This window comes from Streptomyces sp. NPDC051172 (genome assembly GCF_040682555.1).
Classification (GTDB): domain Bacteria; phylum Actinomycetota; class Actinomycetes; order Streptomycetales; family Streptomycetaceae; genus Streptomyces.
The window spans coordinates 56,273-112,242 of record NZ_JBFBBE010000002.1 but is presented as its reverse complement, the minus strand read 5'-3'; the positions used below and the strand labels follow the sequence as shown (position 1 = coordinate 112,242).

Below are 55,970 nucleotides of genomic sequence, written 5' to 3'. Positions count from 1 at the left end.
CGGAATACGGGCCGCCCGCACCATCGAAATCCTCCGCACCGAACGCGGCCTCGCCCAGCGCGAGCTCGCCGTCCGCGTTACCGCTTTCGGCCGTCCGATGACCAACACGATGCTGTCCCGCATCGAACGCGCCCAACGCCGCTGCGACATCGACGACCTCGTCGCCCTCGCCCAGGCTCTCCGGGTCTCACCCCTGGCCCTTCTTCACGGGGTTCAAGCCGTATAGGACCGCCTGCCACCGGCCCGGGCTGCTGCCCCAAACCGCTTCCCCGAGTAAAGGACGCATCGCCCTTGCGCCGACCTGCAATACCCCCTGCCCACCCCCGCTCTCAGTGCACCGCGAAGGAGGTGATTGTGAATGGCTGACCGCCTCCTGACCGTGGCCGAGGCCGGCGAACTGCTCGGCACCGGCGAGCGCTTCGTCCGCCGCCTCATCGCCGAGCGCCGCATCCGCTACGTCAAGCTCGGCCGCCCGGTGCGCATCCCCGAGAGCGCGGTCGCCGAGTACGTCGAAGCGCGCACCGTCGAGCCGGTCCGCCGCAGCCGTGCCCGCTACGGGAAGGCGGCCTGATGGCGGGACGCAAGCCGCAGCGGCGGCGCGAGTTCGGCACGGTCCGCAAGCTCCCCTCGGGCCGGTGGCAGGCCCGCTACATCGGACCGGACGGCCAGCGGTATACCGCACCAGAGACGTTCGAGACCAGGTCCGACGCCCAGGACTGGCTCAACCTCGTCCGAGCCGACATCGAGCGCAACACCTGGCACAACCCGGACGCAGGCGCGCTCAACTTCGAGAAGTACGCCCTGCGCTGGATGGAGGAGCGTGGCCTGGCCGCGACCACGGTCGACCGCTACGGCGGTCTGCTGCGCGGGCACATCCTGCCGACCTTCGGCGGCAAGGACCTGGACGAGATCACCCCGCCCTCCGTCCGCACCTGGCGAGCCGAGCGCCTGAAGGCGACCGGCCCGACCACGGTCGCCAAGTCGTACCGCCTGCTGAAGGGCATCCTGCAGACGGCGGTCGACGACGACCTCCTGCGCACCAACCCGTGCCGCATCAAGGGCGCGGGCAAGGAGGAAGCTGACGAGCGCCCCACCGCCACCATCGCGCAGGTCTTCGACCTCGCCGACGCCATGGGCCCACGCTGGCGCCTGATGGTCCTGCTCGGCGCCTTCGCCTCCCTCCGCCCGGAGGAACTGGCCGAACTGCGCCGCCATAGTGTCGATCTCGACGAATGCTCCCTGCGCATCACGCAGGCGTCCCCTGAGCTGACGAACGGAAGACGAGTCACGGGCGATCCCAAGTCTCGCGCGGGCAAACGCACCGTGTACCTGCCCGATTTCCTGCTCCCGGAGCTTCGCCGCCACCTCCAGTGGTTCGCCGAGAAGGGACCGGACGGCCTGATCTTCGTCGGCGAGAAGGGCGCCCCCTTTCGCCGCTCGACCTTCGGCCGTAAGTGGCGCAAGGCGAGGACCAAGGTCGGCATGCCGGACAACTTCCGCTTCTACGACCTCCGCCATACCGGCAACACCCTCGCCGCCGACACCGGCGCCAAGCTGAAGGACCTCATGGTCCGCGCCGGCCAGTCCTCGGAGCGGGCCCAGCTGATCTACCAGCACTCGACGGCGAAGCATCAGCGGAAGCTCGCTCGGGGCATCGACGCCGAGGTGCGGCAGCAACTGCGTCAGGCAGAGGTAGAGGGAGTGCCGGCCGCAGAAGCGTGAAGATGCCATGGGCGTAGCGAATCCGGCCGGGTTTCGCTACGCCCGTAGCCACGTTGGGATTGCCGCTGCAGCACCGTGCGCCCCTCGTGCCCCCTTGAGGGACGGCTTCCGTTGCGATCAGCTTTCTCTGTATGTACTGACAGGGGAGTTGAGGCTGGTCTCGGTCGGCCCTTCTGGAGGGGGAGTAGTGGCGATCAAGTTGCTGTCGGTTGCGCCTGCGCAGAACGAGCTGATCGACAAGGCCATCATGCTGGGCAATCGTTACACCAAGACGTTGGGGCTCTTGAAGCCTCCCGCGTACAACAAGGCGGCGGAAGACGGTGGACTACTCGTAGCTGTTGAGGCGGACGAGGTGATCGGCTACGCATTGTTCGGGCTCCCGAAAAGGAGCGCGCACATACGCCTGGCCCACCTGTGCGTGGCGGAGGAGCAGCGCGGCAGGAGCATCGCACGGCAACTGGTGGAGGAGATCAGGAAGAGGTATCCACAACGGCTCGGCATAAAGGCCAAGTGCCGTCGGGACTACAACCTCAGCGGCATGTGGACGAGCCTGGGGTTCGTCCCTCACGGCGAGGTACGGGGACGCGGCCGGGACGGGGAGATCCTCGACGGATGGTGGCTGGATCTCGGGCACCCCCACCTCTTCACTGAGATGGAGAGCGATGCCCTGCTGGTCGTCGCGGTTGACCACGAGGTGTTCGCAGATCTCCGCGGACTCACCTACACAACCGACGTAGAGGAATCCCGTGCGCTGGAAGCGGGGTGGATGACGGATCTCGTCGAGCTCGCCTACACGCCCCAACTAGTCCATCAGATCCGCGATATCGCTGACACCGCCGAGCGCCAGCACCAGCGGGCGGCGCTGTCTGGACTGCGTCAGCTCACTCCTGCCCCTGCGGCCGTGGCTGAACGAACGGCTGAACTGCTCAGCGCGGCCAAGAAGTCGCTCCCGGACCTTTCCGACGGCGGGGCGCTCCGTCGCTGCGCGCAGTACGTGGCCGAGACCTCGTGCGCCGGCCTCCGCGTGCTGGCCACTCGGAACCGCCTCCTTTCCCGCCTGGCGGACGTGGCTTGGGAAGTTGCCAGGGTCCGTGTCGTATCGCCTGCCACGGTGACGCTGCATGTGGACGAGCTTCGACAGGCCCAGGTCTACCGCCCGGCCGACCTGATGGGTACGGACTTCCGGTCCATGGAGGTGTCCCCAGGCGCCGAGGACGAACTGGTCGCCTTCTTCAATCAGTCCGGCGGTGACGACGGATCGGCCTTCGCTGAACGCTTGCGCTCCCTGGCCGCCGGCTCGGTCGTTTGGCGCCGTGAACTGCTGCGGGACGGGGAGGGCCACCCCGTAGCCCTCTATGCGTGGGCGTTGGACGGGCGGACCTTGATGGTCCCTGTGCTCCGCACCGCAGACCATCCGCTCGAAGAGACCCTGGCCAGGCAACTCCTCTTCCTGCTCAAGCGCCTTGGGCGTGACTGCGGCGCGGAGATCATTCGAATCACCGACCCGCATCCCTCGGCCGTAGCCAAGGCAGCCGGTGGGGATGACGGCTTCTTCGAGCACGATGGCAGGCTCGTGGCTCTCCTGGTGAACGTATGCGGCACGGCAGCCGAGGTGGAGGCAGTGGCCGGCGGGCTCGCTCGCGAGCTGACCGTGGAGGCAGCCGCCCTACATGAGGGCATGCCCGCCGAGGTAGCCGCCGTGGTGGAACGCGCCTGGTGGCCGGCGAAGGTCATCGACTCCGGGTTGCTGTCCTTCGTGGTGCCGATCAAACCGCGATGGTCCACCGAACTGTTCAACGTCCCGGCCATGCTCCTGCCGCGCAGCGACGTCCTGGGCATCAGTAGGGAGCACGTCTACTACCGCTCGTCGGGGCATCGAGGCGAGAGCGTTCCCGCCCGCCTCCTCTGGTACGTCAGTGAGGGGCCTGCCGGTGTGGAAAGCCAGATGATCGTGGGCAGCTCACGGCTGGACGAGGTGCTCATCGACACACCCGATGCCCTTTTCTCGAAATTCGAACACCTGGGCGTATATGGTCGAGCTGAGGTTCAGGAAGTGGCTGGTGCCGCCTCGGGTCAAGCCATGGCGCTGAGGTTCTCGGACACCGAGATCTTCCCCAGGTCGGTGACGCTGAGGCGATTGACCTCGCTGGCCGGGGAGCTGGGACTACCTTGGTCATCGAACTCGCTGATCTCGCTGTCGAAGATCAGCAACGAGCTGTTCCAGGCGGTCTACAAAGAGGGGCACCGAAAGACGTGAACGATCCGGAACGCGCGATGCTGCTGTCCGTCCACCCGCGCTTCGCCACCGCGATCCTGGCCGGCAGCAAGACGGTGGAGGTCCGCCGCCAACGCGTCGCCGCTCCTCCCGGAACGCCCGTCCTGCTCTACGCGACTGCCCCCACCATGGCTCTGGTCGGCATGGCTCGCATCGCCTCGGTCCACGTTGCCTCCCCCAAGGAGGTCTGGTCGGCGCATCGTGCACAGACAGGGATCACCCGGCGCGAGTACGACGCGTATATGAGCGGTGCGACCCAAGCCAGCGGTCTCACCTTGGAGGACCCCGTGTCCTTCGACGAGCCGGTGACGCTCAGCGCGCTGCGCTCTGCGGGGACCTTCCACCCTCCGCAGAGCTATCGCTATCTGAAGAGTGCTGAACTGCGTCAGGTATCAGAGGCTGGGCCCGCCGTGGGCAGTGCGCTGCGGCAAGCATTGCCGGATGCGGTGCACGCGTAGCGGGCCGGGGCGTCGAGCTGATTGATCGCGCGAGCCCCTTCGCCGTTCGTTAGCCACGAACACTGCTTGGTACGCCGCCTGCCCCTGCTGCACCAACACAGTGAGGCCGGCTGTCGTGGTCGTAATCGCGCCCAGAGCCTCCTGCACGCGCAGGTACGCAGCCCTGATCCGCCCGGGCTCCGGCTGGTCGTCGGAGGCGGCCTCTTCCAGCACTTCGACGTCGTGGATCAGTGCTTCCTGCTGGTCCGACGAGGCTCCGAGCGTCGGGGCCAACTGCCGCACCAGAGTCGCGAACTCGGCGAGCGCGGAGGCATCGAAGCCGAAGCTGTTGTTCTGCACCACACTTTGCTGGGACCCGGCGACGATCCCGGAGGAGTTGGTGATGTTGTACGTGTCGCCGGTGTGCTGCTGGCGGCTTAGATAGTCGCTCACTGTTCCTCCGGACAGTACGCAGTCAGTGCCTGAGTCAGTGACTTCGGCCTTGATCGAACTTGCGGTGCTTGGGTCCTCGTTTGCGCGGCGGACAAGCCCCCGCCGAGTCAGGTGCTCCAGCGCGCCGAGGATCTCGTCCACGGACAGAGAGTCGCCCGCGAAGTACGAGCCCGGCGCTTCCACGAACGCCATGACCTCTACGTTTTCTCGACCACGACCGGTCTGGAACAGCCAGTACAGCAAGGCGTCGCATGCGTGGACGAACCGTGCCACCGAGTCGGCTTGCAGCGTCCTCAGCTGTTGAGCCGCCAGCGTCCCCTCGTCGGTGAAGAAGACCTGGGAGTTAGCGCCGGAGAGGTCCCGGGAGATCTCGACGAGCCCGTGCTGCTCCAGTTGCAACGCCATGGTTTTGGCCTCGGCTGAGGGAAGTCCTTCGGAGTCGACATAGACCGAGACGTCGGCGGCCACTCCTGGCTGGAGGGCAGCCAGATCGTCAAGCCACACGAGTAGACGCGAGAGATGCGGGTCCTTCTCGATGCCTGCGTTCACGGGTGAAGCAGACGGGATTTCTGGGGTATCCACCTGGACTGGGACGCGGATGGGATGCTTGCGGGCCGCCCGCTCGAATTCCTTCGCGATCTCTCGCTGCATATTCTCGATGGCCCGCTTGTTGATCTCGAACCCGGCCATGCGCGGCCTCCTGTCGTCGGGGACATCAAGAAGCCTAATGAGCACCACTGACAACGCGGCTCCCGAAGAGATGGCGGGGCCCCGGCGGAGAGCCGACAGCGGCCGCGTCGGCTCCGATCAGGCATCGCGTGCCGGGCTCTGCACGTAGCTGCCGCGAACTACGGCTTTGCGTAAGCGACTTCGCAGGCGCAGTCCTCAGTAGTGACGCAGGTCACTCAAAATGCGTCTCACCATTTGAGACGCCAGGGAGTCGAGTTACCTAAAGTGGCCGCCGAACACCCCTGAGGTGCCGCGTTGAGCTCGACTTAGGGCACGCGGAGGGCACGCCACCCTCAAATTGGTCTAGACAACAAACAAACCCCAGGCTACTGACCTGGGGTTTCATCATGGAGCGGGTGACGAGAATCGAACTCGCGCTCTCAGCTTGGGAAGCTGATGTTCTACCATTAAACTACACCCGCGTAAGACGCCGACCGGAGTCGGTGTCCGAACGCATCGTCACCTTACCTCATCCCCGGCCCCCGGCGCTGAAGCCGTGGGGCCCGCGTGCGTTTCGGGGGGCGATGAGGCTGCGGGGGGCCGGAGTTGGGGCGTACGGTGGAGGGGGCGGTGAGGGTCCGGGGGAGGTCGGAGAGCCCCCTGGAGAGTCGTTCCATTGATCCCGTAATGTGGCATTTGTCGTCAGGTGATCAGTAGCCGGACGCGGCTCTTGGGGAAGGGACTCTTGGACTTGATGGAGCGCACCGTCGTCCGTTGTGCCGATGGGCACGTGTTCAGCACCGCTTCGTTCCCGATGCAGCAGGCCGAGCGGCTCGGACCCGGCCGGCTCGTCCGGTGTCCACGGTGTGCCCGGCTCCGCAGTGTGGTGCCGGTCAGCCTGGAGAGGCAGAAGTATTAGGGGTGGGGCAGAGCAGCAGCGGGCGCGCGGGTGGCTGGATTGTGGCCGGTCCGCGCGCCTTGCGTATCCTCAGGGCGTGCTTCTCTCAGACAAGGACATCCGGGCCGAGATCGACGCCGGGCGGGTGGTGATCGATCCCTACGACAAATCCATGGTGCAGCCCTCGAGTGTCGACGTGCGGCTGGACCGGTTCTTCCGGGTGTTCGAGAACCACCGCTACCCGCACATCGACCCCTCCGTCGAGCAGGCCGATCTGACGCGTCTCGTGGAGCCCGAGGGTGACGAGCCGTTCATCCTGCATCCCGGGGAGTTCGTCCTCGCCAGTACGTACGAGGTCATCACGCTTCCCGACGATCTAGCCTCGCGGCTCGAGGGGAAGAGCTCGCTCGGGCGGCTGGGCCTTGTCACCCACTCCACCGCCGGGTTCATCGACCCCGGTTTCTCCGGGCATGTGACGCTGGAGCTCTCCAACCTCGCCACCCTGCCCATCAAGCTGTGGCCGGGCATGAAGATCGGCCAGCTGTGCATGTTCCGGCTGAGCTCGCCGGCCGAGTTCCCGTACGGGAGCGAGCGGTACGGCTCCCGGTACCAGGGGCAGCGCGGGCCCACCGCCTCCCGGTCCTACCTCAACTTCCACCGGACCCAGGTGTGAGCGGAGAGAGCGCGGTGAGCGGTGTGCGGGAGAACCTGACCTACGAGGCCTTCGGGCACGCCGTGCGCGAGCTCGCGCAGGCCATCGCCGACGACGGGTACGAGCCGGACATCGTGCTCAGCGTCGCGCGCGGGGGCGTGTTCGTCGCAGGTGGGCTCGCCTACGCCCTCGACTGCAAGAACATCCACCTGGTGAACGTCGAGTTCTACACGGGCGTGGGCACCACCCTCGACATGCCCGTCATGCTCGCTCCCGTTCCCAACGCCATCGACTTCTCCGACAAGAAGGTGCTCATCACCGACGACGTCGCCGACACGGGCAAGACGCTGAAGCTCGTACGCGACTTCTGTCTCGACACCGTCGCCGAGGTGCGCTCCGCCGTCGTCTACGAGAAGTCGCAGTCGCTGGTGAAGTGCGAGTACGTGTGGAAGCGGACCGACGACTGGATCAACTTCCCGTGGAGTGTGCTGCCCCCGGTGCACAGGTCGGGAGAGACGGCCAAGGAGAACAAGGAAGCGCTCTGAGCGCGGAGCTGTTGGAACGACTGCGCGCCATGCACTGCTCGGAACCAGTCGTGGTCGGTTGACCGCGTCGGACGACTCGGGCATCGAGGAGACCAAGGGCTCCCGGCAGTGAGCCGGGAGCCCTTGGTGTCGTACGAGGTGTGTGTCAGAACGTTCCCAGCTTCACGATCGAGAGCAGGGCGATCAGCTGGATCGCCGAGGCGCCCAGGGCCTTCGGCCAGGGCAGGTCGTGGGAGCGGCTGACCATCATCGTCAGCAGCGCACCCGCCGCGACCCAGGTCGCCCAGCCGAGGGCCTGCACGAAGGTCGCGTTGCCGCCGAAGAACATGGCGAAGACCAGACGGGGCGCATCGGTCAGGGACATGATCAGCATGGAGAGGCCGACGGTGGGCTGCCAGGCGCCGTCGCCGCCGAGCTGGCGGGCCAGGGTGTGGGTCACCACCCCCAGGATGAAGGACGAGAGGACCAGCGCGACGGCCGTCGTCAGGACGATGGGCACCGCGTTGGCCAGGGTGGCGTTGATCGCGTCCGAGCGTGCGCCGTCGAAGCCGAAGACCGCGAGGAGGCCGTAGAGGAAGGTCACGATGAGGGCCGGGCCCCACATCGTGTAGTCCCGCATCTGGAGGAAGGTCTGGGCGGGGGAGAAGACGATGCCTCTCAGGAGGTCCTTCCAGTGCAGGCGGGGCCCTGCGGGGGCCGCCGGGGCCGAGCCCGCGCGGTAGGTGCCGCCCTGGTTGTACGGGTCCTCGCCGACCGTGAACGCCTGGGTGTGGCCCGGGTTGTTGGCCGCGTACGGGTCCGGGTTGCCCTGCGGTGCGTAGGCGCCGCCGTCGCCGAAGTACTCCGGCTCGCCGTACCCGCCGCCGTTGCCCTGCGGCCACTGGCCGCCGCCGTTCCCGTACTGCTGCTGCCCGGGGTGGGGCCGCGGCGCCGGGGGCCCGCCGTACGACGGGCGGCCCTGCGGCGCCTGCTGTCCGTACGGGGGTTGTTGCGGTCGCGTTTGCGGAGCGCCGTTGTTCCGGGCGCCGCGTCCGATCCTGAATCCAGCCACGTCTTCGAACGTACCTGGTCCCGGAGAGTGACGTGACGGGCCCGGTGCTTCGGGCCCGGCTTTGCTGCCGAGCTGTGACATCCCTTAAGGGGACGGTAAAGAACCCCCTAGGGAGGAGCCGGGCCCGAGGGTGAGGACCCGGCTCCGGTACGGGGGTTGGTCAGTCGGCGAAGTTGGCGCCGAAGTACGGTGTGCCGGTCGTCGCGACGCCCGAGGTGTTCGGGGTGATCGAGCGGGAGCCGGTGGTGGTGATCCTGGTGCCGTCGGACGGCAGGTAGGTCACCGCGCCGTCGCCGCCGTTCTCGGCGGAGCCGACGGTGAGGTCGGCCTTGCCGTCGCCGGTGACGTCGTCGAGCTTGAGGTCGAGGCCGAACATGTCGCCGTCCTCGTCGTCCCCCGGCACGCCCGGGGTGGACTGGGCGAAGGACTGGGCCCCGGAGGCGGTGTTCAGGCCGCTCGAGGTGCCGTAGAGGACGGTGACCGCGCCGGTGTCGGCGTTGCTGCCGAGGTCCTCGCCGGCCACGCCGATCGCGAGGTCGAGGAAGCCGTCGCCGTTGATGTCGCCCAGGTCGAGCTCGTAGCCGAACATGTCCCTGGACTCGGAGCCGCCGGGGACGTTCCCGGTGTCCTGGGTGATGCCGGTGGAGGTGCCGGGGCCGGAGGCGGAGCCGTAGGTGACCCAGACCTTGCCGCCCTTGGCGGAGTCGGGGATGGTTGTGCCGTCGGAGGTGGTGGCGTCCCAGTTGGCGCCGCTGACGATGTCGCCGTAGCCGTCGCCGTTGATGTCGCCGATCGCGGTGATCACGCCGGGCTTGAGGGCCTTGGCGGAGGTGACGTTCAGGCCGCTCGCGCTGCCCGGGATGTAGTAGTTGCGGTTCCAGCCGTAGGCGGTCTGCGTCTCGAAGCCGTCGACGACCAGGTCGGTGCGTTTGTCGCCGTTGATGTCGCCGGCGGTCAGGTTGAGGGGGCCGTTGGCCCCGCCCCCGCTCTGGATGGCGGGCTTGATCGTGTAGCGACCGCCGGGCGTACCCGTGGAGCTGAAGCCGCCCTTGAAGACGTAGATGGTGGAGGCGGAGCTGCCGACGGCCAGGTCGGCCTTGCCGTCGCCGTCGAAGTCGCCGGCCGCGAGGTTCTTGCCCCAGAGGTCGTGGCTGGACGGTGCCGGGTCGGAGACCGTGACGCCCTTGCCGGTGAGGCCCGATGCGGAGCCCCAGAGGATCGCGAGTGTGCCGCCGTCGGTGTCGGTGCCGACCTTCTCGTGCGGGGAGCTGACCGCCAGGTCGTCGTAGCCGTCGCCGTTGAAGTCGGCGTACGCGGTGTCCGAGGCGAAGGCGTCACCGGCCTCGGCGGCGCCGGGGACGCCGGCGCTGTTCTGGCTGAGGGTGGTGCGCTTGGCGGAGGAGAGGCCGGTGGCGGTGCCGTAGAGGACGACCAGCTGGCCGGCGTTCTTCAGGCCGTTCACATAGGCGCCGGAGGCCGAGAAGGCGACGTCGCCCATCCCGTCGCCGTTGAAGTCGGCCTTCGGGACGTGCGTGGAGTCGGCGGCCGTCGCCGTCGCGGACGAGAACGTCAGCAGACCGCCCGTCAGAGCGACGGCGGTGGCCGACGCGAGGGCGAGTCGCAGAGGCTTGTGCATGCGGGTTTTCTCCTGCGGCATGCGGGGGATGCCTGGCGGGCATCCGCAGTCGGTGGGGTGCGAGCCGACCCGGGTTCGCCGGGAGTTGTCCTCGGGTTCATGGGTCGGTCGGCGATCAGGAGACCCGCGATGGGGCGTAAGGGTTGTACGTGATTTCGGTAAAGGTTCGAGGCCGCAGTGGCTGCTGTGTGTGTTGTGCCTGGTGTGGCTGGTGGTCGGTGGGTTGATCGAGGACGGTCAGTCGGCGAGTGAGAGATCCGATCTGGCGGCCGGGGTCGCGCCATACGGGTGAAGTGTGCCGACGCAGGCCCGTGCGGGGTGCGGTCACCGGCCCGGCGTCCTTGACTGGGAGTCGGTATCCGTCGGTCCCACAGGGGAGAAGACATGGCAGGGCGTCTGACGAAGAGGACCACCCGGTGTTGTGCGGTTGTGCTGCTGACGGCCTGCGCCGGGGCCGGCATGACCAGCTGTTCCAACAATTCGGGGACGCCGTCGACCAGCCACAGCAAGGCGGCCTCAGCCGCCTCCTCGGTGGCCTCGGCGGTCGCATCCGCCGTGCCGTCCTTGGCCTCGCAGGGTGCCTCCGCGCTGGCTTCGGCCTCGGCTGAGGCCAAACGGCGCCTGGGCGAGGTGAAGAACGCGGTCAACGCAAAGGACGACGTACATCTGGGTGCCCCGGCCACGGATGCCGAGGGGCGAAGCACCGTGGCCGTGAGCGTGCACAACAGCGCGGGCTCGGCGAAGTCGTTCCTGGTCCAGGTCGACTTCCGTGACCAGGGGGGCAATCTCCTGGACACCACCGTGGTGACGCTCAGCGATGTCGGGGCGGGGAAGGACGGCAAGGCCACGGCTCGCAGCAACCGCAAGCTGTCCGGTCCCGTCCGCGCCGAAGTCGCCAGGGCCCTGCGTTACTAGGCACCGCATGCCGTGCGTCGCCGGACGCGCCGTCACGCGCGAGCGTCTCGTCAGAACACTGACGTTCTGGCTCCGTCCGGCTTTCGCCCTACGGGTCGTCAACCGCTTCCAGAAGATCGTGGGCTTCGACCGCTCCATCGCGCTCGCCTCGAGCGCCCTGACCGCACTCGTTCCCCTCGCCATCCTCGCCGGTGCCGTCCTGAGCGGCGTCGTGCGGTACGACGCGGCAGAGCGCATCATCAACCGTTACCACCTCACCGGCAGCGGCGCAGAAGCCGTGCACATGCTCCTTGACCCGCCGGAGGGCGCCAGTGCGAGCGTGGGCCTGCTCGGCGTGGTCTTCCTGACGATCTCGACGCTGAGTTTCGCCCGAGCCGTTCAGCGTCTGTTCGAACAAGCCTGGGAACTCAAGCCCCTCAGCGTGCGCAACACCCGCAACGACCTGCTGTGGATCGTCAGTGTCGGCGCCTACGCGGCGGTCCTCGGCTGGATCCAGGCGATGCTCGGCGGGGGCAGGCTCGGCCTGACAGCGGCGTTGTGCGAGGCGCCGGTGACCGCAGTCTTCCTCATCTGGAGCGGCTGCATTCTGTCCGACAAACGGATCGGCCCGTCGAAGCTGCTCCCCTTCGGGATCATTGCGGCGGTACTGACGGCGGCCTACTCGGTGGGCGCGAACGTGTACCTGCCCAGGCTGTTCAACTCCTACGCCGCCCGTTACGGAGCAGTCGGCGCCGTCTTCGCGATGATCTCGGCGCTGTTCGCGGCCATGCTGGTGGTCGTGGCCTCAGCAGCGCTGGGACGGGAGATGCACGACGAACTCACCCGGATCCGCGCGGGGAGCCGACCGTTGGATCACGAGGTCCGCCGCCAGTGGGACAGCGTTCTCGAGCAGGCGCGTATGCGCTGGCGTACCGCCCGAGAACAGGTCACACATCACCGTCCCAAGGACTGAGCCACGCCAGGGAGCCGACGGCGACCCCGCAGACCGATCCCGTTCTTAACCCTGCGGCGTTTGTCGTACCGGTGATCTAAGGTCGTGCCGTTCGTCACCGCCGGGGACATGACAGGTTTGTCAGACCGGGTCCGTTGAGTGAATCCATGCAAACCTCTTCAAACATAAGGACGTTGATGAGACGCAACTCCCTCACCGGCTTGACCGCCGTGTTCGCCTCCGCTGTGGGTCTGGCCGCGTCGTTGCTTGTCGCGGGCCCGGCCGGTGCTGTTTCCAGCCAGCCGGTGATCACTCTGGACGCGCCGACTCCGGCGGCCCTGCCGGCTGCTCCTGCCACGGCGGGCGTGTCCTTCGACTTCCACACCAAGACGAAGAACCTCAGGGCCGACGATGCCACGCTGACCGTGGACGCCCGGGGTCTGTCGAAGATCGCCAAGGTGACGTTCTCGAGCAACTGCACCGCCCATGGCCTGGTCGCCACGTGTTGGGAGATGTTCGAGTCCGGCTCCGATCCCAAGAACGGACTCGGGTCCGTGACCCAGCTGACCCTGACCGCACTCCGAGGCAGTCGGCTGGGCGCCACGGGAACGTACAAGATCACCGGCCGGTCCGCGCACGCGCAGATCGTGGGTGGCACGGGATCGGTCACCGTGGGAGGACCGTCCTTCGGCCTGAACCGCCTCGCCGACCACACCAACCTGAAAGTCGGCAGCACCCTCACGGAACCGGTCCGGTTCACCAACGTCGGCGACCGTCCCGCCCGCGGTGTGCAGACCGTACTGGCAGCCTCACCGGGCCTGGACTTCACCGACCACTACTCCAACTGCCAGTACGGTTCCAACGGCACCGTCCACTTCGCCAAGTGCTATCCCAAGGGTGCCATCGACATCGCGGAGACGGCCGCTCTGTCCGCCCCGGTGCGCCTGCATGTGAACTCCACCGCCCTGTTCACCTACCTCGACGTCCTCACCGCGCCGCTCGGCCAGCCCGGCTGGCCGGACGGCCAGGGCATCAAGTGGACGTGGGGCAAAAAGTCTGCGCCCGCGCTCAAACTGAGGGTGATCAAGGCAGGTCGGCACTCTTCGGCCCCGGCGGGATCGGTCTCCCTGCCGCAGACCGACAACGTCACCGACTATGGAATCGCTTCCCTCAAGGTCCGCAACACGGCCGACTTCGCAGTCTCCGGCGCGAGTGCTCAAGCGGGTGCCGGCACGTCCGCGACCCTCGGCTTCCACCTGGCTGCCAACGGTCCGGCGACGCTGTACGACCGCAGCGGCGGTGAGGGAGTACCCACCGCCTGGGTGACGCTCCCGCCCGGCACCACCGCCGTCGGCCACTCGGCCAACTGCGCTCCGTGGCAGGAGGACAATCCGACCGCCAAGGCCAAGGGGCCCTACGTCTGCAGACTGCCGGGCTTCATCGTGTCCAAGGGGCAGGTCACCGACTTCGCCCTGACCCTGCGGGTCGACGACGTGGTCACCCATGCCGCAGGGAGCGTCCAGCTGGTCTGGGGCCCGGATCCGGCCCACTCCCACCGGCCCGACTTCGAACCGGACAGCCGCAACGACTCCGCCGCCCTCACCATGAACTGAGCCGCAGTCCCCTGGCCAGCCAATGCGGGCGTCGGGCCGTCCCGCCTCAGGACCGATCGCTTCGCGGCGCCTGTGCCCATGTCGGGCGTCATTCTGCCGCTCACGCTTCTCTGATCACCTGTGCGGCAGGATGGATCCATGAGCGTAGTGAAGATCAATGTGCTGACCGTGCCCGCTGAGCAGCGGGAGGTGCTGGAGAAGCGGTTCGCCTCCCGGGCTCACGCCGTGGAGAGTTCCGACGGTTTCGAGTGGTTCGAACTTCTCCGGCCGGTCGAGGGGACCGACCAGTACCTGGTGTACACGCGGTGGCGGGACGAGGCGTCCTTCCAGGCGTGGACGGAGGGGCCGATGAAGTCCGCCCACCAGGGTGGTGGCGAGGGCGGCGAGCGTCCGAAGCCCGCGGCCAGTGGCTCGACGCTGTGGTCGTTCGAGGTGGTGCAGCAGGCGGGGCCGAAGGGCGCGTAGTGTCCGCGCGCTGCGCCGGGGCCGACGTCATGGGGTGTCGGCCCCGGCCTGTTCGTCTACGAGGGTTCGCACGCGGGGCAGTTGAGCGGGACGCCCAGGCAGGCGTGCAGGACCTGGCCGAGTCGTCGGTCCACGGCCGCGTTCTCAGCGGCTGACTCCTGCGGGTTCCCTGAGGGGACGAGTGCGTACGGCAGGGCCGCGGTGAGTACGGCGAGTGTGACGGAGTCCTGCTCGGCGCCCCGGGGCAGATGACCGGTGACGTGGTCGCTCAACCAGTGCCAGGCCAGTTGGTGCCAGGCCGTGGTCGGGTGGAGCACGGCGGCGTACGTCAGTGCCGGATCGGTCCTTGCCATGGCCCGCACGACCGGGTGGCCGCGCAACAGGCCCGCGGCCCGGACCACCGTGCGCACGGCGAGACAGTTCTCGGACAGCGGCCCCCCGGGCACCTCGCGGGCCCTGTGCAGTACGCGTCGGAGCTCGTGCAGTGTGGCTTCTTCGAGCAACGCCCGGGGGCTGCGCCAGTTCCGGTAGATGAACGGGCGGTTGGTGTCGGCCAGGCGGGCGATGTGCGTCACGCCGACGCGCCGCGGCCCGTGCTCGGCCAGCGCGTCCAGAACCGCGCGGTGAACGGTGACGGTGCTCATTCCCGCGAGTGTGGTGCCGGGGGCGGGGTGGGTGTCCGGGAAATGTGTGTCGGTTTCCCTGAAAGTGTCACAGTTTTTCTTGGGAAGGGGTCCCGCTCAGGCCGTCGGGTACTGCGCGTCGCGGAGAGCCGGGGGCGGCGGCTGGGCGGATGAGCTGGACGCCGTACGATCTCCACGCACTGACCGCGCACTACGGCGCCCCGCCTCGAAAGAGACGGGGCGCCGTGGCTGTCCTGAGGACTACTTCACCGGCTCCGGCTCCGGTGCGCTCTCCGACGCCTCCTCGCCTGCCGGGTCCACCGGGGTCTTGACCGACTCCAGGAGCAGCTGGGCCACGTCCACCACCTGGATCGACTCCTTGGCCTTGCCCTCGTTCTTCTTGCCGTTCACGGAGTCCGTGAGCATGACGAGGCAGAACGGGCAGGCCGTCGAGACGATGTCCGGGTTCAGCGAAAGAGCTTCGTCGACGCGCTCGTTGTTGATGCGCTTGCCGATCCGCTCCTCCATCCACATGCGCGCACCGCCGGCGCCGCAGCAGAAGCCGCGCTCCTTGTGGCGGTGCATCTCCTCGTTGCGCAGGCCCGGGACGTTCGCGATGATCTCGCGCGGCGGCGTGTAGATCTTGTTGTGGCGGCCCAGGTAGCAGGGGTCGTGGTACGTGATGATGCCCTCGACCGGGGTGACCGGGACCAGCTTGCCCTCGTCGACGAGGTGCTGCAGCAGCTGGGTGTGGTGGATGACCTCGTAGTCGCCGCCGAGCTGCGGGTACTCGTTGCCGATCGTGTTCAGGCAGTGCGGGCAGGTCGCGACGATCTTCTTCGCGGACTTCGGCTTGGCGGACTCCGGGACCACCTTGCCGTCGTCGTCGAGCTCCTCGCCGAACGCCATGTTCAGCGCCATGACGTTCTCCATGCCGAGCTCCTGGAACAGGGGCTCGTTGCCCAGGCGGCGGGCGGAGTCACCGGTGCACTTCTCGTCACCGCCCATGATCGCGAACTTGACGCCCGCGATGTGCAGTAGTTCGGCGAACGCCTTGGTGGTCTTCTTGGCACGGTCCTCCAGTGAGCCCGCGCAGCCGACCCAGTACAGGTACTCCACCTCGGTGAGGTCCTCGATGTCCTGGCCGACGACCGGGACCTCGAACTCGACCTCCTTGAGCCACTCCAGGCGCTGCTTCTTCGCCAGGCCCCAGGGGTTGCCCTTCTTCTCCAGGTTCTTGAGCATCGTGCCCGCCTCGGACGGGAACGCGGACTCGATCATCACCTGGTAGCGGCGCATGTCGACGATGTGGTCGATGTGCTCGATGTCCACCGGGCACTGCTCGACGCAGGCGCCGCAGGTGGTGCAGGACCACAGGACGTCCGGGTCGATGACGCCGTTCTCCTCGGCGGTGCCGATCAGCGGGCGCTCGGCCTCGGCGAGAGCCGCGGCCGGGACGTCCTTGAGCTGCTCCTCGGACGCCTTCTCCTCGCCCTCCATGGACTTGCCGCCACCCGCGAGCAGGTAGGGCGCCTTGGCATGCGCGTGGTCGCGCAGGGACATGATCAGGAGCTTGGGGGAGAGGGGCTTGCCCGTGTTCCAGGCGGGGCACTGCGACTGGCAGCGGCCGCACTCGGTGCAGGTGGAGAAGTCCAGCAGGCCCTTCCAGGAGAACTGCTCGACCTGGGAGACGCCGAAGACGTCGTCGTCACCGGGGTCGGTGAAGTCGATCGGCTTGCCGCCCGAGGTCATCGGCTGCAGGGCGCCCAGAGCCGTCGAGCCGTCCGCGTTGCGCTTGAACCAGATGTTCGGGAAGGCCAGGAAGCGATGCCAGGCCACACCCATGTTGGTGTTCAGCGAGACCACGATCATCCAGATGAACGAGGTGCTGATCTTGATCATCGCGACCAGGTAGATCAGGTTCTGCAGCGCGGAGACCGAGAGCCCCTTGAAGGCCACCACCAGCGGGTACGACGCGAAGTACGAGGCGTCGTAGCCGTCCACGTGATGGATCGCGCCCTCCAGGCCGCGCAGCACGTAGATCGCGAGGCCGATGGTGAGGATGACGTACTCGACGAAGTACGCCTGACCCGACTTGGAGCCCGCGAAGCGGGACTTGCGGCCGGGGCGGGAGGGCAGGTTCAGCAGGCGGATCGTCATCAGTACGACGATGCCGAGGACCGTCATCACGCCGATGAACTCGGTGTACATCTCCAGCGGCAGCCAGTCGCCGACGATGGGCAGTGTCCAGTCGGCCTGGAAGAGCTGGCCGAAGGCCTGCGCCAGGGTCGGCGGCAGCGTCAGGAAGCCGACCGCCACGAACCAGTGGGCGAAGCCCACGATGCCCCAGCGGTTCATCCGCGTGTGGCCGAGGAACTCCCTGACAAGGGTCACGCTGCGCGCGTACGGGTTGTCGGTCCGGGTGCCGGCGGGCACCCGCTGGCCCAGTTTGAAGTACCGGACGAACTGACCGATGGCGCGTGCGAGCAGCGCAACGCCGACCACGGTCAGCACCAGCGACACGATGATCGCGGCGAGTTGCATTTGGGGGCTCCTCGGGACTGCGAGGGTCATTACTAAGCGGTAACTTATGTAGTCCGATCGAGACTACCCCCATCCTCCGTCGCACTGTAACCGGGCGGGCGGTGATCTGTGTCGCTGAGGGTTGCCTTAAGGCTGCGACCAGGCCTGCGACGATGCGATCGTGTTATTCATGCCAAATTGGTACATTTGCGCCTAACTTAGACCCGTGCTATACGGGATCGCCGCCGCCACCACCGCCCTGCTGCTCGCCGCCGTGCTCACCGCACTGCTGCGGGTGCCCGCACTGCGCCTCGGCGTCGTCGAGCGGAGACGGCAGCGGCAGCGGCCCGTGCCGCTGCTCGGCGGTCTGGCCGTGGTGCTCGCCACCTGCGCGGTGGCGGTGGCCATGGACCGGACCGGCGTCGCGCCCCTCGGTGCCGGGGTGGGGCGCCTGCTGGTCGCGGGCGGCGCCGTCGCCGCGCTCGGGCTCGTCGCGGACGTGGGGCGGGTCAAGGCGCGGGTCCTCGTCGCCGGTACGGCCGTGGCCGCGGCCAGTGTGGTGCCGTACGAGGAGACCGGAGTGCCGGCCGGGCTGCTCGCCGTCGGCTGGATCGTCTTCGTCGCCATCGGGTTCAAGGCGCTCGACCACGCGGATGCTCTCGCGGGGACCGTCGGGGTGCTGACCGCCTTCGGGGTCGGGGCCTGTGCGGCGGCCGAGCTGATGGACGGGCTCGCGGTGCTGCTGAGCGTGCTGGCCGCCGCGCTGACCGGGTTCCTCATGCACAACTGGCCGCCCGCGCGCATGGGGCTCGGCGCGTGCGGGTCGCTGTTCACGGGGTTCCTGCTCGCCGCGTCGGCCGTGTTCACCCGGGCGGGCTATGCGCTCGCCCCCAGTGCGGGAGTGCTGTTCTCGCTCACCGCCCTGGCGAGTGCGGACGTACTCCTCGTGGTCCTGTCGCGGCGGCTGGCCGGGCGGCCGTTGCTGCGCGGCGGACCCGACCATGTCGCCCACCGGCTGCGGCGGTTGGGGCTGACTCCACAGGGGGCGACCGTGCTGCCCGGAATCGGCGCCTTCGCCGGGGTGTTCGTCGGGGTGCTCATGCACATCGGGTGGACCGCCCTGTCCGGCGTCTACTGGGTTGGAGCGGTGGCACTCGTCGTCGTACTCATGCTCCTTCGGGTGCCTGTCTACGGTCTCCGACGGTCCGTGCCCACACAATCGACGCAGGTCAGCGGCCCATTGCGTGTAAGGAACGGATAAGAGTTGAGTCGGTCCGACTCAGGTCTGTTGACCCATCGCCGGGTGTCGTGCACACTTGAGTCCGTTCCACTCAAGTCAGCTGGAGGAATTCACCATGGCACGTGCGGTCGGCATCGACCTGGGCACGACTAACTCCGTCGTCAGCGTTCTGGAGGGCGGCGAGCCCACCGTCATCACCAACGCCGAGGGTGCCAGGACCACGCCGTCCGTCGTCGCCTTCGCGAAGAACGGTGAGGTGCTCGTCGGCGAGGTCGCCAAGCGCCAGGCGGTCACGAACGTGGACCGGACCATCCGTTCCGTGAAGCGCCACATGGGCACGGACTGGAAGATCGAGCTCGACGGGAAGCCCTTCAACCCGCAGCAGATCTCCGCGTTCATCCTGCAGAAGCTGAAGCGGGACGCCGAGGCCTACCTGGGCGAGAAGGTGACCGACGCGGTCATCACCGTCCCGGCCTACTTCAACGACTCCGAGCGTCAGGCGACGAAGGAGGCCGGCGAGATCGCCGGCCTGAACGTCCTGCGCATCGTGAACGAGCCGACCGCGGCGGCGCTCGCGTACGGCCTCGACAAGGACGACCAGACGATCCTCGTCTTCGACCTCGGTGGCGGCACCTTCGACGTGTCCCTGCTGGAGATCGGTGACGGCGTCGTCGAGGTGAAGGCCACCAACGGCGACAACCACCTCGGTGGTGACGACTGGGACCAGCGCATCGTCGACTACCTGGTCAAGCAGTTCGCCGGCGGTCACGGCGTGGACCTCGGCAAGGACAAGATGGCCCTGCAGCGTCTGCGTGAGGCTGCCGAGAAGGCCAAGATCGAGCTGTCCTCGTCCACCGAGACCTCGATCAACCTGCCCTACATCACCGCGTCCGCCGAGGGCCCGCTGCACCTGGACGAGAAGCTCACCCGGGCTCAGTTCCAGCAGCTGACGGCCGACCTGCTGGAGCGCTGCAAGACGCCGTTCCACAACGTCATCAAGGACGCGGGCATCTCCATCAACGAGATCGACCACGTCGTCCTCGTCGGCGGTTCCACCCGTATGCCCGCCGTCGCCGAGCTCGTTCGCGAGCTGACCGGCGGCAAGGACGCCAACAAGGGCGTCAACCCGGACGAGGTCGTCGCCATCGGCGCCGCCCTGCAGGCCGGTGTCCTCAAGGGTGAGGTCAAGGACGTCCTGCTCCTCGACGTGACCCCGCTGTCCCTCGGCATCGAGACCAAGGGCGGCATCATGACCAAGCTCATCGAGCGGAACACGACGATCCCGACCAAGCGGTCCGAGATCTTCACCACCGCCGAGGACAACCAGCCGTCCGTGCAGATCCAGGTCTACCAGGGCGAGCGCGAGATCGCGGCGTACAACAAGAAGCTCGGGATGTTCGAGCTGACCGGTCTGCCGCCGGCCCCGCGCGGTGTCCCGCAGATCGAGGTCGCCTTCGACATCGACGCCAACGGCATCATGCACGTGACCGCGAAGGACCTGGGCACGGGCAAGGAGCAGAAGATGACCGTCACCGGCGGCTCCTCGCTGCCGAAGGACGAGGTCGACCGGATGCGCCAGGAGGCCGAGAAGTACGCGGAGGAGGACCACGCCCGCCGCGAGGCCGCCGAGACCCGCAACCAGGGCGAGCAGCTGGTCTACCAGACGGAGAAGTTCCTCAAGGACAACGAGGACAAGGTCCCCGGCGAGATCAAGACCGAGGTCGAGGCGTCCGTCGAGGAGCTGAAGACCGCGCTCAAGGGCGAGGACACCGCCGAGATCCGCACCGCCACCGAGAAGGTCGCGGCCGTCTCGCAGAAGCTGGGCCAGGCCATGTACGCCGACGCCCAGGCCTCGCAGGCCGCCGCCGGCGGCGCCGCGGGTGCCGAGGCCCCGAAGGCCGACGACGACGTGGTGGACGCCGAGATCGTGGACGACGAGCGCAAGGACGGTGCCGCGTGACGGAGGAGACCCCGGGCTTCGACGAGAAGCCCGACGTCCCCTCCGGCGCCACCCCCGACGACGCCGAGCCGCAGGCCGCCTCCCCCTCCTCGGGGGAGGGGGCGGCCCCGGCCGGGGACGCAAGTGCACAGATCGCCGGTCTGACGGCCCAGCTGGACCAGGTGCGCAAGGCGCTCGAGGAGCGCACGGCGGACCTCCAGCGGCTCCAGGCCGAGTTCCAGAACTACCGCCGCCGGGTGGAGCGGGACCGGATCACGGTCAAGGAGATCGCCATCGCGAACCTCCTGACCGAGCTCCTGCCCGTGCTCGACGACATCGGCCGCGCCCGGGACCACGGCGAACTCGTCGGCGGATTCAAGTCCGTCGCGGAGTCGCTGGAGACCGTCGCGGCGAAGATGGGGCTGCAGCAGTTCGGCAAGGAGGGCGAGCCCTTCGACCCGACGATCCACGAGGCCCTGATGCACTCGTACGCGCCGGACGTCACGGAGACGACGTGCGTGGCGATTCTGCAGCCCGGGTATCGCTTCGGCGAGCGCACCATCCGCCCCGCGCGGGTGGCCGTCGCCGAGCCCCAGCCGGGGGCGCAGACCGTCAAGGCGGACTCCCAGGACTCCGCGGAGACGGCCGACGACAAGGAGAGCGGTGGCCCGGACGAGGGCTGAGCTCGGACCGGTCGCAGCACCGACCGCTGTATCGATGAGAGAGGAGGGGCGTCGGGGATGAGCACCAAGGACTTCATCGAGAAGGACTACTACAAGGTCCTCGGCGTCCCCAAGGACGCCACCGAGGCCGAGATCAAGAAGGCCTACCGGAAGCTCGCCCGCGAGAACCACCCGGACGCCAACAAGGGCAACGCCAAGGCCGAGGAGCGCTTCAAGGAGATCTCCGAGGCGAACGACATACTCGGCGACCCCAAGAAGCGCAAGGAGTACGACGAGGCACGCGCCCTCTTCGGCAACGGCGGCTTCCGCCCCGGGCCGGGCGGCGCAGGCGGCTCCTTCAACTTCGACCTGGGCGACCTCTTCGGAGGCGGCGCCCAGGGCGGGGGTTCCGGAGGCTTCGGCGGCGGAATCGGTGACGTCTTCGGGGGCCTGTTCAACCGGGGCGGCTCCGGTACGACCCGGGTGCAGCCCAGGCGCGGCCAGGACATCGACACCGAGGTCAGCCTCAGCTTCACCGAGGCGATCGAGGGGGCGACGGTCCCGCTGCGCATGTCCTCGCAGGCACCGTGCAAGGCCTGTTCGGGCACCGGCGACGCGAACGGCAACCCGCGGGTGTGCCCGACGTGCGTCGGCACCGGACAGGTCGCGCGGGGCTCCGGCGGCGGCTTCTCGCTCACCGACCCCTGCCCGGACTGCAAGGGCCGCGGCCTGATCGCGGAGAACCCCTGCGAGGTCTGCAAGGGCTCCGGACGCGCCAAGTCCTCGCGCACCATGCAGGTCCGCATCCCCGCCGGGGTGTCGGACAGCCAGCGCATCCGCCTGCGCGGCAAGGGCGCACCGGGCGAGCGCGGCGGTCCGGCGGGCGACCTGTACGTCACGGTGCATGTCGACGCGCACCCCGTGTTCGGCCGCAAGGGCGACAACCTCACCGTCACCATCCCGGTGACGTTCGCGGAGGCGGCGCTCGGCGGCGAGGTCAGGGTCCCCACCCTGGGCGGCCCGCCCGTCACCCTGAAGCTGCCTCCGGGCACGCCCAACGGCCGCACCATGCGCGCCCGCGGCAAGGGCGCGGTCCGCAAGGACGGCACCCGCGGCGACCTACTGGTCACCGTCGAGGTGAGTGTCCCGGCGGACCTGACGGGGAAGGCTCGTGACGCACTCGAGGCGTATCGCGAGGCGACCGCGGGCGAGGACCCGCGGGCGGAGCTGTTCAAGGCCGCGAAGGGAGCATGACCACGATGGACGGCCGTCGACGCAACCCGTACGAGCTGACCGAGGAAACCCCGGTCTACGTCATCTCGGTGGCGGCCCAGCTCTCCGGCCTGCACCCGCAGACCCTGCGCCAGTACGACCGCCTCGGCCTGGTCTCGCCCGACCGCACTCCCGGCCGCGGCCGCCGCTACTCGGCCCGTGACATCGAACTGCTGCGCACCGTCCAGCAGTTGTCGCAGGACGAGGGCATCAACCTGGCGGGCATCAAGCGGATCATCGAACTGGAGAACCAGGTCGCCGCGCTGCAGCAGCGCGTCGCCGAACTCCAGGCGGCGGTCGAGGGCGCGGCGGCGGCGATGCAGCAGCGCGAGGCGGCGGTGCACGCGTCGTACCGCCGCGATCTGGTCCCGTACCAGGAGGTGCAGCAGACCAGCGCGCTGGTGGTGTGGCGGCCGAAGCGGCAGCAGGACTGACGTACGTGTGACGAAGGGGCCCGGAGGCTGAACCTCCGGGCCCCTTCCGTATGCCGGCGTCCGGTGCGGTGGTCTGGCCGGGACTGTTCGGTCTCCTGGCCGAGAGGGGAACGGCCGTTTCAGGCTGCCGTGATCACGACTCGTGGGGAATCGGGTTGGTTGTACGGATCTTTGCCTGCCGATTGCCTGCGGTTGCATGGAGAGTCCGTAAAGAACCTTTGGAGGCGTTTCCGTCATGCCTTTACATGGTCGGCGGAGTGTTGCGTTGCGCACTCGTTAAGTAGTTGCGCTTGACGCCCGGGGGCCGCTCCGCGTTGGCTTTTCAGTCACCTGGGTTGCAAGTTGCGCCCGCGTCCGAAAGACACCAGAAGTGAGCTCCTCCATGCGTTCCACGCGTCGTACCGCCATCGCCGTGGCAGCGTCCACGATGACTCTGTCGCTCTCCTCCTGCGGCGTGCTGAACGTGTCGGGGGACAGCAGCTCGGCGAGCCCCACGAAGGGCAACGACGTCACCGTGGGGCTGCTGCTGCCGGAGACGGCCAACACCCGGTACGAGGAATTCGACTACCCCATCATCAAGAAGCAGGTCGCCTCGCTCACCAAGCAGCAGGGCAAGGTCGACTACCAGAACGCCGGCCAGAACGCGGCCAAGCAGGCGGCCCAGATGCAGAAGATGATCGACGACAAGGTCGACATCATCCTGCTGGACGCCGTGGACTCGCACGCCATCGCCGGTGAGGTGAAGAAGGCGAAGGACGCCGGTATCCCGGTCATCGCCTACGACCGGCTGGCCGAGGGCCCGATCGACGCGTACATCTCCTTCGACAACGAACTCGTCGGCGAGGTCCAGGGCCGCACCCTGCTGGAGGCGCTGGGCAGCAACGCCGACACCTCCGAGAAGATCGTCATGATGAACGGCTCGCCCACCGACCCGAACGCCAAGCAGTTCAAGGCGGGCGCACTGTCCGAGCTCAACGGCAAGGTGACGATCGCCAAGTCGTACGACACCAAGGACTGGGACCCGAAGAACGCCCAGGCCAACATGAAGGCGGCCATCGAGGCGATCGGCAAGAACAACATCGCCGCCGTCTACTCCGCCAACGACGGCATGGCGGGCGGCATCGTCACGGCCCTGGAGAACGCCGGCGTCACGAAGCTGCCGCCGCTCACCGGGCAGGACGCGCAGCTGGAGGCCGTGCAGCGGATCGTCTCGGGCGAGCAGTACATGAGCGTGTACAAGTCGTACCCGCAGGAGGCCGCCGCGGCCGCGCAGATGGCGGTGGCCAAGGTGCAGGGCAAGGAGATCGAGTTCGACGCCCTCACCCAGGACACCGTCGACAGCCCCACCAACAAGGGCATCCCCGCGCAGCTCGTCACCGTGACCGCGCTGACGAGGAAGAACATCAAGTCGACGGTCGTCGCGGACGGCATCTACAAGATCTCGCAGATCTGCACGTCGAAGTACTCGTCGGAGTGCTCGGCGATCGGCCTCAGGTAGCAGTCCTCAGGCCACCGGTACCGGCCGTCCGCCGGCCAGTACCGGCACCGCCCGCCTCGCCCGGCCCACCTCCCGCAGGTCGAGGTCCACGCAGGTGAAGTCCGGTGCCGGGCCCAGCCGGGCGCGGACCTCGCCGAGCGGTGAGACGACCAGGCTGTCGCCGACGCCCGTGGGCGCCGCACCACCGTCCTCGGTCTCGCCCGGACCGGCCTGGTCGCAGCCGACCACGAAGCTCGTGGAGTCCCGCGCCCGGGCGCGGGCCGGCAGGGTCCACTGGTCGAGCCTGCCCGGGCTATGGACACGGCCGCGCCCGCAAACTCTGCCCGCCCGGGGTCGTCATCCGTCACTTCGCCGAGAACCCGCCGCGCTACGCCGTCTCCTTCGCCCGCCGCACGGACGACCCGAACCCGGGCCGGCCAGGTTCGCGTCGTACGTACGGCAGGCGCCCCGATAGCGGCACGGCAGGGGTTCACCCCACCCGCGTGAACACCACCGACACGTCCGGCGGTCCGCCCGCCACACCCCGGTAGATGCCCTTGTGCGGGGTGACGTCGTCGTAGTCGCGGCCGCGGGCCACCACGACATGGGACTCGTCGGCGCGGGTGCGGTTGGTCGGGTCGTAGCCGCACCAGTCACCCGCCCAGTACTCGATCCAGGCGTGGCTCTGCCCGGCGACGGGCCGGTGCAGTTCGGCCTGCCGCTCCGGGTGCAGATAGCCGGAGACGTAACGGGCCGGCAGCCCCACGCCCCGCAGCAGCGCGACGGTGAGATGGGTGATGTCCTGACAGACGCCCGCGCCCTGCTCCCAGGCCTCCGCGGGCGAGGTGTTCACGCTGGTGGCGCCCGGCAGGTACGACACCCGGTCGGCGACCAGGGCGGAGACCGCGACCGCCGTCCCGTGCGCATCGAGCCCGGCCGCCGCCTTCCGCGCCTTCTTCACGAGCTTCGCCGGGACCGTCGTACGGCCGGTCGGGCTCGCGAACTCCAACAGCCGGGAGGTCGCGATGCGTTCGGCCACCTCGGCCCAGGTGGGCGCGGGCGGCAGCGCCTCCGGCGGGGACGTCTCGACCAGGCTGGAGGCGGTGATGGTGAGGTCGCCGTGCGGGTCCATCAGGTCGAAGCCGGTGACCTGGGTGCCCCAGTAGTCCCAGTACGACCAGGTGGGGGCGGTGGGGTTGACGGTGACCCGCGCGTCCAGGGTGGTCTGGCCCGGCAGTGTCAGCGGGGTCATGCGGACCTCGTTGTGCGAGGAGGCCGCGGGCTGGGCGTAGGAGACCCGGGTGGTGTGCTCGATACGGAGGCGGCGTACGCGTTCGGCGGTCATCTCACGCTCCTTCCTGGGCCCACTCGATGGGCCCCTGGTACGGGAAGAACCGCTCGGCCACCGCGTCCGCGGACGCCATGCAGGCCTGCTGCAGGTCGCTCAGCAGCGCGGGCAGCTGGTTCTCCAGAGCGTGTGTGTCCAGATATTCGAGGCGGGTGCGGAGCCGGCCGATGGGGCGGCGCGCGGGGTCCTGGCGGGGGCGGCCGAGCGCCGTCAGGCACTCCTCCGCGGTCGTGAGCGCATGCAGCGCGGAGCGCGGGAAGTCCCGGTCCAGGAGCAGGAATTCGGCCACGCGCGGGGTGTCGCCGAAACCGCTGTAGACACGGGCATACGCCTCGTCGGCGCCCGAAGCGCTCAGCAGCGTCGGCCAGTCGGGCGCGTGCACGGCGTCCAGTACGCGCACCGAGAGCAGCCGTACCGTCATGTCCACCCGCTCCAGGCTGCGCCCCAGCACCACGAATCGCCAGCTGTCGTCCCGGCTCATGGTCGAGTCGGCGAGCCCGAAGAAGAGCGCGGCCCGGCGGCGCACCAGCTCCAGATAGGCGTACGGGCCGGTACGGCGGGCCGCCATCCGCTGGTCGGCCAGCGCGTGCCAGGTGGAGTTGAGGCACTCCCACATCTCGGAGGAGATGGCCTCACGGGCGCTGCGTGCGTTCAGCCGGGCGGCGCCGATCGCCCCCTCGATGGAGCCGGTCGAGCGGGCGTCGAAGGCCAGCTGGTCCAGGACCTGCTGCATGTCGCAGGCCCCGGCTCCCGCGTCCATGCCGAGGATCGCGTACAGCGACCGGCAGGCCGCGTCCTCGTCGCGCCAGGGGTCCTCCAGCAGCCGGTGCAGATACGCGTCGAGGATGCGGCCCGTGGCGTCGGCGCGCTCGACGTAGCGGCCGGTCCAGGTCAGGGCCTCGGCTATCCGGGACAGGATCACGTCGTTCACTGCTGCTGGGCCCCTTCCTGTACGACGGCACGGGTGCCGTCGGGTCCGAGCCGGCGCGGGGCGACGGAGGGCAGCACGGCGGCCGGTTCGGGCACCGGCTGCTCGGCGGGGCCCTCCGCGAGCACCCAGGTGTCCTTGGAGCCGCCGCCCTGGCTGGAGTTGACGATCAGGTTGCCCTCCTGGAGGGCGACACGGGTCAGCCCGCCGGGAAGCACCCAGACATCGTTGCCGTCGTTCACCGCGAACGGCCTGAGGTCGATGTGACGGGGCGCCATGCGCTCGCCCGCGAGGGTGGGGGAGGTGGACAGGGCGACGGGCCGCTGGGCGATGAAGCCGCGCGGGTCGGCGGTGACGGCTTTGCGAGTGCGTTCGAGGGTGTCCTTGTCGGCCTTGGGGCCGATCACGATGCCCTGCCCTCCGGCGCCGTCGACGGGCTTGATGACCAGCTGGTCGATCTGGTCGAGAACCGCCTCCAACTGCCCCGGCTCGTCGGGCCGGTAGGACTCGACATTGGGAAGTATCGGTTCTTCGGAGAGGTAGTAGCGGATGAGATCCGGGACGTAGGTGTAGAGCAGCTTGTCGTCGGCGATCCCGTTGCCCACGGAGTTCGCAAGTGTGACGTTGCCCGCCATGGCGGCGCCCATGATGCCGGGGCAGCCGATCACCGAGTCGGGCCGGAAGTGGAGCGGGTCGAGGAAGTCGTCGTCCAGACGCCGGTATACGACATGGACGGGCACCTCGCCGCGCGTGGTCCGCATCCACACGCGGTTGCTGCGGCACACCAGATCGTGCCCCTCGACCAGCTGCACGCCCATCAGCCGGGCGAGCAGGGCGTGTTCGAAGTAGGCGGCGTTGCTCGGGCCCGGGGTGAGGACGACGACCCGTGGGTCCTGCACACCGTCGGGCGCTGCGGCGCGCAGGGCGGCGAGCAGCCGGTGGCAGTAGCCGTCGACGGGCAGGACGTGCTGTTCGGCGAAGAGGGACGGGAAGATCCGGGTCATGGCCCGGCGGTTCTCGATGACGTAACTGACCCCGCTGGGCACCCGTACGTTGTCCTCGAGCACCCGGAAGTCCCCGGCCTCGTCGCGTACGAGGTCGATGCCCGCGACATGGATGCGGACGCCGCCCGGTGGCTCGACGCCCTGTGCCGCCCGGTGGAAGTGCGGGGAGTTGAGCAGCAGCCGCCAGGGCACGACGCCGTCCTCGAAGGCGCGGGCGTGTCCGTAGGCGTCGGCGAGATAGGCCTCAAGGGCCCTGACTCTCTGGCTCACCCCGCGTTGTATGAGATCCCATTCGAGGGCGTCGAGGATGCGCGGCACCAGGTCGAGCGGCCAGGGCCGCTCCTCGCCCGCGAAGGCGTAGGTCACGCCGCGGTCCGTGAAGGCTCTGGCCATCTGGTCGGCCCGGAACCTGAGTTCACTCGGCTCGATGGGCTGTAGCGCTGCCAGCACCGGCTCGTAGGCGGTCCTGACCTCACCCGGCCGCTCAAACATCTCGTCCCACGCGTCGGCCAACGCGTACGCGTCAAATATGTCCGCCATGAGGGGACGTTAGAGGCGGGGTGTAACGAGGTGATCACTGGCGCATTTCCGCGAGCTTGCGCGGGCAGTCGTTCCGCGGGTGTGCCCGTGTCCCTCAGTGCGCAGCACCGTCAGGTTGTTGCAAGCCGCCCGGCGGAGGGCCGGAAATAGCCGGACGTATGGGGGGTTTTGGCCGCTCGCTTCGGGCCGAGCCGTGTTGCGGAGCTGGTCCGGGCCGCGCATAGTTGCGCTGCGACAGACGGTGGAACCGGGGGTGGGATGGGCGATGGCCGGGCACGGGACGGATGAGCATCCGCACGGTGCCGACCGGCTGTGCGATGCCGGGGACCGCGTGTACTCCCGGGCCGTACGGCGGGGCCGGGTGACGCGCCGGGACGCCGAACCGGTGCCGTGCCTGCTGGAGCTTGCCCTGCTGCACCCGGACCCCGACGACATGGACTGGCTGGTCCCGACGTCCCCGCAGGAGGTCATGACCAGACTGCTGCGCGGGGTGTACGACGAGGTCAGCGCGAGCCAGCGGCGGGTGGGCGCGGCGGTCGCCGCCGTTGAGCGGTACGCGGGCCTCGGCCCCGCCACGCAGGCGGGCCCGGGCGTCGGGGAGGGCGCCGCGATCCGCGTCCTCGACGGGCTCTCCCGCATCCAGGCCGCCATGGATCAGGCGACGGAGGCCTGCACCACGGAGGTCCTCACCGTCCAGCCCGGCGGCATCCGCCCCGAGCACGAGCTCACCGAGGGCCTGCACCGGGCGCTGGCGCTGCGCGGGCGGGGCGTGCGGATGCGCGACCTGTACACGCATGTGGCCCGGCACGGGCAGGGACTGCTCAACTACCTGGAGCTCATGGGCGGTTCGGTCGAGGCCCGCACCCTTGACGAGGTCATCGACCGGCTGATCCTCTTCGACCGCACGGTGGCGTTCATCCCGGCGAACGCGGACCGCACCCTGGCGCTGGAGCTGCGTCACCCGGCGCTGGTCGAGTACCTGGTCACGGTCTTCGACCGGCTGTGGCGGCTGGCGATCCCGCTGACCGCGCCGCTGCCCGACACCGGCATCGAGGGCATCTCGCACCGGGAGCAGTCGATCGCGGCGCTGCTTGCCGAGGGCCACCAGGACGCGGTGATCGCGGAGCGGCTCGGCATAAGCGTGCGGACGTGCCGGGCACACATCGCACGGTTGTCGGAGACGCTGGGCGCGGCCAGCCGCACCCAACTCGGCGTCCGTATCGCCCAGGTGGGCCTCGACGGGCCCCGCCACCCGGCGGACGTCGCCCCCTCGGTCACCCTTCCCGGTCAAGAATCCCCGACTGCCCGATGAGATAGCCGAGCTGCGCGCGGCTCTCGCTGCCCAGCGTGGCCGCCAGTTTGGCGATGTGCACGCGGGCGGTGCGGATGTTCATGCCGAGGCGGTCGGCGATGACGGCGTCGGTGTGGCCCTCGATCAGGAGGGCGGCGATGGTGCGCTGGCGGGTGGTGATGCCGCCCGGGTCGGCCTTGGTGGCGACCTGGGGGTGCATGGGGGTGGCCAGGTGCCAGAGGCGGTCGAAGATGACGGCGAAGTAGTCGATCAGGACCGGGTGACGCACTTCGAGGGCGAGGGTGCGGTCCGCGTTCGCCGGGATGAAGGCCACCGTGCGGTCGATCACGATGAGGCGCTCAGTGATCTGGTCCAGGGTGCGTGCCTCGGCGTCGCCCTTCAGCTGCTCGTAGCGGGCGGTCACGGCGGGGGAGTGGCGCTGGGTGTGCTGGTAGAGCGTGCGGATGCGGCCTCCGCGGTCGAGCAGGCCCTGGTCGCGGTCGAGGCTCCTGGCCAGGCGGCCGGCGGGGTTGCGGCCGTCGTAGGGCTGGATGGCGAGCAGTTCACGGGTCGCCTCCGCCATGGCCGTGGCGATGGCCTCGTTGATCCGGTCGAGTCCGCTGATGACGCCGATGCCCGGCTGGTCCGTCGCCGCCGTGAGCTGCCCGCCGATGCGCATGAGCGGCTCGAACGTCTCGGCCAGCCGCTGCTCGCGCAGCCGCTCGCCGGCGATGCGGTCCGCCGATGTGCGCAGCAGACGGTGGAGGGCGAGAGCCGGGGCGACGGGCTCCAGGCGGCCGGGGGCGCTGACGGCGGGATACAGCAGGCCGAAGTCGACCAGGCAGGGGGCCGAGTCGGCCTCAGCGGTGCTCACGTGTCCGTCCCGCAGGGCGCGGCCGTACAGCTCCAGGCCCGCTTCGCACAGCTCCTCCGGGCCGTGCCGGTGCGCCTGCGTCGTCACGAGTGACCTCTTCCTCCGGCTTCTTCCGACGGCTTCTTCCGAACGTCCCGAGCGGTGTCAGGGCTCCTGCTTCAGGATCCCCGACTGTGCGATGAGAAAGCCGAGTTGGGCCCGGCTGCCGCTGCCCAGGGCCGTGGCCAGCTTGGCGATGTGGGCGCGGCAGGTGCGGACGTTCATGCCCAGCCGCCGGGCGATCGCCTCGTCGACGTGGCCCTCGACGAGGAGCTTGGCGATGGAGTGCTGGATCTCGGTGATGCCGTCGGGGGCGGTCTCGTAGGGGGCGCCGGCGCTCAGCGGGACCGCACGGTTCCACATGAACTCGAAGACCTTGATCAGATAGCGGACGAGTCCCGGATGGCGCAGTTCGAGAGCGATCTCACCGTCGTCGCGGGTCGGGATGAAGGCCACCGTCTCGTCGCAGATGATCAGCCGCTCGACCAGCTCGTCGATCGTGCGGTACTCCACCTTGCCGTCGGTGAACTGGGCGACGTAGGCGAGCGTCTCCGGGCTGTAGCGAGCCGGGTGCTGGTAGAGGGTCCGGATGCGGCAGCCGCGTTCGATCAGCGGCCGGTCGCGGTTCAGCCCCTGGGCGAGGGTGTGCTCGAGCCGGCGGCGGCTCGGCTGGACGGTGAGCATCTCGGTCCGGCACTGGGCCGTGGCCAGATCGAGCGCCGCGTTGATCCGGTCGAGGCCCTCCAGGACGGTGATCGAGTGCGTGGTCGCCGTCGACTGGGCGCTGAGCGTCATGAACGGCTCGAAAGCGTCTGCGAGTTCGATGGACAGCCGCCTGCGCTGGGTGATCTCGTTCTCGATCGGGTTGAGCCGCTGGGCGAGCGCGACCGAGGGGGGGACCGGGCGCAGCCAGTTCGGGTCGTCGGGATCGGGATGAAGGAGGGCGAATTCCATCAGGCACGGGGCGGGCTCCACATCCGTACGGGCGATGCGTCCCGTCCGGAGAGCGCTCCCGTAGAGGCGGCGTCCGTCCTCGCACAGGTCCGTCAGTCCATGAGGATGTGTCCGCTTAGTCTCATTTATCGCCAAATCTCCACCCCCCAGGGTCCTGAACGTGCAGGAACATGATGCATCGTTTGTGTGGCCATGACGTGCCGGAATGGGCCATCGTCGTATTCGGACGGGGGAGAGGTGACCTTCAAATGAGGACGAAGCCGACTATGCATAAGAGAATGCTTCGCTCGGCGCTTGCCGCCGCCTTCTCCGCCGCCGTGGCCTTCGGAGCACTGGGCGGCCTCTCGGGGGCGAAGGGCGATGCCGCGCAGGACAGCACCTGGAAGACGACGGCCGTGTCTGCCGCCCGTCCCGGCGACAGCACGTGGCTGGTAAGGGCGTCCGATGTTCCGGGTGACAGCACCTGGGGCGCTCCCAGCGACAGCACGTGGGTCGCCGGGTCATGACCACTCCACCCGACGACCGCTCCTTCCGCCGCGAAATGGCCACGGCCTACCGCTCCGGCTGGCACTTCATCGACCTTGTCACCGCGATCCCCCACTCCGGTGACTCGCTGATGGTGACCGTCTTCGGTGAGCCGGTCGTCGTCACGCGCGACGAGGACGAGGACGTACGGGCGTACCGGTGTCTGCGGCGGCCTCGGGGGGCGCCGCAGCCTGTGCGATGTGCCATTCGGTACGGAATGATCTTTGTGAACCTCGACCAACGAGACCACCGGCTGGTGGAACCGGAAACCCCCCAAGTTCGGACCATCTCAGCCACCCCCCGCAGTGCCTGACGCGAATCCCCCGTCGTAACAGTTCGCTCAGGCGCTTCCCCCCGCAGCGGCGTCACCGTGACCTGAACACGGTGACGCCGCTGCAGTTTTGCGGGACATTTCCGGGTATCGGCATATTCGGCCGCCGCCGGGTACTGGCTGAAAACAGTCCCTGGTGCCACGATCGCCTCAGCCGTCATACGAGGCCCATCGCCCGCGTCAGCTCGATCTCGATCACCACACGTGACGGGTTCGGCCCGGGCGTGCGCCGGTAGCGCTCGGCGTACCGCCGCACCGCCTCCGCGACCCGCTCCGGCTCGGTCCGTACGACGGCCAGGCCCTCCAGCGTCGCCCAGCGCCGGCCGTCCACCTGGCACACCGCGACCCGAGCGCCTCCGTCGCCGGCGGTCAGCACGTTCAGCACCTTGGCGCTCGTCCGGTTGGTGATCACCCGAGCGAGGCCGGCGCCGGGGTCGTAGGTGACCCCGACGGGCACCACATGCGGGCTGCCGTCCGGGCGCGGCGTGGTCAGCGTGCACAGATGCCGTTCCCGCCAGAAGTCGAGGTACGCGGCGTCGGGGGCACCCGGGTCCTGCGAATAGGTCGCCATGGGTCCGGAACTTAGCCCCCGGGCCCTCCCGGTCGCCTCCTTGAGCGGAATAGACTCAACTTTGTGTACGCTGACTGAGTCAGTACTGGACTTGTGGCGGACGGCTGACATCAGGAGGAGAACGCGACAGTGGACGCCGAGCTGACCAACCGGAGCCGGGACGCCCTCAGGGCGGCCGAGCAGCGGGCCCTGACCGACGGGCACGCCGACCTCACCCCGGCGCATCTGCTGCTGGCCCTGCTGCAGGGTCGAGGCCATCAAGGAAACGAGAACATCACCGACCTGCTGGCTGCCGTGGACGCCGACCAGGCGGCCGTACGGGCCGGCGCGGAGAAGGTCCTCGCCGGGCTGCCCAGCGTGACCGGCTCCACCGTCGCGCCCCCGCAGGCGAACCGCGAGCTGCTCGCCGTGATCGCGGACGCCGCCGAGCGGGCCAGGGACCTCGGCGACGAGTACCTCTCCACCGAGCACCTGCTCATCGGCATCGCCGCGAAGGGCGGTGCCACCGGTGACGTACTGTCCGGGCAGGGGGCCGGTGCGAAGAAGCTGCAGGAGGCCTTCCAGCAGGCGAGGGGAGGACGTCGGGTGACCACAGCGGACCCGGAGGGCCAGTACAAGGCCCTGGAGAAGTTCGGCACGGACTTCACGGCCGCGGCGCGCGAGGGCCGGCTCGACCCGGTCATCGGCCGCGACCAGGAGATCCGCCGTGTCGTGCAGGTGCTGTCGCGCCGTACGAAGAACAACCCGGTCCTCATCGGCGAGCCCGGTGTCGGCAAGACCGCCGTCGTCGAGGGCCTCGCCCAGCGGATCGTCAAGGGCGACGTACCGGAGTCCCTCAAGGACAAGCGGCTGGTCGCGCTCGACCTCGGCGCGATGGTCGCGGGCGCGAAGTACCGCGGTGAGTTCGAGGAGCGGCTGAAGACCGTCCTCGCGGAGATCAAGGACTCCGACGGCCAGATCATCACCTTCATCGACGAGCTGCACACCGTCGTGGGCGCGGGCGCCGGCGGCGACTCCGCCATGGACGCCGGCAACATGCTGAAGCCGATGCTGGCGCGCGGCGAGCTGCGCATGGTCGGCGCGACGACCCTCGACGAGTACCGCGAACGCATCGAGAAGGACCCGGCGCTGGAGCGCCGCTTCCAGCAGGTCCTGGTCGCCGAGCCGACCGTCGAGGACACCATCGCGATCCTGCGCGGACTCAAGGGCCGTTACGAAGCCCACCACAAGGTCCAGATCGCCGACAGCGCACTGGTCGCATCCGCCACCCTCTCCGACCGCTACATCACCTCCCGCTTCCTGCCCGACAAGGCCATCGACCTCGTCGACGAGGCGGCCTCCCGCCTCCGTATGGAGATCGACTCCTCGCCCGTCGAGATCGACGAACTCCAGCGCGCCGTCGACCGGTTGAAGATGGAGGAGCTGGCGCTGGAGAAGGAGACCGACCCGGCCTCCCGCGAGCGCCTGGAGCGGCTGCGCCGCGACCTCGCCGACAAGGAGGAGGAGCTGCGCGGCCTGACGGCCCGCTGGGAGAAGGAGAAGCAGTCCCTCAACCGCGTCGGTGAACTGAAGGAGAAGCTCGACGAGCTGCGGGGACAGGCCGAACGGGCCCAGCGCGACGGCGACTTCGACACCGCCTCCAAGCTCCTGTACGGCGAGATCCCCACCCTGGAAAGGGACTTGGAGGCCGCCTCCGAAGCAGAGGAGGAGGCGTCCAAGGACACCATGGTCAAGGACGAGGTCGGCTCCGACGACATCGCGGACGTCGTCGCCGCCTGGACCGGCATCCCCGCCGGCCGTCTCCTGGAGGGCGAGACGCAGAAGCTCCTGCGCATGGAGGAGGAACTGGGCAAGCGCCTGATCGGCCAGCAGGAGGCCGTGCAGGCCGTCTCCGACGCCGTCCGCCGCACCCGCGCCGGCATCGCCGACCCGGACCGCCCGACCGGCTCCTTCCTCTTCCTGGGCCCGACGGGCGTCGGCAAGACCGAACTCGCCAAGGCCCTCGCGGACTTCCTCTTCGACGACGAGCGGGCGATGGTCCGCATCGACATGTCGGAGTACGGCGAGAAGCACAGCGTGGCCCGCCTCGTCGGCGCTCCGCCCGGCTACGTCGGCTACGAGGAGGGCGGTCAGCTGACCGAGGCGGTGCGCAGGCGCCCGTACTCGGTGGTCCTGCTGGACGAGGTCGAGAAGGCCCACCCGGAGGTCTTCGACGTCCTGCTCCAGGTGCTCGACGACGGGCGCCTGACGGACGGCCAGGGCCGCACGGTCGACTTCCGCAACACGATCCTGGTCCTCACCTCCAACCTGGGCAGCCAGTTCCTGGTGGACCCGCTGACCGGCGAGGAGGAGAAGAAGGAACAGGTCCTGGAGGTCGTCCGCACCTCCTTCAAGCCGGAGTTCCTCAACCGCCTCGACGACCTGGTCGTCTTCTCGGCCCTGTCGAAGGACGAACTGAGCCGCATCGCCCGCCTCCAGATCGACCGGCTCGCGAAGCGTCTCGCAGAGCGCCGCCTCACCCTTGAGGTCACCGACGAGGCCCTGGACTGGCTCGCCGTCGAGGGCATGGACCCGGCCTACGGCGCCCGCCCCCTGCGCCGCCTCGTCCAGACCGCCATCGGCGACCGCCTCGCCAAGGAGATCCTCTCCGGCGAGGTCAAGGACGGCGACACCGTCCGGGTGGACGCGTTCGGGGAGGGGCTGATCGTGGGGCCCGCAACGGGCAAGACCCTATGACCCTGAGCGTCTCACTGCTTCACGGTGAGTATCGAGTCGATAGATGACATTTGACGTAACCTCCCGGCTGGTCGGCTCGTTCCTCCAGCCGGGAGGGATGTCATATGAAGCGAGTTCTGGCGGTTCAGCGCATCAGTCGTGACACGGAGGCCTCGTCGGCGCTCACACGGCAGGACGAGGCACTCACCCTCGCGCTGCGACGGCGGGCTACACCGAGGTGGGGCGTGTAGTCGACGCCACTGTGTCGGGCGCTGTCCACCTCGACCAACGCCCAAGCCTGAGGAAATGGCTCGACGATCCTCTTGTGCATGAGTGGGATGTCCTCATGGTCACCGAGCAGGACCGCATCACACGCGATGACCTGCACTGGTGGCGCTTCGTCGACTGGATCCTCAAGAACGGGAAGCACGTCGAAGTCCTCGACGATCCGACGTTCGACATCCACTCCGAGGACGGACGGATACTGGCGGGCGCCAAAGCGGCTCAAGCTGCCAAGTACCGCAAGGCAGTTCAGGCCAAGCAACTCGACCGCACCCGGTTCTTCCGTGAGAACAGGCTCTGGAACGGTGGGATCTGGCCCTTCGGCTACCGTGCCGAGGTCATCTCCCACCGGGGGGAATGCCGCAAGCGCCTCGCGGTCGACCCCTGCACCTCACGGCTCGTGCGCGAGGCGTACGAGCGCATTGTCCAAAGCGGCGACACTGTCTACGCAGTAGTTCAGGACTGGAACGCGCGGGGTGTACCCAGCGCCCGGGACCATCAACGCAGGGAACAGAACAAGGATCTCCCAGAACACGAGCGCAGGCCGGAGAAGGGGACTCTCTGGGCGGTGACCCCGCTGCGCAACATGCTGAGGTCGCCCGCTCTGATGGGCGTGATGATGCATCGTTCCGAACCCGTCCTGGACGAGGAAGGAGAGCCGGTGGTCTGGGCGGACCCCATCCTCAGCCGTGAGGAGTTCGCAGCGCTCCAGGACGCGGTCATCACTGAGAGAAGCAGGGAAGAGTCCAGGCCGGAGAAGGTCTGGCGCACTCCCCTGCTCGGCGTGCTCTTCTGCATCTGCGGCAGACCCATGTACGTACGGCACCAGAAGAACCGCCTGGCCGACGGTACGACGCGGGTGCTCACCTACTACCAGTGCCGTTCTGTCTCCGAGATGAACCGCTGTGAGGCTCCCTCGACCTGGCGGGCCGAGAACCTCCACGAGGCCGTTGAGCGACGCTTCCTGGAGGAGGCCGGTGATCTGACCGAGACGAGGCGCACCTACGTGCCGGGACGGGACCATGCCGCGGCGATCGCCGAGCTTCGGACAGCCCTCGTGAACCTCACCGCCGCTGTCGGACGGGCAGCCAGCCCGTTGGCCGTCGAGGCCCTGGCCCGGCAGATGGACGAGCACGCCAGGACGATCGAGCGGCTGGAGGCCGAGCCGGCGATCCCCGCCCGGTGGATCGAGGAGCCGACCGGTGTCGCTTACCGCGAACAGTGGTCCGCAGCTGGGGACTGGGAGACCAGGGCCGCCCTCCTCCGTAAGGCTGGTGTTCGCTGCTTCTGCGAGGGAACCCACAAGTCGGGCACCGTGCGCATGTGGTCCCCCGCGGCTCAGCAACGCCAGGCCACCGACGGAATCGACTGCCGGGAGGAGAGAGCCCGGTGCTACTTCCTGGAGCTTCGACGGGACAAGGGGCTGGGGCCGGGATTCTGGTACTCACCTCGTTGATCGGCCACGTGGTGGCAGCCCCGGGTAGGGCGGCTTGCCGCTCACGGTCGAAGAGAGAGAGGGTGGGCATGTACGTCTGGTCTCAGCGATGGCCGGACGAGCCAGACGACCGCAGGAGTGTCCAAGTATGTCCATCGACCCGTCCTCGATTCCGAACTTCGGGGGCCAGCCCGAGCCGCAGCCCCAAGGACCGGCGGGCCCCGTCATCCCGGATCAGGACCTCGTGAAGCAGCTCCTCGACCAGATGGAGCTCAAGTACGTCGTCGACGACGAGGGTGACCTCGCGGCGCCGTGGGAGCAGTTCCGTACGTACTTCATGTTCCGCGGTGAGGGCGACCAGCAGGTCTTCTCGGTGCGGACGTTCTACGACCGGCCCCACCAGATCGACGAGAAGCAGCAGCTGCTGGAGTCCATCGACGACTGGAACCGGCGGACCCTGTGGCCCAAGGTCTACAGCCACACCCACGACGACGGCACCGTCCGTCTGATCGGTGAGGCGCAGATGCTGATCGGCACCGGCGTCAGCCTGGAGCACTTCGTGTCCTCCACGGTCAGCTGGGTGCGGGCCGCCATCGAGTTCGACAAGTGGCTCGTCGAGCAGCTCGGCCTCGAAGAGGAGATCAACGAGGCGGACGAGAAGCCCGGGGACGACGAGGAGTAGTCCTCCGCCCGCTTGCAGAGCACTACGGCTCCACAGCACTACAGCTCTACAGGGGCATCTGGGCGATCACGACCAGATACGCCCCGTACACGAACGAGAGCCCGGCCAGGGCGGCGACCACCACGGTCGCGTGCCACGGCCGGGCTCTCGCCGTACGGACGAGGGCCTGGGCGAGGGGCAGCAGGAGCGGGAAGGCGGGGAGCAGGAAGCGGGGCTTCGACTCGAAGAAGCCGGAGCCGCCGAGGGCGATCAGCAGCAGCACGCCGCTGTGGACGAGGAGCGGGAGCGGGGCGCGGTCGGCCAGCAGGAGGGCGTACAGCACGACGCCCGCCGCCACGATCACCATCGTCATCGGGAAGACGAACCGGTCCCCGTGCAGCAGCAGGTGCTTCACGAACCGGAGCGAGCCGTGCCCGAAGTCGAAGCGGGAGCCCCACTGTCGCTGCACTGCGAAGTAGCCGCCGAGGAGATTGCCCTCGTGCTGCCCGACCCACAGGATGTACGCCGTCCACCCGGTCGGGGCGAGCGCTGCGCCCGTCCACAGCCTGTGGGAAACCTTGCGGCGCTCACGAAGGCACCGCCACACCTCGCAGGCCGCCGCCGCGAGCACCGCCGCGGCGACCGCGAACCCGTTGGGCCGGGCCAGCCCCGCAAGCGCCGCCAGCGAGCCCGCCCACAGCCAGCGACCGGCGAGCACCGCGTACAGCGACCAGGCGGCGAACGCGGTCAGCAGGGGCTCGGTGTACGCCATGGACAGCACCACGGAGTGCGGCAGCAGCGCCCACAGCAGCACCAGCGCGAACGCGACGGCACGGCCGTGCAGCCGGGCACCGATGGCGTAGATCCCGCAGGCGGCGACGGCGGCCGCGGTCCAGGACACCACCAGCCCACACGCGCCCCCGCCCAGCGGGCTCACGGCGCGCAGGGCCCGCACCAGCGCCGGGTAGAGCGGGAAGAACGCCATGTCGCTGAACATGACACCCGTGCGGGGGTGCTGGATGCGGCCGTACCCGTGGGCGGCGATCCCCAGGTACCACACGGAGTCCCAGGACCGCCCGAGCAGCCCGAGGGCGTCCCGGCCGGTCGTCGCCCGGGCCACCAGGGCCAGCGTGGCGACACCGAGCAGCCGGACGGCGAGGAACAGACCGAGCGCGCTGGCCATGGCTGCCACCCGGGTCGCATGGACACGCCCCTGGGCGGCAGGCTCCGCGACGGCGGAACGAGTGAGGGTGCTGGCGTGGGTCACACCGGCACAGTGCAGGGTGAACCGGGCATGCGCGAGCGCTGGGCGTCCGGCCGGGTACGGTCTCGCGGCGCTCGGCGTGGCGGCGTGACAGGCCCCGGATCAGCCCGCCAGCGCCTTGAGCCGCTTCGCCGCCTCCTCCAGCACCTCCGTCTGCTTGCAGAACGCGAACCGCACGAACGGGGCGCCCGCCTCCCGGTGGTCGTAGAACACGGCGTTCGGGATGGCGACGACGCCTGCGCGCTCCGGGAGGGCGCGGCAGAAGGCGAAGCCGTCGCCCTCTTCGGACAGCACCGTTCCGAGGGGGCGGATGTCGGTGGTGATGAAGTAGGTGCCGGCGGGCTGGAAGACCTTGAAGCCCGCGTCGGCGAGGCCCGCCGCCAGCAGGTCCCGCTTGGCCAGCATGTCCTCGCGGAAGGCGGTGAAGTAGCTGTCGGGCAGCGCCAGCGCCTCGGCGACGGCGTACTGGAAGGGGCCGGAGGAGACGTACGTCAGGAACTGTTTCGCGGAGCGGACCGCCGAGACCAGCCCCGGGGCCGCCGTCACCCAGCCCACCTTCCAGCCGGTGAAGGAGAAGGTCTTGCCGGCCGAGCCGATCGTGACCGTCCGGTCGCGCATGCCCGGGAAGGTCGCGAGCGGCAGATGCTCGGCGGTGTCGAAGACCAGGTGCTCGTAGACCTCGTCAGTGACGACGAGTAGATCGCGCTCGACGGCCAGCTCGGCGATCGCGGTGAGCTCCTCACGGCTGAGAACCGTGCCGGTGGGGTTGTGCGGGGTGTTGATGAGCAGGAGGCGGGTGCGGTCGGTGACGGCCGCGCGCAGTTCGTCGAGGTCCAGGCGGAAGCTGTCCTCGTGGGGGCGCAAGGTGACCGGCACCCTGGTCCCGCCCGCCATGGCGATGCAGGCCGCGTACGAGTCGTAGTACGGCTCGAGAGCGATCACCTCGTCGCCGGGCTCCAGCAGGGCGAGGAGCGTGGCGGCGATGGCCTCGGTGGCGCCGGCGGTGACCAGGACCTCGGTGTCGGGGTCGTACGCCAGTCCGTAGCGGCGCTCCTGGTGCGCGGCGATCGCCGTGCGCAGCTCGGGGACGCCGGGGCCCGGCGGGTACTGGTTCCCTCGCCCGTCGCGCAGGGCCCGTACGGCGGCCTCACGGACCTCCTCGGGGCCGTCCGTGTCGGGGAAGCCCTGGCCCAGGTTGATGGAGCCGGTCTGCACCGCCAGGGCGGACATCTCGGCGAAGATCGTCGTCCCGAACTCGGCGAGGCGGCGGTTCAGCAGGGGGCGGGTGCTGGAGGTCATGCCGGTCATCCTGCGCCCAAGCTGCGGAGTTCCTCAACTCACCGCTTCCACGACTGGTACCGGGCGATCGCCTTCCGCAGTTCGATCCGCTCGGCCTTCGGCAGCTCGGCCCCCTGCGTGGACGCCATGACATGCTCGGCGACGACCCGCAGCTTGGTGTTGGTGCGCTGCGACACGTCACGCAGGACACGCCAGGCCTCCTCCGGCGCTATCCGGCCGAGGACGACGACGGCACCGATGGCCTGGTCGACGACGGCGTGCGAGCTGACCGCCTGCTCCAGCTGCGAGCACTCCGCTTCGAGACGCTCGTACTCCGTGGCCAGATCGGTGGCGGACAGGAACTTCAGCGGCTGCGATCGGGAGACCGCAAAGAAGGCCATGGCTGGCTCTCCACTTGGTGAGGGCGGGGACTGGGCTCTGCTCTGCTGCTGCCCCCGGAAGAACCTCGTACACGCGCCCTCTGGAGTTCCTCAACTCTGCTTCGTGGTTGAGCGCCTGCAGCGACGCAGCGGGCAACGCCTCTGAGCTGCGGGAGGGCCGGTGCCGACTGTCGTCATCTGTCGTCGTCGGCCGGTCTCGGACGGGCCAGGGACGGCCCCGGATGGTGCCGGACCATGGCCTTCGACGTCCGCAGTGTCCCGTGTCAGGAGAGCGGGAGAGTACGGGTGGCTCGGTCTCGCACCGCTGCCGTCTGTCAGTACCCCGAGGTAGTGTCCGCCTGCGCGCGGCCGGCTTCCGAGGTGTCCAGCTCTGTGGTGCAGCTGCATCCCTGGTTCTGTCCGGGGGCGGCCCGGGGCAGCCCGGGACCTAACCGACGGCCAGGCTCCGCCGATGGCCAAGAGTGCCCTGCCAGCGCTGGCCGCGCGCACGCTTTCCAACTGTGGTGGTGGGACCTTGGGCCTTGTTCGAGGTCGTTCACCTGGGTTCATGGGCGGCTGGCCACCAGGCTTGGATCGGCTCCCGGTCCCGGCTGAACGGCGGTGAACCGGGCTGAATGAGGCGGAAACTGAGACGGCCACGCTCCCCACCGCAGCGCCGGAGGCGGCCCACGGCCACGTGTCACCGCACGCGTGGAGCCAAGCCGCCTCGGGTTGCGCCGCACGCATGCCGCAGGAGGGCCATGCACGCTTCGGGCCACCGGCGGAGCGAAACGCCCGAGGGGAGAGCGTGTCCGTGCACGCCAAATCCCACCATCACTTTTAACGTTGCGCTCATGAGTGCTAACTTTCTGTCACTTATGGTACGACGGCTGTCCGCGTTGGTGGCCGCCGTGGCCATCTCAGTGACGGCTGCGGCAGGCGCCGCCTCGGCCGATGGCACGTTCCTCGGGCGACTGCACACCGTGCGCCAGATCGCCTCCACGGTCCCCACGAACGGCGATGTGAACCCCTATGGCACCGCGGTGGTCAAGCACGACGCCGGGAGACTCCGCAGGGGAAACGTACTGGTCAGCAACTTCAACAACAGCCAGAACCAGCAGGGCACGGGCACCACCCTGGTCCAGATCAGCCCGCGGGGCACCGCCAGGCTGTTCGCCCAGATCGACCCGGCCAACGTGCCCGGCCCCTGCCCCGGCGGGGTGGGTCTCACCACCGCCTTGAGCATCCTGCCCGGCGGGTGGGTCGTGGTCGGCAGTCTGCCGACCGCCGACGGCACCTCCGCCACTGCCCAGGCAGGCTGTCTGCTGGTCCTGGACAGTCACGGCCGGGTCCGCGAGACCTTTGCCGGACACGGCATCAACGGCCCGTGGGACATGACCGCCGTCAGCCACGGTGACCAGTCGGACCTGTTCGTCACCAACGTCCTCAACGGCACTGTGGCTGGCGGCGGCAACGAGGTGGACAGGGGCACCGTCCTGCGTATCACCCTCAAGGGCCGTGGCGACCAGCCGCCGAAGCGAGTGCGGACCACCACGATCGGCTCGGGCTTCGCCGAAAGGACCGACCCCGCCGCACTGGTGGTCGGCCCGACAGGCGTCGGCCTCGCCCAGGACGGTGCGCTCTTCGTCGCCGACACGGTCAAGAACCGGATCACCGTCATCCCGAACGCGCTGACCCGGAAGTCGAGCGCCGGCACCGGCCCGGTCGTGAGCGGCGGCGGCCTGCTCAACGGCCCCCTCGGACTGGCCATCGCGCCCAATGGCCACGTCCTGACCGTCAACGGTGGTGACGGCAACATCGTCGAGACCACACCATCGGGCCGGCAAGTGGCTTTCCGGCAACTCGACAACAGCGGTTCCCCGCCAGGTGCGGGCGCGCTGTTCGGCCTGGCGGTGGACCTGGACCGTGACGCGGTCTACTTCGTCGACAATGCCACCAACTTCCTCAACGTCCTGGAGTGATCCACGAGGAACGCCAGGGGCCCCGGACATCTCCGGGGCCCTCACGGTCACCTGTGCGCACTCGGCACGATTCGAACCCGCAACCTTCTGATCCGTAGCTCTATGTGGATTGGTCGGTGAGGGTCATACCGGTCGCGGTACGGCCTGAGTAGGTCGCTGTCGGACGGGACTGGTTGCTGTACCTCACTGCTGCACCGCCAACAGGTCAGGACAGTGGATGCTCCTGTGGTAGTGGCTCCCGGACGAACTGGGTGCGCCGCTCGTCGGAGGCACCCATGGCATGGAAGTTTCGACGGGCCTGAGCCAGACTCAGCCGGCCATTCGGTCCGCCACGTACTCTGTCGGCGTCGTGATCGTCCTGGCTGACCTGCGGGTTCTTGGGCTGCTCGCCGATCCCTTATTGCCCCCATGTGTCCGAGTGCGGGCGAATGTGACCAGATCGCAGTAGGTCGCGATTTGGCCTTGTTCAACGGTCACGTGGTCGTGCCCAGGCCGATTGTCCACTGGGGCCCAGCGTCGACCGCTGCTGTTCGAGGTTGTTGGTGTCGGTTACTGGTGCCGGCCGCCGCACGCAGCCTTGACAAGCGCGGCCATTCGCTCGGCCCTGCTGGGGACCGCACTCACGCCTTCGGCGCCTCCTGCGACAATGCCGCGACGGTGAAGCTGGTCATGAGGTGGGGTAGGGGCGGCGTGCTTCTGGGTGGGGTGCTCGCACTGATCGCGGGCGGCGCTTTCATCGTGGTGGCCGGTGGCTATCGGGGCGTGGACGTCTGGGTGTGGGACTGGGCGGACGTGACCTTTTCGCCCCGCTGCAGGACGCGATGGGGGTCGCCTTGGAAGAGTCTTGAGCGCATGAGACTGCAGTTCGGACTCGTGGGAGTCGCGTTGGTGATCCTCGGACTGGCGAGTGTGACGCGCTGAGACCGCAATAGCAGGCGATCCTTTGCGCTTCGTCCGCGCATCAAGCTGCCACCGCCTGCTCGCCCTGCCCGAAAGTCGCGAGCGCGCCCGGCGTGCCATCGACACCGTGTTTCAGTCCAGCCCTCCCGAAGATCACGGCCCACAGGCGGCCCAGTGAGCCGCAGACGGCCCCTGACCTGCCCTTCTATGCAGGTCAGGGGCCGTCTGCGTGTCAGAACCCTCTGAAGTTCCTCAACTCTGCTTTGACCGCCGAGGGCGCCGGGCATCCCCTGGTCACGCAAGACGCGAGGCACCCACGGGGGGCTGCTTCGGGGGACTTCGAAAGGACGGTGGCGCCATGGTCATCGGCTTCATCGTGGTGGCGGTCGTGATCGTGTTCGTGGCGATCGTCGCGAAGGCAGTGGGCAAGGGTGGGGCGAAGTCGTTCCGCGGGGACAGCAGCAGTGGGAGCGGCAGCTGGTGGGCCGGCGGGGGAGACGGCGGCTCGTCGGGCGGGCACCACTCCGGAGGTCATCACTCCGGGGGGCACCACTCCTGCGGGGGCGGTCACTCCTGTGGGGGTGGTCACTCCTGCGGGGGAGGGTCGTCCTGCGGTGGCGGCGGTGGATGCGGTGGAGGCAGCTGACACGGGGCAGCCGGGCTCCGCGGTGGGAACCGCATACTCTCCCGGCACACCCGTCGAGCACCCGCCGGAGCGCGCGCCCCGGCGGGTGCGCCTGCACTCCGGCGTACGCCATGGCCGCCGTGGCGTACGCCGTGGTTGAACAGTTGAGCAGTGGAGCCCTCTGAGGGATGGAAACCCCACGAACTTGGGTAAAAACGCTGTGACGGCGCCACCGTTCATGATTCCCTCTAAAACACCGGTGCGGTCCTTGGATGTCCTGCTGAGACCTTCCTGACCTCCCTGACCTCCCGACTGGGCCGACCGGGCGTCCGGGCCGATCCCCCGGCGTCGCCCGGCGTGCCGGACCCCCACGCCTTCCTCCTTGCCTTTCTTTGTGTGCCAGCGGAGAGCCGACCCATGCTCACGACCCTGAACACCTCATACACCGACACACGCGCGGCCGACCTCGCCTGGGCCCTCGGGCGTGAGCCGCTTCCCGCCCTGGCCACGCTCGACCTCGAACTGGCCGGGGTCAAGCTGCAGTTGAGACTCCTCGGCGCATCCCACCAGGTCCTCGTGGAGGAACAGCGGGGCACTTGTTCGGAGACGGTGGCGTGCATGCCGGGCAGCAGCACACCGCTGCCGCTGGGCGTCGCCAAGCGGATGGGTGACTGGGAGTACGAGTTCGCGGCCCGGGTGGAGGTCCTGTCACCGGGGTCGTTCGCAGGGCGCGCGCAGGAGTTGCTCGCGCTGGTCTCCGACCATCCGCACGGCCTTGCGGGCGTCTTCCCCGGCAGCCCGCACGCCTTCACCGCACTGCTGGCCCAGTGGCACGAGGGCCAGGTTCACTGGCGGACCTGGCACGCGTACCCGCAGGACGGGCAGTTGGTGGCGACGAGGACCCGGGTGGGAGCCCGCGTTCCCGCGCCGCAGGCCGGTCCGCCGGCCGCCTGACCCGAACACACGGCCTCAAACACATGGGAACGAACTGTCTGGCAGTTCCACACGTGTGGGTGACGAAGCGTGAAGTTGCAGTGACGTAACGTCGCAGTCGTGATCGAACCGCACGCGCCGGCACCGCCCGGTTCCCCGCCCCCCTGGGCGGGCCCGGCGCGGCTGCCCGTCCAGCCGAGCACCGGACGGTTCCTCGTGCTCGCATGCGTCTTCGTCTGCGCGGCCTGCGGACTCGTGTACGAGCTCGAACTCGTCGCCCTGGCCTCGTACTTGATCGGCGACTCGGTCACCCAGGCCTCGGTCGTCCTGTCGGTCATGGTGTTCGCCATGGGCATCGGCTCGCTGGCCGCGAAGCGTCTGCGCTGGCGTGCCGCGGCCGCCTTCGGTGCGATCGAGGCGACGCTCGCGCTCGTCGGCGGCTGCAGCGCGATGGCCCTGTACGCGGTGTTCGCATGGACCGGCGACTGGGGCGGCCTGTGGGCGAGCGGCCCGCGCTGGCTGCTGGTCGCCTTCTCCCTCACCATCGGTCTGCTGATCGGCGCCGAGGTTCCGCTCCTCATGGAGCTGATCCAGCGCATCCGGCGGCAGGACGCGGGCGGCGCGGTGGCCGACCTGTTCGCCGCGGACTACGTCGGCGCACTCGTCGGCGGTCTCGCCTTCCCGTTCCTGCTTCTGCCCCTGCTCGGCCAGTTGACCGGTGCGATGATCACCGGCGCGGTCAACGCGGTCGCGGGCGGCACCCTCGTCCTCGGCCTGTTCCGCCGCGATCTCACCCGCCGTACCCGCTGGCTGCTGCTGATCGCCAACCTCGCCGTGCTCGGCCTCCTCGCGGCCGCGGCCGTCCTGGTCGACGACTTCGAACAGGCGGCCCGGCACGCGGTGTACGGCCACGACGTACGCGTGGCCGTACAGACCGGCACCCAGGAGATCGTCCTCACCGGCGGCACCAAGGGCCGCCCCCTCGCCCTCTTCCTCGACGGCCGCCTGAGGGTCGGCAGCGACGAGCTCCGGTACCACGAAGCCCTGGTGCACCCCGCGATGAACGGCCGGCACGCGCGCGTGCTGATCCTCGGCGGCGGCGACGGCCTGGCCGCCCGCGAAGTACTGCGCCACACGGGTGTGCAGCGCGTGGACGTCGTCGAACTCGACGCGGGAGTCGTCCGGTTGGCCCGCCGCGACCCGGCCCTTTCGAAGCTCAACCGCCACGCCTACGGCGACCCACGCGTGCGCGTGACGACCGCCGACGCCTTCCGCTGGCTGCGCACGGCGCCCACCTCGACGTACGACGTGGTGATCTCCGACCTCCCCGACCCGGGCATCACGGCCAGCACCAAGCTGTACTCCCAGGAGTTCTACGGCCTCGCCCGGCGCGCCCTCGCGCCCGGTGGCCGCCTGGTGGTGCACGCCGGGCCGTTCGCCACCCGCCAGCGGGTGTTCTGGACGGTCGTCGCGACCCTGCGCGCGGCCGGCCTGCACACCGCTCCCTACCGGGTGGGCGGCCGCGACTCCGGCTTCGCCGCGGGCCCCGACCGCACGGCCGACGCCTCCCGCGCCCCGCGCGACTGGGGGTTCGTGCTGGCCTGCGCGGACGCCCGCCCCCGCCTCCGCCTGGACCCGCACGAGCCGCACCCGCGCACCCTCACCCAGCGGGCCCTGACCGCGGACGGCAGGGCCGCGGCGGCCACCCGCATCCCGGGCCTGCCGGCGTCGACGCTGGTCCACCCCCGGTACTGAAGGCGGCCACGGCGGCGACTCCCTGTTCGCCCCGGCCGTCACCCGCCGCCTGGTGGAGGCGTTCACACGCGTGGCCGACCCTCCGGCGCGCCGCCCGGCATCGACGCAGTGACGAGCCGGGCGCAGGTGGTGGTCGTGGCATATGAGACAGGGCTGGTGACGCCTGGGGGTACGGCTTAGCGCCGGACGCCTGTTGGCAGCAGGCCCGACACCGACGCGCGGTCACTTTCGACCAACAGGGGTGCATGACCCGACCATCTAGGTAGGCTCGGCCGACATGGAGCATGAGGTGTTCGTTCCGGTTCCGGCCGCACGGCTGAAAGAAACCCTCGCCGACCCCGCGCAGGTGGCCCGGGCGGTTCCCGGGCTCCAGCAGGACGCGGGCGCCGAGCCCGTCACCGGACGGCTGAAAATGCGCGTCGGCAGCCACTCCGTCACCTATCGCGGCACCGTCCGCATCACCCCGCAGGACGACGGTTCGTACGCCGCCGAGGGCGACGCCACCGAGACCCGCGGCACCGGCTCGGTCAAGCTCGCCCTCACCCTCCGCGTGGAGGAGGCCGACGGCGGCTCCCGGCTGACCTTCGAGGGCACGGCCTCCGCGGACGGCCGCCTCACCGAACTGTCGGCCGAACAGGTCGTGTCGGCCGCGACCCGCCTGCTGAACCGTTTCGCGGAGAGCCTGGCGGCGGGCGCGGAGGACGAGGGCACCCGGGAGCAGCCCGAGGCGCCCCGAGAACTCGAGGAAACCGAGCCCCTCGTCACCCAGGAGTTCGAGCCCAAGGCGACCAGCGACTTCGACACGACCCCGGACGCCGACGACGCGCCCGCCCCCGCCGCCGAGCACACCTCGGTCCACGACACCGAGGTCCCCCCGTCGTCCCTCGACCCGCTCGCCGAGGACACGGGGGACACGGAGGACGCCACCGAGGGCGCGCCCCCCGCCGAAGCGGCCCACGCCCGCCGCACGATGATCGGCCGCAGCGCCGAGGAGGTCGACCACGCCCCGCCACGCGGCCGCTACGCCCCCGTACCCGCCCCGCAGACGGTCTCGGCCGGCTCCCCCCTGCGTTGGGCGGCCCCGGCGGCGGCCGTCGTGGTCGCGTCGGCGATCGTCGTCGGACGGCTGCTGCGCAAGCGCCACTGACGGCGGTCTTGATCGCCCCAGTAGGGTCGTCCCGTGAGTAACGAAGACATCACGCTGACCGCGGGCGACGCGGAGGTGACCGTGCAGCCGGGCAACGGCGGCCGGGTCGGAGGACTGCGCGTCGGCGGCATGGAACTGCTCCGCCAGGGCGAACGGTTCGGCTGCTTCCCGATGGTCCCCTGGTGCGGACGGATCCGCGACGGCCGCTTCCGGGACGGCGCCACCGTCCAACAGATGCCGCTCAACTCCCCGCCGCACGCCATCCACGGCACCGTCCGCGACGGCGCCTGGCACACCGCGCGCGTGAACGCCGACGAGGCCGTCCTCACGTACGACCTGGTCGAGCCCTGGCCCTACGCGGGCCGCGTCACCCAGCAGTACGCGCTCACGCCCGACGCCCTGACCCTGACGATGTCCGTCGAGACCATCGACTCCTCCTTCCCGGCCCAGATCGGCTGGCACCCCTGGTTCAACCGGAACCTCGGAGGCAAGGACGTACAGCTCGACTTCACTCCCGCGTGGCAGGAGGAGCGCGGCGAGGACCACCTGCCCACCGGCAACCGCGTCGACCCGCGCCCCGGCCCCTGGGACGACTGCTTCGGGATGCCCGGCGGTGTCGACGTCACCCTCACCTGGCCGGGCCTGCTGGAGCTGAAGGTCACCAGCCGCGAGGAGTGGGTCGTCGTCTACGACGAGCAGCAGGAGGCCGTCTGCGTGGAACCCCAGACCGGCCCGCCCAACGGTCTGAACACCCTCCCGCGCCTGGTCACGCCGCTGGAGCCGCTCGAGGCCTCGACCACCTGGACCTGGCACCGCCTTTAAGCTGGGCGGCATGACGGACGTACGTGGCGAGCTGCTGCAGCAGATCAAGGACAAGGCCGTGGTGCACGGCAAGGTGACCCTCTCCTCGGGTCTGGAGGCCGACTACTACGTCGACCTGCGCCGCATCACCCTTGACGGTGAGGCCGCCCCGCTGGTCGGTCAGGTGCTCCTGGACCTGACCGCCGACCTCGACTTCGACGCGGTGGGCGGTCTGACCATGGGCGCCGACCCGGTCGCGGCGGCCATCCTGCACGCGGCCGCCGCCCGCGGGAGGCGCGTCGACGCCTTCGTCGTGCGGAAGGCGGCCAAGGCGCACGGGCTGCAGCGGCGCGTCGAGGGCCCGGACATCAAGGGCCGCCGGGTGCTGGTCGTCGAGGACACCTCCACCACCGGCGGCTCCCCGCTGACCGCCGTCGAGGCGGTGCGTGAGGCGGGCGCCGAGGTCGTCGCCGTCGCGACCATCGTGGACCGGGCCACCGGCGCCGCCGAGAAGATCCAGGAGGGCGCGGGAGTGCCGTACCTCTTCGCCTACTCCAAGGAAGACCTGGGCCTCGACTGATGTCACCGGCCGGGCTACTCCCGGGTACCCCGGCCGCGTTGTCCACAAGCCGGACACGGCGGGCAAAGCATCAGGCCAAGTCTGGAAAGATGGGCCCGACGATGACGTCACCACCCAAGGTCTAGGTCAGGGCCGTAGTACGCAGCACGCCAACCCGCACATACCAAGGAGCGGACAGATGCCCATCGCAACTCCCGAGGTCTACAACGAGATGCTGGACCGGGCGAAGGCAGGCAAGTTCGCCTACCCGGCGATCAACGTGACCTCGACCCAGACCCTGCACGCGGCCCTGCGCGGTTTCGCGGAGGCGGAGAGCGACGGCATCATCCAGATCTCGACGGGTGGCGCCGAGTTCCTGGGCGGTCAGTACAGCAAGGAGATGGTGACCGGCGCGGTCGCGCTCGCCGAGTTCGCGCACATCGTGGCCGAGAAGTACCCGGTCACGGTCGCCCTGCACACGGACCACTGCCCCAAGGACAAGCTCGACGGGTACGTACGTCCGCTGCTCGCGGTCTCCGAGGAGCGCGTGAAGGCCGGCGGCAACCCGCTCTTCCAGTCGCACATGTGGGACGGCTCCGCGGAGACCCTCGCCGACAACCTGTCCATCGCCCAGGAGCTCCTGGAGCGCGCCCGCGCCGCGAAGATCATCCTCGAGGTCGAGATCACCCCGACCGGCGGCGAGGAGGACGGCGTCTCGCACGAGATCAACGACTCCCTGTACACGACGGTCGACGACGCCATCCGTACGGCCGAGGCGCTCGGTCTGGGCGAGAAGGGCCGCTACCTGCTGGCCGCGTCCTTCGGCAATGTGCACGGCGTGTACAAGCCGGGCAACGTCGTGCTCCGCCCCGACCTGCTGAAGGAGCTGAACGACGGCGTGGCCGCCAAGTTCGGCAAGGCATCCCCGTTCGACTTCGTCTTCCACGGCGGCTCCGGCTCCACGGAGGAGGAGATCCGCACCGCGCTGGAGAACGGCGTGGTCAAGATGAACATCGACACGGACACGCAGTACGCCTTCACGCGTCCCGTCGCCGACCACATGTTCCGCAACTACGACGGCGTCCTGAAGGTCGACGGTGAGGTCGGCTCCAAGAAGACCTACGACCCGCGCACCTGGGGCAAGCTGGCCGAGGCGAGCATGGCCGCCCGTGTCGTGGAGGCCACGCAGAACCTGCGTTCGGCCGGCACGAAGATCAAGTAAGGCCCTCGTACCCGAAGGTCTTTGGCGAGCCCGGTGCTACGGCACCGGGCTCGCTGTATACCTGGGGGCATGCCCGACGTCCGGATCGCCACCCCGCAGGGCAAGTGGATCCTGCTGACCACCGTGCTCGGCTCCAGCATGGCCATGCTGGACTCGACCGTCGTCAACGTCGCCCTGCCGCGCATCGGCCGCGATCTGGACGCGAATCTCTCCGCCCTCCAGTGGACGGTCAACGCGTACATGCTGACGCTGGCCGGGCTGATCCTGCTCGGCGGCTCCCTCGGCGACCGCTACGGCCGCCGCAAGGTCTTCGTGATCGGCGTGGTGTGGTTCGCGTCGGCGTCCCTGCTGTGCGGCCTCGCGCCGAACGCGGGCGTGCTCGTCGCGGCCCGCGCGCTGCAGGGGGTCGGCGGGGCGCTCCTGACGCCCGGTTCCCTCGCGTTGATCCAGGCGTCCTTCCACCCCGACGACCGGGGGCGGGCGGTGGGCCTGTGGTCCGGCTTCGGCGGGATCGGCGCGGCGGTCGGCCCGTTCCTGGGCGGCTGGCTGGTGGACGGCCCGGGCTGGCGCTGGGTCTTCCTGCTCAACGTCCCGCTGGCGCTGCTGTGCGCGCCCATCGCCGTACGTCATGTCCCCGAGTCGGCAGACGGCCGCACGCACGGCCGGTTCGACGTGCTCGGCGCGGTCCTCGGCGCGCTGGCGCTCGCACTGGTGACATACGCCCTGATCGAGGCCCGGCAGGGCTCGCTCGTGGTCGCCGTCACCGCGGTCGCCGGGCTGGCCGCTGGCGTGGCCTTCGTCCAGGTCGAGAAGCGCCGCCCGGACCCGATGATGCCGCTGGACATCTTCAAGTCCCGCGAGTTCACGGCGGTCAACCTGGTCACGCTCTGCGTCTACGCGGCCTTCGGCGGCTTCTTCTTCCTCACCGCCCTGCAGCTCCAGGTCGCCGTGGGCTGGTCACCGCTCGCCGCCGGTACGGCCCTGCTGCCGACGACCGTGCTGATGCTGCTGTTCTCCGCACGCTCGGGCGCCCTCGCCGACCGCATCGGGCCGCGCATCCCGCTCACCGTCGGCCCGCTCCTGTGCGCGGCCGGGATGCTGCTGATGCTGAGGGTCGGGCCCGGCGCCTCGTACGCGCTCGACGTCCTTCCCGCGGTACTGGTCCTCGGCGCGGGCATGGTCACCCTGGTGGCACCGCTGACCGCCACCGTCCTCGCCTCCGTGGACACCGCGCGGGCGGGCCTGGCCAGCGGCGTCAACAACGCGGCGGCCCGCGCGGCCGGCCTGATCGCGGTGGCCGCACTGCCGCTGCTCGCGGGGATGGGCCCGGACGCGTACCTCTCTCCGAGCGCCTTCGACGACGCCTTCCACCGGGCGATGCTGATCTGCGCGGGCGTCCTGGTGCTCGGCGCGATCGTCGCCTTCGCGACCGTACGGCCGCTGCCGCCCGGCTGCCGCCGCCCGGAGTGCCGCACGCACGGCTCGGTCACGGCGCCGCCGCTGGAGGGGGAGCGAGCAAGGAAACGGATCGCATGACAGCCCGTCGTGGGGGTCCCCCCGCTCGAGCGGAGCCGAGAGTGGGGGAGTTTGAGGACGAGGCCCCTCAAGGGCCGAAGCGGGGGTCTGGGGGCGGCAGCCCCCGGCAAGGGCGACACTGGTTCACATGTCGATTCACGAAAACCTTCTCGGGGGCCCGCCCCCGACCCACCTCCCCGACGACCCCGCGCCCCGCGAGCTCCTGGCGGGCGGCACCGCGCCCGCGGACGTCGCCGCCAAGTACCCCACGTCCTCGCTGGCCTGGGCCCAGCTGGCCGACGAGGCGTTCGAGCGGGGCAGCGTCGTGGAGTCGTACGCCTACGCCCGTACGGGCTACCACCGCGGTCTGGACGCCCTGCGCCGCAGCGGCTGGAAGGGCCACGGCCCGGTGCCCTGGGAGCACGGCGCTACATGTAATCGTGTCGTTTCTGCATTCCGTGCCGCCGCCGCTGTCTGAGTGACGGCGGCACAGACGTTTCAACTGCGGTGACTACCGCTTCAGTTCGGCGTACGCCTCGGCGCTGCTGTCCTTGAGGAACTGCCAGCAACGCTCCGTCTCGTCCTTCTCGTCGATCTCGCCGGCGGCGCGGGCCAGGGCCGCGAGACAGCGCAGGAACCCGCGATTGGCCCGGTGGTCCCAAGGGATGGGGCCGTGTCCCTTCCATCCGGCGCGGCGCAGTGAGTCCAGGCCGCGGTGGTAGCCGGTGCGCGCGTAGGCGTACGACTCGATCACTCGCCCCGCCTCGAAGGCGTCGTCGGCGAGCATGGCCCAGGCGAGCGAGAACGTGGGGTACTCCGCCGCCACCTCGGCCGGTGACCGGGACTCCTCGCCCAGCAGGCGGTACGCCTCTTCGTTCTCCGGGAGGTACGTCGGATCCGGACCGCCGAGCAGGTTCTTGTGCGTCGTCATGCCGCCAGTCTGCCACTTGTGGCCAGGCGTTCGGGACGTCCGCACGAGGAATCGGCCGTGGTCCGAGGGTAAAGGAGAACGGCGGTTGATGTACCTGATCGCGATGTGCGACGATCCGGCGCATGGCAGCACGACGGGGGTCCTCCGGGGCCATACAGGTGGGCATCTACACCCGGATCAGCAAGGACGACGAGGCCGAAGGGCTGGGTGTCGCGCGGCAGGAGGAGGACTGCCGACTGCACTGTGCCTCCAGGGGCTGGGAGGTGGCCAGGGTCTACGAGGACAACGACCTCTCGGCGTACAAGCGCAAGACCGTGCGCCCGGAGTTCCGCCAGATGCTGGAGGACCTCAAGGCGGGGCGGATCGACGGAGTCGTCGCCTGGGACATCGACCGCTTCACACGCCAGCCACGCGAACTGGAGGCGTGGATCGACGAGTACGAGGATGCCGAGCGCCGCAAGCGCCACCTCGTCTTCGACTCCGTGTCGGCGTCTGACATCGACCTGTCCACGGAGAACGGCCGGTTCATCGCGCGGATCAAGGTGACCATCGCCAACAAGTCCTCGGCGGACACGTCGAAGCGGACGAAGCGCAAGCACCTGGAACTGGCGGCGAAGGGCAAGCTCCCGGGTGGCCGGGCGCCGTACGGCTGGAACCGCGAGGATCGCAGGACGCTGGTACCGCACGAGGCGGAGAACCTCCGCAAGGCCGTGAGGGACTTCCTGGGCGGCGTCCGATGGGCGTCCATCGCGCGAGAGTGGCGTGACAAGGGGGTCACGTCGCACAGCGGTGGCGTCTTCGACGACTCCAAGATCAAGCGGATGCTCGTGAACCCGCGGATCTGCGGTTACCGGATGCACCAGGGGGAGTTGTTCCTGGACGAGCACGGTGCCCCTGTCGTCGGCGACTGGGAGCCGATCGTCACCCCCGACGAGTGGTACCTGCTCATGGAGAAGGTACGGAAGGAGTCGGAGGGGCGCAGCGCACGGGACTACGCCACCAAGTATCTGCTCTCAGGTATCGCTCGGTGCGGTCGATGCGGCGCCAAGATGCGGGCCTTCCCGTCCTATCGGAAGTCGAAGACGTCATCCCAGTTCCGGTACGCGTGCCCCGGCAAGAACGACGGGGGATGCGGGGGAGTGGCCAGGGCCGGTGAACCGGTCGACCGCCTCATCAGGAACGCCGTGTTCCTCAGCTCGGACAAGGCGCTGGCGCACGTGCGCCAGCGTGCGCCGGAGTGGACGAAGGAGGAGCAACTTGCCTCCCTGGAACGGGACATGGCCGAGTTCAAGCAGGCTTGGCAGGAGAAGCGCATGTCGGCCGCTCGCTACATCGCGCTCACCGAGGACCTGGAGAAGCAGATCGCGGAACTGCACCGGGAACGTTCGCTGCACCGCGCCGAGGTAGCGACCTTCGAAGTCGGGCCCATCGACATACGGGAGCGGTGGGAGAAGCTGACGATCGAGCAGCAGCGCGCGGCTGTCCTCAAGGTCTTCCGTGCCGTCGTCGTCAAACCCGCTTCGAACGGGCCGATCTTCGAGCCGGCGGACATCGAGCCGGTGCTCAGGTGACGTGGAGAAGCCGGGCCCCGTTGCGGTTGGGGCCCGGCTTCGTTCGTTCACGCCCGGTCTATGCCGAAGATCCGGAGCAGGTCATCGACCCACTCCTCGTCTCGTTCGGGGAGCTGAGCCTCCAGTCGGCGCAGCCACTCGTCCTCAGTCAAAGAGCCTGGCCTCCCGCGCCGCACTGCCGTGGCCGCCGGATGGGCGGAAACGCGGCGGGGGGACACGGTGAGGCAGGCATGGGAGGCCGAAGGCCGGCCGTGCTCTTCTCAGGTGTGGTGCGGGCGGGGCAGCATGGCGAATGCGTTCTCCGCTATCGAGGTCAGGCGGTCGGGGCTGTGGCCGTTGGCGCCTACGACCTCGCTCCCGCGGATGACGGTCAGCAGTAGGTACGCGAGGTCGTCGGGATCCGCGTCGGGGTCGAGGTCGCCGTTGCGCTGCGCCGCTTGCAGGCATTCGGCCACCGCCGTCCGGACCACGGAGAAGCAGTCGTTGGCCAGGCGTTTCACCTCGGGGTCGGAGGCGCCGATCTCCAGGGCCATCTTGGCGGCGAAGCAGGCTGCCGCCGTCCGGTCGGGGGCGGGGGGTACGTCGGCGGCGAGTGGCACCCCGTGGACGGCGCGGAGCAAGTACTGGTGCAGTCGTTCCAGGGCGCCCTCGTCCGGTCCGTCGAGCATCTTCCGCGGACCCTGCGCCAGCCGGCCGAAGTAGCCGGTCATGGCCTCCAGCAGTACGCCGTGCTTGCCGTCGAACGCGCCGTAGAGGCTGCCGCGGCCCAGGCCGGTGGCGGCGCTGATGTCGTCGACGCTCGTGCCGTTGTAGCCCGAGGCGCGGAACTGCCGCTCGGCGGCATGCAGGACGTGGTCGCGGTCGAAGTTTCGTGGTCTCACCATGCGCCGAAGGTACGGCCGACCTACCGTATTTGACAACTCAGTACAGAACTCTCTAAGTTTCGGACTGTTCAGTAAACAACCGTGCTGAGCTCACCGGACCGGCTTGGTCCGGGCGCGCAGGACCGTGACGCCGCGAAGGCGGCTTGGAGGTTGAACTCATGAGGTTCGGGGCATGGCACGCAGCTCGGCGCAAGAACGAGCCAGCCGGTGAAGGCTGCTTCAGAACCAATACTTCGGAGGACCTCATGACCCGCGGTCAGTGCGGACAACACCGCACCGGAAGGCGCGATATC

General features: G+C 69.3%; 50 protein-coding genes, 1 tRNA gene and 3 pseudogenes (1 of these 54 cut by a window edge). 35 read left to right on the top strand and 19 right to left on the bottom strand.

Annotated features, from left to right (window positions below; all coding sequences use genetic code 11):
* From AB0N07_RS01750 to AB0N07_RS01730, 5 genes are all read left to right on the top strand, one after another.
* Positions 1-226, top strand: the 3' portion of a protein-coding gene (locus tag AB0N07_RS01750; RefSeq protein WP_365830984.1) for a helix-turn-helix transcriptional regulator. It extends 32 nt beyond the left edge of the window; only the last 226 of its 258 coding nucleotides appear in the window; its start codon lies beyond the left edge, outside the window; its stop codon occupies positions 224-226.
* Positions 227-358: 132 nt separating this feature from the next.
* A complete protein-coding gene (locus AB0N07_RS01745; RefSeq protein ID WP_249836078.1) occupies positions 359-571 on the top strand; it encodes a helix-turn-helix domain-containing protein in 213 nt (70 codons plus the stop codon).
* Positions 571-1,722: a site-specific integrase gene (locus AB0N07_RS01740; RefSeq protein ID WP_365830982.1), complete on the top strand. Its 1,152-nt coding sequence runs from the start codon at positions 571-573 to the stop codon at positions 1,720-1,722. Before AB0N07_RS01745 ends, AB0N07_RS01740 begins: the two co-directional genes overlap by 1 nt.
* A 187-nt stretch (positions 1,723-1,909) precedes the next feature.
* Positions 1,910-3,979, top strand: a complete 2,070-nt coding sequence (locus tag AB0N07_RS01735) for a GNAT family N-acetyltransferase (protein WP_365830980.1) — start codon at positions 1,910-1,912, stop codon at positions 3,977-3,979.
* Positions 3,976-4,455 (top strand): ASCH domain-containing protein, encoded by a 480-nt coding sequence (locus tag AB0N07_RS01730; RefSeq protein WP_249836081.1) that lies wholly within the window; start codon positions 3,976-3,978, stop codon positions 4,453-4,455. The genes AB0N07_RS01735 and AB0N07_RS01730 overlap by 4 nt, the downstream gene beginning before the upstream one ends.
* Here AB0N07_RS01730 and AB0N07_RS01725 read toward each other — a convergent pair.
* Both AB0N07_RS01725 and AB0N07_RS01720 read right to left on the bottom strand, forming a co-directional pair.
* Positions 4,390-5,577: a hypothetical protein gene (locus AB0N07_RS01725; RefSeq protein ID WP_365830977.1), complete on the bottom strand. Its 1,188-nt coding sequence runs from the start codon at positions 5,575-5,577 to the stop codon at positions 4,390-4,392. The two genes, AB0N07_RS01730 and AB0N07_RS01725, sit on opposite strands and share 66 nt — an antisense overlap.
* A gap of 387 nt (positions 5,578-5,964) precedes the next feature.
* Positions 5,965-6,038 (bottom strand) — tRNA-Gly (locus AB0N07_RS01720).
* Positions 6,039-6,551: 513 nt separating this feature from the next.
* On the opposite strand from AB0N07_RS01720, the gene dcd reads away from it, so the two are divergent.
* Both dcd and AB0N07_RS01710 read left to right on the top strand, forming a co-directional pair.
* Positions 6,552-7,127, top strand: coding sequence for a dCTP deaminase (gene dcd, locus AB0N07_RS01715; protein ID WP_123966424.1), 576 nt, complete (start codon positions 6,552-6,554; stop codon positions 7,125-7,127).
* A 14-nt stretch (positions 7,128-7,141) separates the two neighbouring features.
* Positions 7,142-7,651: a phosphoribosyltransferase gene (locus tag AB0N07_RS01710; protein ID WP_365831168.1), complete on the top strand. Its 510-nt coding sequence runs from the start codon at positions 7,142-7,144 to the stop codon at positions 7,649-7,651.
* Between the two features lie 145 nt (positions 7,652-7,796).
* On the opposite strand, the gene AB0N07_RS01705 is transcribed toward AB0N07_RS01710, so the two are convergent.
* Positions 7,797-8,783 (bottom strand): YIP1 family protein, encoded by a 987-nt coding sequence (locus tag AB0N07_RS01705; protein ID WP_365830975.1) that lies wholly within the window; start codon positions 8,781-8,783, stop codon positions 7,797-7,799.
* Positions 8,784-8,862: 79 nt separating this feature from the next.
* Positions 8,863-10,338 (bottom strand): VCBS repeat-containing protein, encoded by a 1,476-nt coding sequence (locus AB0N07_RS01700; RefSeq protein WP_365830973.1) that lies wholly within the window; start codon positions 10,336-10,338, stop codon positions 8,863-8,865.
* 459 nt (positions 10,339-10,797) lie between these two features.
* On the opposite strand from AB0N07_RS01700, the gene AB0N07_RS01695 reads away from it, so the two are divergent.
* The 4 genes from AB0N07_RS01695 (at position 10,798) to AB0N07_RS01680 (ending at position 14,262) form a co-directional block, all read left to right on the top strand.
* On the top strand, positions 10,798-11,253 hold the full coding sequence (locus AB0N07_RS01695) for a hypothetical protein (RefSeq protein WP_365830971.1): 456 nt from the start codon (positions 10,798-10,800) through the stop codon (positions 11,251-11,253).
* Positions 11,254-11,260: 7 nt separating this feature from the next.
* Positions 11,261-12,205 carry a YhjD/YihY/BrkB family envelope integrity protein gene (locus AB0N07_RS01690; protein WP_365830969.1) on the top strand — a complete coding sequence of 315 codons (945 nt, stop codon included), beginning with the start codon at positions 11,261-11,263 and terminating at the stop codon, positions 12,203-12,205.
* A gap of 176 nt (positions 12,206-12,381) precedes the next feature.
* Positions 12,382-13,797 carry a hypothetical protein gene (locus tag AB0N07_RS01685; protein WP_365830967.1) on the top strand — a complete coding sequence of 472 codons (1,416 nt, stop codon included), beginning with the start codon at positions 12,382-12,384 and terminating at the stop codon, positions 13,795-13,797.
* A gap of 138 nt (positions 13,798-13,935) precedes the next feature.
* Positions 13,936-14,262 carry an antibiotic biosynthesis monooxygenase gene (locus AB0N07_RS01680; RefSeq protein ID WP_365830965.1) on the top strand — a complete coding sequence of 109 codons (327 nt, stop codon included), beginning with the start codon at positions 13,936-13,938 and terminating at the stop codon, positions 14,260-14,262.
* A gap of 56 nt (positions 14,263-14,318) precedes the next feature.
* On the opposite strand, the gene AB0N07_RS01675 is transcribed toward AB0N07_RS01680, so the two are convergent.
* Both AB0N07_RS01675 and AB0N07_RS01670 read right to left on the bottom strand, forming a co-directional pair.
* Positions 14,319-14,906: a TetR/AcrR family transcriptional regulator gene (locus AB0N07_RS01675; RefSeq protein WP_365830963.1), complete on the bottom strand. Its 588-nt coding sequence runs from the start codon at positions 14,904-14,906 to the stop codon at positions 14,319-14,321.
* A 240-nt stretch (positions 14,907-15,146) separates the two neighbouring features.
* Complete coding sequence (locus tag AB0N07_RS01670; protein WP_365830961.1) at positions 15,147-17,429, bottom strand: (Fe-S)-binding protein; 2,283 nt, start codon at positions 17,427-17,429, stop codon at positions 15,147-15,149.
* 205 nt (positions 17,430-17,634) lie between these two features.
* Between AB0N07_RS01670 and AB0N07_RS01665 the strand changes: the two genes are divergently transcribed.
* The 6 genes from AB0N07_RS01665 (at position 17,635) to AB0N07_RS01640 (ending at position 24,453) form a co-directional block, all read left to right on the top strand.
* Positions 17,635-18,669 (top strand): MraY family glycosyltransferase, encoded by a 1,035-nt coding sequence (locus AB0N07_RS01665; protein ID WP_365830959.1) that lies wholly within the window; start codon positions 17,635-17,637, stop codon positions 18,667-18,669.
* A gap of 94 nt (positions 18,670-18,763) precedes the next feature.
* Positions 18,764-20,608 (top strand): molecular chaperone DnaK, encoded by a 1,845-nt coding sequence (gene dnaK / locus AB0N07_RS01660; RefSeq protein ID WP_266957944.1) that lies wholly within the window; start codon positions 18,764-18,766, stop codon positions 20,606-20,608.
* Positions 20,605-21,270 carry a nucleotide exchange factor GrpE gene (gene grpE, locus AB0N07_RS01655; protein WP_365830956.1) on the top strand — a complete coding sequence of 222 codons (666 nt, stop codon included), beginning with the start codon at positions 20,605-20,607 and terminating at the stop codon, positions 21,268-21,270. The genes dnaK and grpE overlap by 4 nt, the downstream gene beginning before the upstream one ends.
* Before the next feature lie 57 nt (positions 21,271-21,327).
* Positions 21,328-22,503: a molecular chaperone DnaJ gene (gene dnaJ / locus AB0N07_RS01650; protein ID WP_365830954.1), complete on the top strand. Its 1,176-nt coding sequence runs from the start codon at positions 21,328-21,330 to the stop codon at positions 22,501-22,503.
* Between the two features lie 5 nt (positions 22,504-22,508).
* The gene (locus tag AB0N07_RS01645; protein WP_351472885.1) at positions 22,509-22,955 is read left to right on the top strand and encodes a helix-turn-helix transcriptional regulator; all 447 of its coding nucleotides are present in this window, start codon (positions 22,509-22,511) and stop codon (positions 22,953-22,955) included.
* Between the two features lie 382 nt (positions 22,956-23,337).
* Entirely contained in the window at positions 23,338-24,453 is a 1,116-nt protein-coding gene (locus AB0N07_RS01640) for a substrate-binding domain-containing protein (RefSeq protein WP_365830952.1), read from the top strand.
* 6 nt (positions 24,454-24,459) lie between these two features.
* Here AB0N07_RS01640 and AB0N07_RS01635 read toward each other — a convergent pair whose 3' ends face one another.
* The 4 genes from AB0N07_RS01635 to AB0N07_RS01620 all read right to left on the bottom strand — a co-directional run bounded on the left by AB0N07_RS01635 (position 24,460) and on the right by AB0N07_RS01620 (position 28,252).
* On the bottom strand, positions 24,460-24,720 hold the full coding sequence (locus tag AB0N07_RS01635; protein WP_365831166.1) for a hypothetical protein: 261 nt from the start codon (positions 24,718-24,720) through the stop codon (positions 24,460-24,462).
* A 202-nt stretch (positions 24,721-24,922) separates the two neighbouring features.
* Positions 24,923-25,777 carry a transglutaminase family protein gene (locus tag AB0N07_RS01630; protein ID WP_365830950.1) on the bottom strand — a complete coding sequence of 285 codons (855 nt, stop codon included), beginning with the start codon at positions 25,775-25,777 and terminating at the stop codon, positions 24,923-24,925.
* Position 25,778: 1 nt separating this feature from the next.
* The gene (locus tag AB0N07_RS01625; protein ID WP_365830948.1) at positions 25,779-26,711 is read right to left on the bottom strand and encodes an alpha-E domain-containing protein; all 933 of its coding nucleotides are present in this window, start codon (positions 26,709-26,711) and stop codon (positions 25,779-25,781) included.
* The gene (locus tag AB0N07_RS01620) at positions 26,708-28,252 is read right to left on the bottom strand and encodes a circularly permuted type 2 ATP-grasp protein (RefSeq protein WP_365830946.1); all 1,545 of its coding nucleotides are present in this window, start codon (positions 28,250-28,252) and stop codon (positions 26,708-26,710) included. Before AB0N07_RS01620 ends, AB0N07_RS01625 begins: the two co-directional genes overlap by 4 nt.
* 265 nt (positions 28,253-28,517) lie before the next feature.
* Between AB0N07_RS01620 and AB0N07_RS01615 the strand changes: the two genes are divergently transcribed.
* Complete coding sequence (locus AB0N07_RS01615; protein WP_365830944.1) at positions 28,518-29,564, top strand: LuxR C-terminal-related transcriptional regulator; 1,047 nt, start codon at positions 28,518-28,520, stop codon at positions 29,562-29,564.
* On the opposite strand, the gene AB0N07_RS01610 is transcribed toward AB0N07_RS01615, so the two are convergent.
* Both AB0N07_RS01610 and AB0N07_RS01605 read right to left on the bottom strand, forming a co-directional pair.
* On the bottom strand, positions 29,527-30,504 hold the full coding sequence (locus AB0N07_RS01610; protein ID WP_365830942.1) for a helix-turn-helix transcriptional regulator: 978 nt from the start codon (positions 30,502-30,504) through the stop codon (positions 29,527-29,529). The two genes, AB0N07_RS01615 and AB0N07_RS01610, sit on opposite strands and share 38 nt — an antisense overlap.
* A gap of 57 nt (positions 30,505-30,561) precedes the next feature.
* Positions 30,562-31,506 carry a helix-turn-helix transcriptional regulator gene (locus AB0N07_RS01605; protein WP_365831164.1) on the bottom strand — a complete coding sequence of 315 codons (945 nt, stop codon included), beginning with the start codon at positions 31,504-31,506 and terminating at the stop codon, positions 30,562-30,564.
* A gap of 182 nt (positions 31,507-31,688) precedes the next feature.
* Here AB0N07_RS01605 and AB0N07_RS01600 point away from each other — a divergent pair, with 182 nt between their 5' ends.
* Both AB0N07_RS01600 and AB0N07_RS01595 read left to right on the top strand, forming a co-directional pair.
* Entirely contained in the window at positions 31,689-31,916 is a 228-nt protein-coding gene (locus AB0N07_RS01600) for a hypothetical protein (protein ID WP_365830940.1), read from the top strand.
* Positions 31,913-32,248 (top strand): hypothetical protein, encoded by a 336-nt coding sequence (locus AB0N07_RS01595; protein ID WP_099934290.1) that lies wholly within the window; start codon positions 31,913-31,915, stop codon positions 32,246-32,248. The genes AB0N07_RS01600 and AB0N07_RS01595 overlap by 4 nt, the downstream gene beginning before the upstream one ends.
* Before the next feature lie 175 nt (positions 32,249-32,423).
* Here the strand turns inward: AB0N07_RS01595 and AB0N07_RS01590 are convergent, their stop codons facing one another.
* Positions 32,424-32,837 (bottom strand): TIGR03618 family F420-dependent PPOX class oxidoreductase, encoded by a 414-nt coding sequence (locus AB0N07_RS01590; RefSeq protein WP_365830937.1) that lies wholly within the window; start codon positions 32,835-32,837, stop codon positions 32,424-32,426.
* A gap of 129 nt (positions 32,838-32,966) precedes the next feature.
* Between AB0N07_RS01590 and clpB the strand changes: the two genes are divergently transcribed.
* The 4 genes and pseudogenes from clpB to AB0N07_RS01570 all read left to right on the top strand — a co-directional run bounded on the left by clpB (position 32,967) and on the right by AB0N07_RS01570 (position 37,951).
* Positions 32,967-35,573, top strand: coding sequence for an ATP-dependent chaperone ClpB (clpB, locus tag AB0N07_RS01585; RefSeq protein ID WP_365830935.1), 2,607 nt, complete (start codon positions 32,967-32,969; stop codon positions 35,571-35,573).
* 214 nt (positions 35,574-35,787) lie between these two features.
* Positions 35,788-36,081 (top strand): annotated as a pseudogene (locus AB0N07_RS01580) (recombinase family protein); the annotation flags it as partial.
* 153 nt (positions 36,082-36,234) lie between these two features.
* The gene (locus AB0N07_RS01575; protein ID WP_365831162.1) at positions 36,235-37,290 is read left to right on the top strand and encodes a recombinase zinc beta ribbon domain-containing protein; all 1,056 of its coding nucleotides are present in this window, start codon (positions 36,235-36,237) and stop codon (positions 37,288-37,290) included.
* Between the two features lie 127 nt (positions 37,291-37,417).
* Complete coding sequence (locus AB0N07_RS01570) at positions 37,418-37,951, top strand: YbjN domain-containing protein (protein WP_365830933.1); 534 nt, start codon at positions 37,418-37,420, stop codon at positions 37,949-37,951.
* Between the two features lie 46 nt (positions 37,952-37,997).
* On the opposite strand, the gene AB0N07_RS01565 is transcribed toward AB0N07_RS01570, so the two are convergent.
* The 3 genes from AB0N07_RS01565 to AB0N07_RS01555 form a co-directional block, all read right to left on the bottom strand.
* Entirely contained in the window at positions 37,998-39,113 is a 1,116-nt protein-coding gene (locus AB0N07_RS01565; protein WP_365831160.1) for a mannosyltransferase family protein, read from the bottom strand.
* 183 nt (positions 39,114-39,296) lie between these two features.
* Positions 39,297-40,502 (bottom strand): pyridoxal phosphate-dependent aminotransferase, encoded by a 1,206-nt coding sequence (locus AB0N07_RS01560; RefSeq protein WP_365830931.1) that lies wholly within the window; start codon positions 40,500-40,502, stop codon positions 39,297-39,299.
* Positions 40,503-40,531: 29 nt separating this feature from the next.
* Positions 40,532-40,873, bottom strand: coding sequence for an ANTAR domain-containing protein (locus AB0N07_RS01555; protein WP_365830929.1), 342 nt, complete (start codon positions 40,871-40,873; stop codon positions 40,532-40,534).
* A gap of 833 nt (positions 40,874-41,706) precedes the next feature.
* On the opposite strand from AB0N07_RS01555, the gene AB0N07_RS01550 reads away from it, so the two are divergent.
* Positions 41,707-42,834, top strand: a complete 1,128-nt coding sequence (locus AB0N07_RS01550; protein ID WP_365830927.1) for a hypothetical protein — start codon at positions 41,707-41,709, stop codon at positions 42,832-42,834.
* A gap of 205 nt (positions 42,835-43,039) precedes the next feature.
* Here the strand turns inward: AB0N07_RS01550 and AB0N07_RS01545 are convergent, their stop codons facing one another.
* Positions 43,040-43,228: a CPCC family cysteine-rich protein gene (locus AB0N07_RS01545; RefSeq protein WP_365831158.1), complete on the bottom strand. Its 189-nt coding sequence runs from the start codon at positions 43,226-43,228 to the stop codon at positions 43,040-43,042.
* Between the two features lie 1,548 nt (positions 43,229-44,776).
* Here AB0N07_RS01545 and AB0N07_RS01540 point away from each other — a divergent pair.
* The 9 genes and pseudogenes from AB0N07_RS01540 to AB0N07_RS01500 all read left to right on the top strand — a co-directional run.
* Complete coding sequence (locus tag AB0N07_RS01540) at positions 44,777-45,313, top strand: DUF2617 family protein (RefSeq protein ID WP_365830925.1); 537 nt, start codon at positions 44,777-44,779, stop codon at positions 45,311-45,313.
* Positions 45,314-45,412: 99 nt separating this feature from the next.
* Positions 45,413-47,047: a polyamine aminopropyltransferase gene (locus AB0N07_RS01535; RefSeq protein ID WP_365830923.1), complete on the top strand. Its 1,635-nt coding sequence runs from the start codon at positions 45,413-45,415 to the stop codon at positions 47,045-47,047.
* Between the two features lie 7 nt (positions 47,048-47,054).
* A pseudogene (locus AB0N07_RS01530) lies at positions 47,055-47,227 on the top strand (DNA-binding response regulator); the annotation flags it as partial.
* A gap of 97 nt (positions 47,228-47,324) precedes the next feature.
* Positions 47,325-48,194: an SRPBCC domain-containing protein gene (locus AB0N07_RS01525; protein WP_365830921.1), complete on the top strand. Its 870-nt coding sequence runs from the start codon at positions 47,325-47,327 to the stop codon at positions 48,192-48,194.
* A gap of 33 nt (positions 48,195-48,227) precedes the next feature.
* Positions 48,228-49,016, top strand: a complete 789-nt coding sequence (locus AB0N07_RS01520; protein ID WP_365830919.1) for an aldose 1-epimerase — start codon at positions 48,228-48,230, stop codon at positions 49,014-49,016.
* Between the two features lie 10 nt (positions 49,017-49,026).
* Positions 49,027-49,575, top strand: coding sequence for an orotate phosphoribosyltransferase (pyrE, locus tag AB0N07_RS01515; RefSeq protein ID WP_365830917.1), 549 nt, complete (start codon positions 49,027-49,029; stop codon positions 49,573-49,575).
* 178 nt (positions 49,576-49,753) lie between these two features.
* Complete coding sequence (fbaA, locus tag AB0N07_RS01510) at positions 49,754-50,776, top strand: class II fructose-bisphosphate aldolase (RefSeq protein WP_099930337.1); 1,023 nt, start codon at positions 49,754-49,756, stop codon at positions 50,774-50,776.
* Positions 50,777-50,845: 69 nt separating this feature from the next.
* Positions 50,846-52,312 (top strand): MFS transporter, encoded by a 1,467-nt coding sequence (locus AB0N07_RS01505; RefSeq protein WP_365830915.1) that lies wholly within the window; start codon positions 50,846-50,848, stop codon positions 52,310-52,312.
* Positions 52,313-52,439: 127 nt separating this feature from the next.
* A pseudogene (locus tag AB0N07_RS01500) lies at positions 52,440-52,715 on the top strand (DUF3151 domain-containing protein); the annotation flags it as partial.
* A gap of 87 nt (positions 52,716-52,802) precedes the next feature.
* Here the strand turns inward: AB0N07_RS01500 and AB0N07_RS01495 are convergent.
* The gene (locus AB0N07_RS01495; protein ID WP_365830913.1) at positions 52,803-53,222 is read right to left on the bottom strand and encodes a DUF3151 domain-containing protein; all 420 of its coding nucleotides are present in this window, start codon (positions 53,220-53,222) and stop codon (positions 52,803-52,805) included.
* Between the two features lie 122 nt (positions 53,223-53,344).
* On the opposite strand from AB0N07_RS01495, the gene AB0N07_RS01490 reads away from it, so the two are divergent.
* Positions 53,345-54,793 (top strand): recombinase family protein, encoded by a 1,449-nt coding sequence (locus AB0N07_RS01490; RefSeq protein ID WP_365830911.1) that lies wholly within the window; start codon positions 53,345-53,347, stop codon positions 54,791-54,793.
* 260 nt (positions 54,794-55,053) lie between these two features.
* On the opposite strand, the gene AB0N07_RS01485 is transcribed toward AB0N07_RS01490, so the two are convergent.
* A complete protein-coding gene (locus AB0N07_RS01485) occupies positions 55,054-55,677 on the bottom strand; it encodes a TetR/AcrR family transcriptional regulator (RefSeq protein WP_365830909.1) in 624 nt (207 codons plus the stop codon).
* Between the last annotated feature and the right edge of the window lie 293 nt (positions 55,678-55,970).

Excerpts from the sequence above, each read along its gene's own strand:
- AB0N07_RS01745 (WP_249836078.1), top strand. The coding sequence starts at position 359 with ATGGCTGACCGCCTCCTGACCGTGGCCGAGGCCGGCGAACTGCTCGGC.
- AB0N07_RS01740 (WP_365830982.1), top strand. The coding sequence starts at position 571 with ATGGCGGGACGCAAGCCGCAGCGGCGGCGCGAGTTCGGCACGGTCCGC.
- AB0N07_RS01725 (WP_365830977.1), bottom strand. The coding sequence starts at position 5,577 with ATGGCCGGGTTCGAGATCAACAAGCGGGCCATCGAGAATATGCAGCGA.
- AB0N07_RS01705 (WP_365830975.1), bottom strand. The coding sequence starts at position 8,783 with ATGTCACAGCTCGGCAGCAAAGCCGGGCCCGAAGCACCGGGCCCGTCA.
- AB0N07_RS01700 (WP_365830973.1), bottom strand. The coding sequence starts at position 10,338 with ATGCACAAGCCTCTGCGACTCGCCCTCGCGTCGGCCACCGCCGTCGCT.
- AB0N07_RS01695 (WP_365830971.1), top strand. The coding sequence starts at position 10,798 with ATGACCAGCTGTTCCAACAATTCGGGGACGCCGTCGACCAGCCACAGC.
- AB0N07_RS01690 (WP_365830969.1), top strand. The coding sequence starts at position 11,261 with ATGCCGTGCGTCGCCGGACGCGCCGTCACGCGCGAGCGTCTCGTCAGA.
- AB0N07_RS01685 (WP_365830967.1), top strand. The coding sequence starts at position 12,382 with ATGAGACGCAACTCCCTCACCGGCTTGACCGCCGTGTTCGCCTCCGCT.
- AB0N07_RS01680 (WP_365830965.1), top strand. The coding sequence starts at position 13,936 with ATGAGCGTAGTGAAGATCAATGTGCTGACCGTGCCCGCTGAGCAGCGG.
- AB0N07_RS01675 (WP_365830963.1), bottom strand. The coding sequence starts at position 14,906 with ATGAGCACCGTCACCGTTCACCGCGCGGTTCTGGACGCGCTGGCCGAG.
- AB0N07_RS01670 (WP_365830961.1), bottom strand. The coding sequence starts at position 17,429 with ATGCAACTCGCCGCGATCATCGTGTCGCTGGTGCTGACCGTGGTCGGC.
- dnaK (WP_266957944.1), top strand. The coding sequence starts at position 18,764 with ATGGCACGTGCGGTCGGCATCGACCTGGGCACGACTAACTCCGTCGTC.
- dnaJ (WP_365830954.1), top strand. The coding sequence starts at position 21,328 with ATGAGCACCAAGGACTTCATCGAGAAGGACTACTACAAGGTCCTCGGC.
- AB0N07_RS01645 (WP_351472885.1), top strand. The coding sequence starts at position 22,509 with ATGGACGGCCGTCGACGCAACCCGTACGAGCTGACCGAGGAAACCCCG.
- AB0N07_RS01640 (WP_365830952.1), top strand. The coding sequence starts at position 23,338 with ATGCGTTCCACGCGTCGTACCGCCATCGCCGTGGCAGCGTCCACGATG.
- AB0N07_RS01630 (WP_365830950.1), bottom strand. The coding sequence starts at position 25,777 with ATGACCGCCGAACGCGTACGCCGCCTCCGTATCGAGCACACCACCCGG.
- AB0N07_RS01620 (WP_365830946.1), bottom strand. The coding sequence starts at position 28,252 with ATGGCGGACATATTTGACGCGTACGCGTTGGCCGACGCGTGGGACGAG.
- AB0N07_RS01615 (WP_365830944.1), top strand. The coding sequence starts at position 28,518 with ATGGCCGGGCACGGGACGGATGAGCATCCGCACGGTGCCGACCGGCTG.
- AB0N07_RS01600 (WP_365830940.1), top strand. The coding sequence starts at position 31,689 with ATGCTTCGCTCGGCGCTTGCCGCCGCCTTCTCCGCCGCCGTGGCCTTC.
- AB0N07_RS01595 (WP_099934290.1), top strand. The coding sequence starts at position 31,913 with ATGACCACTCCACCCGACGACCGCTCCTTCCGCCGCGAAATGGCCACG.
- AB0N07_RS01590 (WP_365830937.1), bottom strand. The coding sequence starts at position 32,837 with ATGGCGACCTATTCGCAGGACCCGGGTGCCCCCGACGCCGCGTACCTC.
- AB0N07_RS01570 (WP_365830933.1), top strand. The coding sequence starts at position 37,418 with ATGTCCATCGACCCGTCCTCGATTCCGAACTTCGGGGGCCAGCCCGAG.
- AB0N07_RS01565 (WP_365831160.1), bottom strand. The coding sequence starts at position 39,113 with ATGGCCAGCGCGCTCGGTCTGTTCCTCGCCGTCCGGCTGCTCGGTGTC.
- AB0N07_RS01560 (WP_365830931.1), bottom strand. The coding sequence starts at position 40,502 with ATGACCGGCATGACCTCCAGCACCCGCCCCCTGCTGAACCGCCGCCTC.
- AB0N07_RS01555 (WP_365830929.1), bottom strand. The coding sequence starts at position 40,873 with ATGGCCTTCTTTGCGGTCTCCCGATCGCAGCCGCTGAAGTTCCTGTCC.
- AB0N07_RS01550 (WP_365830927.1), top strand. The coding sequence starts at position 41,707 with ATGAGTGCTAACTTTCTGTCACTTATGGTACGACGGCTGTCCGCGTTG.
- AB0N07_RS01540 (WP_365830925.1), top strand. The coding sequence starts at position 44,777 with ATGCTCACGACCCTGAACACCTCATACACCGACACACGCGCGGCCGAC.
- AB0N07_RS01525 (WP_365830921.1), top strand. The coding sequence starts at position 47,325 with ATGGAGCATGAGGTGTTCGTTCCGGTTCCGGCCGCACGGCTGAAAGAA.
- pyrE (WP_365830917.1), top strand. The coding sequence starts at position 49,027 with ATGACGGACGTACGTGGCGAGCTGCTGCAGCAGATCAAGGACAAGGCC.
- fbaA (WP_099930337.1), top strand. The coding sequence starts at position 49,754 with ATGCCCATCGCAACTCCCGAGGTCTACAACGAGATGCTGGACCGGGCG.
- AB0N07_RS01505 (WP_365830915.1), top strand. The coding sequence starts at position 50,846 with ATGCCCGACGTCCGGATCGCCACCCCGCAGGGCAAGTGGATCCTGCTG.
- AB0N07_RS01495 (WP_365830913.1), bottom strand. The coding sequence starts at position 53,222 with ATGACGACGCACAAGAACCTGCTCGGCGGTCCGGATCCGACGTACCTC.
- AB0N07_RS01490 (WP_365830911.1), top strand. The coding sequence starts at position 53,345 with ATGGCAGCACGACGGGGGTCCTCCGGGGCCATACAGGTGGGCATCTAC.
- AB0N07_RS01485 (WP_365830909.1), bottom strand. The coding sequence starts at position 55,677 with ATGGTGAGACCACGAAACTTCGACCGCGACCACGTCCTGCATGCCGCC.